Raw genomic sequence first — 56,087 nt, forward strand, 5'->3', positions numbered from 1 at the left:
GCGTTATCACGCCGGACAGTACCTGATGATCGAGCGGGAGAATGGCGAGAAGTCGGCATTCTCCATCGCATCGGCACCGCACAGTGGCCGTGATCTGGAGCTGCATGTACTGGCTCGTGAAGACAGTGCGCGCAGTCTGATCGAGCAACTGCAACGCAACAAAATGGCGCGGGTCGAGCTGCCGTTTGGCGATACCCACCTTGCCGAGCTGCCGGACGGGCCGTTGGTACTGATCGCTGCCGGTACAGGTATGGCGCAAATGAACAGTTTGCTTGAGCACTGTCGCTCAGCAGGCTTCAGTCATCCGGTGCATTTGTACTGGGGCGTGCGTCGGCCCGAGGATTTTTACCAGGTCAGCCACTGGGATGAGTGGACGGCACTGCCGAACCTGTTCCTGCACAAGGTCGTCAGTGACCTGTGTGGCTGGGAAGGGCGCTGTGGTCTGCTGCACGAGGCAGTTTGCGAAGACATCAAGGACCTGTCGGCGGTTTACGTCTACGCCAGCGGCTCGCCTGCCATGGTTTACGGAACGCTGGACGCTCTTGTCAGTGCCGGAATGGACGCTCACCAGATGCGCGCAGACGTATTCGCCTACGCACCGCGTCCGTAACGCCGGACTGACGGCTGTATAACTGGAGTGTAAATTGCTTCAGCTGCTTATAGCTTACGGCGATGTCAATTCGCCGCCAGACAACTTTTTGTAGAGGCAGGCCTTTGGTCTGTGGCAACAACCGAACCACGACACCCTGATGCCGCTCACCCACGAGCGAGTCAGCGGGGCTCGGTAAAAACTGACAGCCAGACTGTCAGGGGGGCAAATGGAGAATCCAATCAACGAGTTGGCCGCTGCAGTGCATGACGGCCTTGGGCTGACGTACCCGCCCGTTATCGATCTGGGTCCGCAGCTTACCCGCGAGCAACTGCTCGCATCCATGGACGCCACCATGCGTCTTCATAAGGGCGGCCCGGTCTGGCTGTTCGCCTACGGCTCGCTAATCTGGCGTCCCGAGTGCACTGCGGTAGAGAGCCAGCGCGGTCGAGTGCACGGTTATCACCGTGGGCTTTACCTGTGGTCGCACGAACATCGCGGTACGCCTGAGGTGCCAGGCCTGGTATTCGGGCTGGATCGCGGTGGTTCATGCACCGGCTTTGCCTATCGCCTGCCGGATGAATGCCTGGAGAAATCGCTGCTGGCCTTGTGGGAGCGTGAGATGCCGTATCCGTCGTATCGCCCGCACTGGCTCAATTGCCGCCTTGAAGACGGCAGGAAAGTACAGGCGCTGGGCTTCGTGCTGGAACGGCATTTGCCCAGCTACGCTGGCAACCTGCCCGACAGCGTGCTGAGCCAGGTGCTGGCCAGCGCCAGCGGGCGCTATGGAACCACTCGCGAGTACGTGGAACAGACGGCCAAGGCCCTGCGTAGCCACGCCATGCCAGACCTGAATCTGGAGGCGCGGCTCAAGCGCTGCAAGTCAGAGACCGCCTGACCGGCCTTTGGGTCAGTCCTTGGTATCGCGCGAGGTGCTGGCGACCTGTTTGTGCCGCAGCGTCGGCGCAAGGAATGCCATCGCCAGAATGCACGCGCCGATCAGCAGCACAAAGCCGCCGTCCCAGCCGAAGTGGTCGACCGTGTAGCCCATCGCAGCACTAGCCGCGACCGACCCGCCCAGGTAGCCGAACAGCCCGGTAAAGCCGGCTGCCGTACCCGCTGCCTTCTTCGGTGCCAGTTCCAGCGCCTGCAGGCCGATCAGCATGACCGGGCCGTAGATCAGGAAACCGATAGACACCAGCGCGATCATGTCGACGGTCGGGTTGCCTTCAGGGTTCAGCCAATACACCAGCGTGGCAATGGTCACCAGGAACATGAACACCATGCCGGTCAGGCCGCGATTACCCTTGAAAATCTTGTCCGACATCCAGCCGCACAGCAGCGTGCCCGGAATACCTGCCCACTCGTAAAGAAAATAGGCCCATGAGGTCTTGTCGACCGTGAAGTGCTTGGCTTCTTTCAGGTAGGTCGGGGCCCAGTCCAGCACGCCGTAGCGCAGCAGATAAACGAACACGTTGGCCATCGCGATGTACCACAGGAACTTGTTGCGCAGCACGTATTTGACGAAGATTTCCCGGGCGCTGAATTCCTCTTCGTGGCTGGCATCGTAGCCTTCCGGGTAATCGTTCTTGTAGTGCTCGATAGGCGGCAGGCCCACCGATTGCGGGGTGTCGCGCATGGTGGCGAAAGCAAAGACCGCCACCAGCAGCGCAACGGCCGCCGGCACATAGAATGCTGCGTGCCAGTCGTTGGTCCAGCCCATGCCAAGCAGGAACAGCGGGCCAATCAGGCCGCCGCCAACGTTGTGCGCCACGTTCCACACCGACACCACGCCGCCGCGCTCTTTCTGCGACCACCAGTGGACCATCGTCCGCCCGCTTGGCGGCCAGCCCATGCCCTGTGCCCAGCCATTGATGAACAGCAGCACGAACATGATCGTGACACTGGACGTCGCCCACGGCGCGAAGCCGAAGATGAACATGATCCCGGCAGATACCAGCAGGCCGAAGGGCAGGAAGTACCGCGGGTTGGAGCGGTCCGAAACGATCCCCATGAGGAATTTCGACAAGCCGTAGGCAATCGCGATGGCCGACATCGCCACGCCCAGCTGGCCACGCGTATAGCCTTCGTCGATCAGATACGGCATCGCCAGCGAGAAATTCTTGCGCAGCAGGTAGTAACCGGCATAACCGATAAAGATGCCTGCGAAGATCTGCCAGCGCAGACGCCGATAAGTGCTATCGACCTTTTCTTCGGGAAGGGGTGCCTGATGCCTGGCGGGGCGGAAAAACCCAAACATGGAGAAGCTCCTGATTATTGTTTTTTTGCGAATGCGAATATTACATTTTCATTACAGAAAAAAGCAGTGCCTTCGGACTGATTTTTGTAGGAGATACAGACGTTTTTCTGTTCTTTTATGAACATTTGGCGAGCGTTTGTATGTGTTTCAAAAGTTTGGGATGGGTCCTACAGGCGTATCGGAAGACGCGTGCTTACTGGCCTTTCGGCAGGCTTTTACCATCGTCGTCATTGCGCCGCAGCGGCGCACCACGACGATGAGCCCTTACAACAATGAGAATTTCCGCCTTCATGATTGCCGTCGCACTGGCCCCGCACGTTGGCGCGACGGAGTCATTTCTGGTGCCGGTGTACACGCCAGCACCGGTGTTTCCTCCTGAACTGGTCAAGACCCGCTACGCAGGCAAGGTCCGGGCACAGCTGTGGATAAAGTCCGACGGTCAGGTCCGCGAAGTCAGGGCCGTAGAGAGCGGCCACCCGCAACTCGCCGAAGCGATGGAGCAGGCGCTACGTCAATGGCGCTACAAGCCTTGGGTGGGAACAGTCGGCGCGCCGCCCATGACCACGATCACCGTGCCGGTGATTTTCGGCTCCCATGGCTATAGGCGTTTCAATACCGAAGTCACCGTCGGCTTGGGCAATATCCGTTGCGGTTACCTCAACCACGAAGTGAAATCCGCCCGCCAGGACTATCCCAAAGAGCCGCTGAGTAAAGTCGACGTGTTCTGGTACACCGGGCAGGCGCTGTTCGGCAGTCATGTTGCCCACCAGCGCAGCGAGCCCCAGCGCAAGGCGTTGCTTGAATTGCTCGGAGCGTCGATACCTGCGGTAGTGAGCAACTGCAGAAGCAATCCGGATCATCTATATGGGGATTACCTGCCTGGGCCGGTCAAGGTATTGATGGTCGGGTTGGCCGAGCAAGCGGAGGGCAGCGAATGAGCCGCGTGCTGAGTGTGATCGTGTTGGCGGGGTTACTCTCGGCGGGGACAGCACAGGCGTTGCCGTCGTATCCGGTACCGTTGTATATGCCGGAGCCGGACTATCCGGCGTCGATGCGTTATGCCTTGGTAAAAAACAGTGTCACCGTCAGGATTTTCATTCAGGCCGATGGCGGCGTGCGCTTTCTTGAAGTGCGGGGGGCAACTGATCCGAGGTTCATCAGCCTGACCCGAAGTGCTGTTGAACTATGGACCTTTGAACCCTGGGACCCACCGGCCTCTCATCCCGAGGGCGAAGCAGTCACAGTCACGTTTACCTTCACAGGGCGACCACACAGCAACCCGCCGCTGACAGCCAATGCCGAGCTGAAGCAGGAGTTGTGCTGGCAGTTGAACAGGGAAATGTTCGAGGGTCGCAAATGGCGCAAGGACGTCAAGCCGGATGCGCTAATGCGGACAGAGCTGTACCTGTCGAGCGGTCCGGTCATAGAGCAATTTCTCACCCTGGACGAGCGTCAGGCATTGGTTGTTGAGCTGCTGGAGGCGGCGCCGGGCATTATCGCCCAATGTCAAAAGAATCCGATGCGTAAGTATGTGGATTATTTGCCGGAGAATGTGAGGAAGGTGTTGTAGGAAGGGCGGGGCATCAGCGAAGTGCCAGTATCAAAGCAGTTTCAGAATGCAGCCCTGTGGTTGACGACGACCCTGTGTTTCATCAGAATGCTCGCGAGGGCTCAATAAGAGCAGGGCCTGCTCGATTCAATGACGATACCGGCGAGCAGGTGTGGATTGTGCGAGGCGTCACTCGTGCGGTAGCGGCAACTGGCGACAACGGTTGGCTTTCGACCCCTTTCAGGCCTCGTGTCTGGACGTGCTAAGCAAGCGCTGCGACTACCAGCCCTCTCGTACTCTGAAAAAGGCGCCTATGGCGCTTTTTTTGGTTTCAGAGTCCCTACTTTGATCGCCGGTCGCCTCCTAAGTATTTTGTAGGCGGTGACCACCGAGTAGAAAAATCCTCGTTCAGCTTCTTCTTGTGGCGACAAAATTGCGCACCCTCTGGCATTGCGTATGACCGTAAGTCGATGCCCATCACGCGTCTGATAACCCTCGCAATAAATCTGTGCACCTGCACTTAAAATTCCGGCAACAAATGCAGATACATCCTGAATGGTTTTGCAGCCAGACTTGGCCAGTTCATGACCGTGCCCCTGCCAAATGTGGTTGACTCCAAAACCGCTACTGAAGCCGAAATGCTTACCTACACGCAAATAAATTTCTCCGCCTGGCAAGGTCAGGTTGCGGCTTTCGTACATAGAAATGTAACCGAAGCTCAACTCTCCTGAGGTCGGGTGAGGGATGCAATAATCTTTGTCTAGAGTGGAAAAGTCATAAGCTGTCGGCATATCCGCCGTGGCCAAAACAGTCTGCGTTACCTGGTAAGCCAAGTCAGGCTCGGTCGGCGGCGTTAATGCTGACAAAATCAAGTCGTCCGTAACAAGCAAGGCCCGAGTCGGGAAAGCGGCTATTTTCTCACAGCTTTAATCGTGTTAACGGCGAAGTTGCTATCAGTTATTTCAAGGAGGCGGAGGTCAGGGTCGAGCATGATTTGAGTAGCGATCAGGTCTGTTTTGATGCCTTGTGTCAGTTCCACTTGATGCACAGTGCCGGGACCAAAGCGTCATCGCCTTGGTCCCGGCCTTGTCGCGAAAGATTAGTGAGTGGCGTTCATATGTTGAATTGTTTCAAGCTGGCTCAGTCCGAGCGCGCCGTGAGCGTTGATCGCGTTCGAGAAGTCTGTGATCGCGATTTCGATAGTGCCTCTCAGTACCTTGATTGCATTATCGATTTCTCGCGACGCTTCAGGTCCAAATGTCACCTCGACCGCATGGCGGGATTCGGCCTCTTTAGCGCGAGCTTCCTCGGCGTTGCGCAAGGCCAAAGCGTGCTTGGCTTCTTCGACCTGACGCTGTGCAAGTTGTAACGCGGCCTCTATGGCCCGCTGCTGCGCTGCTTGTTCCTCCGCGAGTCGTCGAGCTGCCGCTTCAGCCTCGGCTCTTGCGCGCGCTGCTTCTTCGGCTTGGCGGTGTGCGGCTTCTTGGGCCATGCGCTCGTTATACTCGCGTTCCTGTTCTATTAGCCGAGCATGCAGCGATTCGAGATTGCCTTTGAGTTCGTTTAGAAAGCGGATGCTCTCCATATGAAAACGGGCGTCTCCCGTCATATAGTAATAATCAGTGGGCACCCCGCCTGGCATACCCCGCATCTGTGCGTTTGACTCAAGAGACGATTTATCCCAGGGATCAGTGCCCCACAAAAAATACGAATTGTCGATGTGGTCCTGTTGCAAGGGCGCGCGTTTGCTGGCAACCAGATGATTGATAGCGTGTATGTGTTTATCGGTTATATCGATGTAACGTGTTCCGTTCCAGTCGCCGACGTGAGCCGCAAGCTCGGCTTGCAGAAAGCCAGGTAATTGCTGGAGGTGATGATGTAATTCTTCCATGGATGATTTCCTTTTTTATAGTGTTAGAGCTGTTTGTGTATGGGGTTCTTACTCTTTGAAGCCCGGCTTGCCATTTTTTGCTCGCCACTCTTTTATTTCTTTCATAACCCCTGCAGCGCTATCCTCCCGGCCTTCGGGTGGATAGCACAATAAATCTGATTTTTCTGGATGTTCAGTCACTTCTGTAATGTGGTCGATAAGGCTAATAACGTATTCTTCGGCATTTTCTTTGGTAGCGCTTACGCCGTTAAAAAGCTCGTTCAGGACTTCCATGAACTCAGCTTCGGTATAGTCACTCAATTGGGATTTGAGATTCATTGGTTTTTCCTGTGAGCTTGAATGTGATCTTTGGATACTTCTAGCCAGATCGCTTCCCTCAACTTGTCAAAGCTTGTAAATGGCCGTCCTCTCAGCTTTTCCGCAATACTGGAAGGAATCGGTGCTGGTTGGCTTGCCGCTGGTCCTCCCATAGTGCGTAGCCAATATCGTGTGGGATATTTAGCTTTTGAATCCAGATTTTCCAGTTTTTGCTCGCCATTCTTTGATTACTTTCAGAACTCCTTCGGGGCTGTCCTCTTGGCCTTCCTCAGGATAAAATATTACGTCCGACTGTGCGGGGTGTTCGGTCACTTTAATGAAATGCTGCAACAATACGTCGACATATGCCCCATATTCTTTCCCTTCAAGCTTGTTGCGCTCGGGAGAGAACTCCCTCAAAAAATCAAGAAACTCTTCTTCAGTGTAATCTTCAAATTTTTCTTTCATAATCATTGTGAACGGTTCCTATGATGCTCTATATGTTGTTTTGGTGTTTTGAATCCCGGCTTGCCATTTTTAGCTCGCCATTCTTTGATTGTTTTTAAAATACCCTCCGGGGTGTCCTCCTGACCTTCCTCGGGATAAAAGATTACGTCTGTTTGCGCTGGATGCTCTGTCACCTTTACAAAGTGCTTAACTAAACGATCCATGTGCTTAACAAACTCATCACCATGAAGTTGAATGTGTTGAGAAGAGAGTCCCCTCAAAAATTCCAGGAATTCTTCTTCGGTATAATCTTCTAGCTTTTCTTTAAAGATCATTTTTTTGGCTCCTGTGATGATCAATATGTTGCCTTGGTGTCATAATAACTAAGTTGTCGATGTCATAAACCGCGCCGCCTTTTGAAATATAATTTTTATGATGGATTTCAAATCTCGTACGGCCTCCGGCTTGGTCGCTGAGTCTAGGGTGGGGCGCACCACCACCTCGCATTATTTCAAGGTTATTCTGAGTAAACTGGTTCCCTAGCTCGGGATCATCGGCTACGGCTATCCAGGTTGCTTTCCTCAGTGAAGCAAAATCACCAAATCGTCGTCCGCGCAGTTGATCTGCAATATGCGTCGGAATCGATGCGCCTTCTGCACGCGTTCTGTCTCCTAGCCAAACTCCAGTCACCGCTTCACCATACCCACTCGCAACCCCCGGAATCGACCTCGGGTCCTTGAACAGCAGGTAGCTATTCGGCAGCCCTGAATCAATCGGCGATATGAGAATGTAATCATCAGGATCATCTCGATCAATCGCCGGGTAAGCTTCAAGCTCGGGTACAAAAGGTGTCACCACGTTGCCTGTATCTTTCGGCAACGCGGGTGGCCCTGCGGGTGAGCTTGTCGAACTGTCCGCCGGTTGTGCTATTGGCGTCCATATAAGGGCCGGTGTCGATTCCCCGTCTCGGATAAACTCGTAGGAATTGTTCAGTGCGTTATAGGTGAAAGTTCTTACGCGAACCTTGGTACCAACTTTCACACCATCCGCAGCTACCCAACGTGCAGCGCCGCTTGCGTCAGCTCCATCGGACGTCAGTCGATGAGGCACATCCAGCGTGCCTTTGACGCTGGCAAGGTACTGCAGATCGATATGCGGTGGCAGGTTGAGCTGCGACAGAGGGGTGGCGATCACAGCAGGCGGCAGTTCTGCGTCGCCCAACGGTTGTGGATACATCGCCAGCAAGGTAACCAGATTGCTGCCAAGCGTTCTGGTCGCGATCCTGATGAGCTGGTCTTTCGCGATGTTGGTCGCAACGGTCCTGATGCCCGGTGCTGCGGTGGTGGTTGACGCGGGGGCAATAACTGACCACAGCTTGTCGATGCCAGCGGCCTGTCGGGATGATGTCCGATCTGCATCCTGACTCGCCGTTTTATTGGCTAGCGACAATTCAGCATGACGCATGGACAGCGCTGCCGATTGTTCATTGAGTAGCGTGACCGAATCGGCAAGAAGCTTTGCTTGGTAGGTTTGAGATAAAGCGTTTACCCACGCTTCATGGGCCTGCTGCACACGTTGAGGATCGCCCTGGCTGTAGTGCACCAGATAGTTCAGGTGATCTTTTTGTGTGGCATGGTCAAGTTCTTGACCGGTCAGACTCAGAGCCTGAGTGCGACGCTCTTCCAGTAAAGGCTGTTTGGTTGCGAGTAAGTAGTTAACGCTGGTTTTTTTCTGAAGTATCAGCTCAAGAGCCTGCTTGTCGCCTGGGTAATCAACATTCAGGTCATGACCCGGCGCTATTTCTTTTTGAAGAGTATTCGGCAGCGATGCAGAAGCCAGTAAATAGTTTTGTGCAAATCCAGATTGTAACGACGGGTAGGCATTCGTCAGCGCTTCAAGAGCCAGTCGATGAGCCTGATCCTTTTCGGCCTGTGCACGTACTTGCGCTTCAATACGTTCTCGCTCGGCGGCTTCTGCCATTGCCTGTGCATTTGCCTCAGCGTCTACTCTTGCGAGGTGAGCCGCGTGTTCTGCCGCTTGCCGCTGGGCTAACGCATGCGCATCTGTTTCTTGTTGTATAGACGTCTCAGCTGTTTATTAGTGATACCTCTTCGACGGCCGCGCCCAAGGCCTAGGCCGGTATTGCTGGGTCCGCCGCCATCGCCACCGATTCCAATGCTCCAGCCTGAGTTACCTCCGCCACTCGCTTTATTAGCAGATGCCTCAGCGGCTGCCCGGTCTGCGGACCCCAAGTCTGGAGTGGGCCAGTATTTTACATATATATGTTTTTCTTGATCGTCTGCCATACAGTTCTCCTTATTAGCTGTATGGCGACTAATTAATCTGCTTTTTCTCCGTCATTGTGATATATAAATATTTTTTGACTAATACTGTATTAAGCGTGTTAATTCACCAAAACCACCACCTTCCCCACAGCCCTGCGCTCACCCAACAAATCAATCGCCTCCCCAGCCTTTTCCAGCGGATAAACCGTCGACACCAGCGGCTTCAATTTCCCTTCTTCAAACCACGCAAACAGCTGCTTGAAGTTCGCCGCATTGTCCTGCGGTTGCCGCTGCGCAAACGAACCCCAGAACACGCCAACCACCGATGCGCCTTTGAGCAGGGTCAGGTTGACGGGCAGGTCCGGGATGCGGCCGCTGGCGAAACCGACGACCAGCAGGCGGCCGTTCCAGGCGATGGCGCGGATGGCCTGGTCGAAGAGGTCGCCGCCGACCGGGTCGTAGATGACGTCGGCACCGTTGCCGTTGGTGAGGCGTTTTACTTCGTCCTTGAGGCTGGCTTCGCTGTAGTTGATCAGTTCGTCTGCGCCTGCGTTTTTGGCGACTTCAAGTTTTTCCGCGCTGCTGGCGGCGGCGATGACGCGTGCGCCGAGAGCTTTACCAATTTCCACGGCGGCCAGGCCCACGCCGCCGGATGCGCCGAGCACCAGCAGGGTTTCGCCGGCTCGCAGGTTGGCGCGTTGTTTGAGCGCGTGCATGGAGGTGCCGTAGGTCATGCTGAACGCCGCAGCGGTGGTGAAGTCCATGCTCGTCGGTATCGGCAGTACGTTGTAACCGGGTACAGCGACCTGCTCGGCAAAACTGCCCCAGCCGGTGAGGGCCATCACGCGGTCGCCGGGTTTGAGATGGGACACCTTTTCACCGACGGCCGCTATCACGCCGGCGGCCTCGCCACCCGGCGAGAAAGGGAAGGGTGGCTTGAACTGGTATTTGCCCTCAATGATCAACGTGTCGGGAAAGTTGACCCCGGCGGCGTGTACGTCGAGGAGGATTTCGTTCTTTTTGATCTCGGGGCCTGGCACGTCTTCAAGCACCAGCGTACTGGCCGAACCGAAGGCTTTGCATAACAGGGCTTTCATTAGGCTATTCCTTTTTCGGTAATGGCCGATAAAGTGAGTTAAGTGGGTTCTCGGGTCAACAAGCATGGCCCGGCCTGATAAGCACACATAAGCTGTAAGCTACGTGGCAAACCGTATTAAGGAGTGGACTGTGAAAGCGTGGATTCTGGTATTGCTGGCCTTGTCATTGCCTGTCATGGCGCAAGAGGAAGCCAAGGAAGAAGGCGGCCCGCCCAAAGCGGCCTATGTCTCGCTGACGCCACCGTTCGTGGGCAACTACGCGCTGGATGGCGGCCCCAAGCTGCGCGTCTACAAGGCTGACATCGCGTTGCGTGTAACGGGTGCCGATGCCGAGGCGGCGGTGAAGCGCAATGACGCCTTGATCCGTAATCAACTGGTGTCGCTGTTCACTCAGCAGACGGTTGATTCCATGAGCAGTGCTGAAGCGAAGGAAAACATTCGTCAGGAAGCGCTCAAGCAGGTGCAACGCGTCATGAACGATGAAGAAGGCAAGCCGATTGTCGAAGACTTGCTGTTCAATAACTTCATCGTTCAATAACGCTTGTCAGCGCAGTGCCAGGATCGCCGCCCACTGTTCGGCGGTGACGGGCATCACTGAAAGCCGACTGCCTTTTTGCACCAGAGGCAGTTGCTCCAGCTGGCTTTGTTGCTTCAGATAACCGAGCCCCAGCACGCTCTTGAAGATATCCACAAACTCGACGTCTATGGCACTCCACGGGTTTTTATCCGCGCTGGCCTTGGCGTCGTGATAGTGGCTGTCGGGGTCCAGCGCAGTGGGGTCCGGATAAGCGGCTTTGGCGATTTTGCCGATGCCGGCGATCCCCGGCTCCGGGCAACTGGAGTGGTAGAAAAAGAATTCGTCACCCTCTGCCATGGTTCTCAAGAAATTACGTGCCTGATAGTTGCGCACCCCGTCCCAGCGAGCGTTACCCCGTTTTTGCAGGTCGCTGATCGAGAATTCGTCAGGCTCGGACTTCATCAGCCAATAGGCCATTGCTCTCTCTCCAGAGACAAAAGTTCACGGTATTACCGGCAGTTTGATCACAAACCGACAGTCGGCTTGCGCCACTATTTGCGTACTGGTTCACGTTACCGCAAAATGCCGCCCTTTAAAGCTCCACGCTGTTGCACGGCCTATACAAAAACCGATGCTGACATCGTATTGATTTGCCTAAGGAGGGCAGTCAATGAAACGCAAGCCTGATTTACTCTGGATTCTGGTTATTCTGTTTGGCTTGGGTGTCGTGACAACCGGTTATGCGCAAAGCTTGTGGACCAGCAAGGATGACGCTCCAGTCGAGATCACTCAACAACAGCAAAAAGTCCCCGGCAGGCATTAAGCCCTGCTTCTGCTCTGATCGTTGATTGCCCTGTTGGCTGAACGATCAGAGTATCTGTGTCAGATACCAGCCTTTATCAGATACCGTGCCTTGTAGCGGTACATCCCAACTGGCCTGCGCCAGTCGATCCACTTTCTGACATTCGTGAGCCAGCCCGAGCAGAACCGGTTTGCGCCAGGCCTTCCTGCGCGCCAGATACGCCAGGCTTCGGTCATAAAACCCTCCGCCCATGCCCAGGCGACCGCCTTCGTTATCGAACCCTACCAATGGCATAAGCACCAGATCGAGTGCCCACACATGGCGTTGTTTCGCACGGTTGATGAGAGGCTCGGGAATGCGGAAGCGATTGGGGATGAATTTCTCGCCTGGACGCACGCGCTGAAAAACCATGCGCGTGCGCGGCCATGCATTGAGCACTGGCAGGTAAGTGGCCTTGCCGCGTCGTTGTGCTTCACGCAGCAGCAGCCGCGGGTCGATCTCGCCATCCATCGGCAGGTACAGCGAAACATGCCGGGCACGTCGAAACAGAGGGTGCTGCGCCAATTGTCGGTAAACATCGCGGGCGGCTTCGCGTTGCTGGCTGCGAGTCAGCGCCCTGCGTGCCTTGCGTAGCTGGCGGCGCAGTTGCGGACGGGTGAGCGATTGGGCGCTGATCATGAGCAGAAGGTCATGCAGGCTGATCCGGGAAGGGAGTTGAAACCAGAGCAGGATCGTCGTTGCCAGACAGCAGGGCTGGCAACGAACTGAATGTGGACTCCCCGACGAACCGCTGTCGGTTTAGCCCTTGAACCCGAAAGTTCAAGGTGGAGATTGCAGGAGGTTTTAAGGCTTTCCGTCGAGCGGACATGCACACCAACCCCAACGTGCAACCCCCGTGGTTGTGCGTATCGGCTCAGGGACATGACCGACTGGCAAGCACTCCAGGGAGCAGCGCGAGTATACAGAAATGCCTCGCAATAATCAGCCCCGAGTTGAATCCGGTGTGCCGGGCGTGTCTGTGGCCAGCACCAGATCGACCTTGTCGAGCAGATCGCGGACCTGTTCGCGAGTCGAACCGCTGGTCTGTACGTCAGGCAAATGTTCTTTATGCAGCAGGTCGTGAGTAATGTTGAGCGCAGCCATGACGGCGATGCGATCGGCGCCGATGACTTTGCCGCTGCTGCGGATTTCACGCATCTTGCCGTCCAGATAACGGGCGGCACTGACCAGGTTGGTTCGCTCTTCCTGAGGGCAGATGATCGAGTATTCCTTGTCGAGGATCTGAACGGTAACGCTGTTGCCATTGCTCATGAGTCTTGCTCCAGGGCTTTGAGGCGCGAAATCATTGACTCGACCTTCTGCCGGGCGATTTCGTTTTTTTCAATGAGTTGGGCGCGTTCCTCGCGCCAGGTCTTTTCCTGAGCTAATAGGATTGCATTTTGGCCTTTAAGTTGCTCGGCATACTTCAGGAGCAGCTCCACACGTTTCATCAGCGCTTGCAGGTCGGTGTCTTCCATTGTTTTCCACTGAATACTTTCTGATGAATGGCAGGGGAGGCGATGCTTGTGCTCAAGCTCGAACCGCCGTCCGGGTGATCTTGTCGCGCGGATAGTCTAGGATACAAGGCCTTCATTCTAGACATTGCGCCGTTTGGCGACTAGCTACCCATGCCCATTCAGAATTCTCCGTACAAAGCGTTCGCCACTCTGCTTAACAGTGGCGGTCACCAGGTATCCCCTGCCGAGCTGCATGGCCTGCTGCTGGGGCGCAGTTGCGCAGGTGCCGGTTTCGATAACGAAGGCTGGTTTGCCGATGCTTCGGTGCTGCTGGAAACCGAGCCGCAAGACAATATCCGCCAGGCGCTTATCGGCTTGCAAGAGATGGTCAAGGGCGAACTCACCGGTGACGACATGACCGTCGTGCTGTTGCTGCCGGGCGACGATGAGCCGCTGACCGAGCGTGCTGCCGCGCTGGGCCAATGGTGTCAGGGGTTTCTGGCAGGCTTCGGTCTGGCCATTGGCGACAAGACGCTCGGCACTGAAGCCAAGGATGTTCTTGAGGATCTGGCGGCCATTGCCCAGGTTCAGGACGCACTGGACGAGTCCGAAGACGGCGAGACCGACTATATGGAAGTCATGGAATACATGCGCGTAGCGCCATTGTTGCTGTTCACCGAATTCAATGAGCCTGCTGCGCCGCAACCCAAGCCTTCTCTGCACTGATTGCCCATCACTGCGACACCGGCCCGCGCTGACGACAGTGCGGCCCGGTAGACTCCATCAGGACTCCTGCTGCCCATGATTCAGATCCCGAAGTCCGAATACGCCCGCCGCCGCAAGGCTCTGATGGCTCAGATGGAGCCTGACAGCATTGCCATCCTGCCTGCTGCGGCGGTTGCCATTCGCAATCGTGATGTCGAGCATGTCTACCGGCAGGACAGTGACTTTCAGTACCTGAGCGGCTTTCCCGAGCCGGAAGCGGTGGTGGTGCTGATTCCCGGACGCGAATATGGCGAGTACGTTTTGTTCTGCCGTGAACGCAACCCCGAGCGCGAATTGTGGGAAGGTCTGCGCGCCGGACAGGAAGGCGCGATCCGCGATTTCGGTGCGGACGATGCATTCCCGATCAACGACATCGACGAAATTCTGCCGGGCCTCATCGAGGGCCGTGACCGGGTCTATTCGGCGATGGGCAGCAACCCTGAATTCGACCGGCATCTGATGGACTGGATCAACGTGATCCGCTCCAAGGCGCACCTTGGTGCTCAGCCGCCCAAGGAATTTGTCGCGCTGGATCATCTGTTGCACGACATGCGCCTGTACAAATCGGCGGCGGAAATCAAAGTCATGCGCAGCGCGGCGGACATCTCTGCGCGTGCCCATGTGCGAGCAATGCAGGCCTGTCGCGCAGGACTGCACGAGTTCAGCCTGGAAGCCGAGCTGGATTACGAATTTCGCAAGGGCGGTTCGAAGATGCCGGCCTACGGCTCAATCGTCGCCTCGGGGCGCAACGGTTGCATCCTGCATTACCAGCAGAACGATGCGGTTCTCAAGGATGGCGATCTGGTGCTGATCGATGCGGGCTGCGAAATCGACTGCTATGCCAGTGACATCACCCGGACGTTTCCGGTGAGCGGCAAGTTTTCTCCCGAGCAAAAAGCGATCTACGAGCTGGTGCTCAAGTCTCAGTATGCGGCTTTCGAGGCCATCGGCCCCGACAAGCACTGGAACCAGGCGCACGAAGCGACGGTCCAGGTGATTACCGCAGGTCTGGTCGAGCTGGGTTTGCTGCGAGGCGACGTCGATCAGTTGATCGAGAGCGAGGCCTACAAGATGTTTTACATGCACCGTGCCGGGCATTGGCTGGGCATGGATGTGCACGACGTCGGCGAATACAAGGTCGGCGGCGAGTGGCGTGTACTGGAGGTCGGCATGACGCTGACTGTTGAACCCGGGATCTACATATCCCCCGACAATCTGGACGTCGCGAAGAAATGGCGAGGTATTGGTGTGCGAATCGAAGACGACGTGGTTGTAACCAGGCAGGGCTGTGAAATTCTGTCCGGTGGCGTGCCCAAGACCGTCGCCGAGATCGAGGCGCTGATGGCGGCTGCAAAGGCACAGGTCGCATGAGCCGCTTTAATATCGCCATCGTCGGCGGCGGATTGGTGGGTGCAAGTCTCGCGCTTTCACTGCAGGCCGGTGCCAGGGCGCGCGGCTGGAAGATCGTGCTCATCGAACCCTTTGCGCCGGGTGAGGCCTGGCAGCCCAGCTACGATGCGCGCTCTTCGGCGCTGTCGTTCGGCTCGCGACGCATCTATGAGCGGCTTGGCCTCTGGCAGCAGATATCCCGCCGCGCCGAGCCGATTCTGCAAATTCAGGTCTCGGACCGTGGCCGCTTCGGCGCGACCCGTTTGTCTGCGATCGAAGAGGGTGTTCCGGCGCTCGGCTACGTGGTCGAGAACGCCTGGCTCGGTCAGGCACTGTGGGCGGCGCTGGATCGTGATGTCGTCAGTTGGCGTGTGCCGGCCGAGGTCAGGCACATGCAGCCGCTGGCCGATGGTTATCGCCTGAGCCTGAGTGACGAAACCGAGCTGGATTGTGATCTGGCCGTGCTGGCCGATGGCGGTCGCTCCAGCCTGCGCGAGCAGCTGGGTATTGGAGTGCGGCAACGGCCCTACGACCAGCATGCGCTGATTGCCAATATCACGCCGAGCGAAGCTCACTGCGGGCAGGCGTTCGAGCGTTTTACCGAGGACGGGCCGATGGCGCTGCTGCCATTGCCGGAAAACCGCTGTGCGCTGGTCTGGACGCGTCCGGGCAACGATACCCAGCGCCTGGCCGAGCTGGACGACCGCAGTTTTCTGGAAGAGCTGCAGGGCGTGTTTGGCTATCGTCTGGGCACGCTGCGTCAGGTCGGTGCACGGCATGTCTACCCCCTGGCGCTGATCGAGGCCGAAGAGCAGGTGCGTTCGCATCTGGTGATTCTGGGTAATGCGGCGCACAGCCTGCATCCGGTTGCCGGGCAGGGGTTCAATCTGTCCTTGCGTGACGCCGATGCACTGGCCGAGACGCTGCTGGACAGCGCCGCGCCGCCCGGTGAGTTGTCTACTCTGCAGCTCTACCGTGAGCGTCAGCGTCATGATCAGCAATTGACCGTGGGTTTCTCCGACAAGGTGACACGCCTGTTCGGCAGCTCCCGGTCGGCGGTTGCCACCGGGCGTAACGTCGGGTTGCTGGGCCTGGACCTGTTGCCAGCCGCCAAGCGCTGGTTTGCCCGCCAGGCCATGGGCCTGGGGACTCGATCCGATGTGTGAATCACACACTTTAAACACACGGCTGCGGCCGCAAGCGAGAACGGTTTGACCATGGAAACGCGCGCAGATGTGCTGATTGTCGGAGCCGGAATGGTCGGCAGCGCCCTTGCTCTTGCATTGGAGGGCAGCGGTCTTGATGTTCTGGTGGTCGACGGTGGGCCGCTGAGCGTCAAACCCTTTGACCAACAGTCGGCTTTCGAGCCACGGGTCAGTGCCTTGTCGACAGCCAGTCAGCGAATTCTTCAGCGGCTGGGCGTATGGGAAGGCATCGCGGCCCGTCGCATCAGCCCGTACGCGCACATGCAGGTCTGGGATGGCAGCGGCACCGGGCAGATTCACTTCTCTGCCTCCAGCGTGCATGCTGATGTGCTGGGCCATATCGTCGAGAACCGCGTGGTGCAGGATGCGTTGCTCGACCGTCTGCATGAAAGCGACATCGGCTTGCTGGCCAATGCGCGGCTGGAGCAGATGCGCCACTCCGGAGATGACTGGCTGCTGACCCTGGCCGACGGTCGCCAGTTGCGCGCACCGCTGGTGGTTGCCGCCGATGGTGCCAATTCTGCGGTGCGCCGCCTGACCGAAACGCCGACCCGTGAGTGGGATTACCTGCATCACGCTATCGTCACCAGTGTGCGCACCGCTGATTCCCACAGGAAAACTGCCTGGCAGCGTTTTACCGACGACGGCCCCTTGGCTTTTCTGCCACTGGAGCGCGAGTGCGAGCACTGGTGCTCTATTGTCTGGTCAGTCACACCGGCTGAAGCCGAGCGCCTGATGGTGCTGGAAGATGACCTGTTCTGTCGTGAACTGGAGCAGGCATTCGAGGGGCGTCTGGGTCAGGTAGTGTCTGCCGATGAGCGCGTTTGTGTGCCACTGCGTCAGCGTCACGCCAAGCGTTACGTTGCCAGGGGGTTGGCGTTGATTGGCGATGCGGCACATACCATTCACCCGCTGGCCGGGCAGGGCGTGAACCTGGGCTTTCTCGACGCAGCCGTGCTGGCGCAAGTCCTGACCCACGCTGCCGGGCGTGGTGAACGCTGGTCTGACCTGCGCGTGCTGGGCCGCTACGAGCGTCGTCGCATGCCGCACAACCTGGCATTGATGGCCGCAATGGAAGGCTTCGAACGGCTGTTTCAGGCCAACCAATTGCCACTGCGCTGGTTGCGTAATACCGGTTTGAAAATGGTCAACCGGATGCCCGAAGCCAAGGCACTGTTCGTGCGCGAAGCGTTGGGGTTGTCGGGAGATTTGCCTGAGCTGGCGCGGCTTGAGCCCGCCACTACTCTATAAGGTCGGACGCGGAGCGTCGCACGATAGTTGAAGATCGTTCCTCATGCTCCAGCGTAGGAATGCTTTGCGTGTGCGCCGCGCCGCTTAATCAAGAGAGGACGCAGAGCGTCCAGAACGGCATGCGACGCGGAGCGTCGCACGATAGTTGATGATCGTTCCTCATACTCAGCGCACCAATCCGTTGCGATACTGCCCTGGTGTCAGTCCGGTCCAGCGTTTAAAGGCGCGGCTCAGGCTGGTGGTGTCGGTAAAGCCCAGCAGGTAGGCGATTTCGCTCAGCGAGCTTTGCGGATCGTTCATGTGCAGCAATGCCAGGTTCTGGCGGCATTGATTGAGCAGCAGGTCGTAACAGCAGCCCTCGTCGGCCAGATGACGTTGCAAACTGCGCGTGCTTAGGTGCAGGGCTTCGGCGATGGTTCTGACGGTGGGTTCGCCATCCGGCAGAAGGGTTTCGATGGCCGAGCGAACGCGCTGCTCCCAGATCAGCGAAGGTAACGGATCGCCCTTGGATTCCTGCCTGTTTACCTGTACCGGGCCGTCATCCAGATGGCTGTCGAACTGATCACCGCCAAATTCCAGCAAGTTCTCTTGCGCCGCGAACATCACCGGCGAGCGGAACAGATCCTGCCAGGGCTGCGGATTATCAGGTGCGGGACGTTGCAGATGCACCGCCAGCGGCGCGTAGCCCCTGCCTAACCGGTTGCGGCAGGTGCGCACATAAATGGCGGCGAATGCATCCAGCAACTCATGAGCGGGTAGCTGACACGATTTCGGCGTGCCGAAGCGGAATTCATAGCGCTCGCCCACCGTTCTGAAGTCCAGCTCCAGAGAGTCCTCAGCCATTGAGCGGTAACGTACGATACGTTCGAAAACCTCACGCAGTGAACCGCTGGCCACCAGCGTATAGCCCAGCGCGTGGAACGACGTGGGGCTGACAAAGCGCGAGACACGCAAACCCAGGGTTGGATCGAGGCAGGCCTGTACCGCTCGCTGCCAGAGGTCGGCGGTGATGTCTGAGGGAAACTGTGCGCCGGGATCACCCAGCATACTCGGGTCTATGCCAGCGCTCTGGCACAACGCGTTGCTATCCACGCCCAATGCATCGAGCTGCTTGCGCAATGCAGGGGTCCAGCTGGCGAGACTGCTTGGCTCAGGCATGTGGACGCCTCTCCCTGACATGAGGTGATTCAGCGTCGGGCTGTGCCGACATGGTTTCGCGGGGCATTTCCGTTGCCTGACGCCGTGACCAAGAATGAAAGCTTTTGTGACAGTTGTACAAGTCTTTAGACACGTTTCTTGCCATCGGCCGGCAATCGTCACGTGTCAGGGGCGTCGGGCAGCGCTGAATAGGTCAAAGCGGCCTATGAATACGCTTCGACCAAGCAGTTGTCGTATAACAAAAAAACCGAGCCTTTTCAGTAAACCTCCGCGGGCCCTTTTCTTGAGGAAGCCGAGCGATGATGTCATTTGACACTGGCACGGCAAATGACTATAAATGCGCCATGTTGTACGACAACCTAAGACTTGCAGAAAATTACAACCACAAAAATAATTCAAAGAGTAACAAGTCCATGACCAGTCTGATTTCTCAGGCAATAAAAAGTTTATATCCCCCGTTTTTTCGACTTTTTCGCACGATTGTCGGCGAATTACCTCGATAGCCCTGCCTGGAACGCCCGTAACCTGAAGTTACATAAAACCAGCCGCCTCACGGTCATGGCCGCGGGACGCTCATCGCCAATCTAAAAATAAACAGGGTGAAGAGATGAAAATAAAAGGCATTCGGTGGTGGATGGTGGGGCTGGTAACAGCTGGCCTGGTCGTCAACTACCTTGCACGCAACACGCTGTCCGTCGCAGCGCCGACGCTCATGAGCGAACTGAGCATTTCCACCGAGCAGTACGCGCACATCGTCGTCGCCTGGCAGCTGTGCTACGCCATCATGCAGCCGGTGGCGGGCTACATTATCGACGCCATCGGCACCAAAATGGGTTTTGCGATTTTTGCCATTGCTTGGTCGGCTGCCTGCGCTGCCGCAGCGTTCGCAACCGGCTGGCAGAGCCTGGCCATCTTCCGTGGCATGCTCGGGCTGACCGAAGCAGCGGGCCTGCCGGCAGGCGTCAAGGCCACGACCGAATGGTTTCCGGCCAAGGAGCGTTCGGTTGCCATCGGCTGGTTCAACATTGGCTCGTCGTTCGGCGCATTGCTTGCGCCCCCGCTGGTGGTCTGGGCCATCCTGCAAAGTGGCTGGGAGCTGGCGTTTCTGATTGTCGGTGGTCTGGGTATCGTGTGGAGCGGGCTATGGCTGCTGTTGTACAAGCACCCGCGTGACCAGAAGCGTCTGGGCGATGCCGAGCGTGACTATATTCTCAACGGCCAGGAATCGCGTCTCAAGGATGCACCTGCCCAGAAAGGCAGTTGGAAACGCCTGTTCAAGAACCGCAATTTCTACGCTATCGCTTCGGCGCGCATCCTGTCCGAGCCGGCCTGGCAAACCTTCAACGCATGGATCCCACTGTACCTGATGACCGAGCGGCACATGAACATCAAGGAAGTCGCGATGTTCGCCTGGCTGCCGTTTCTGGCGGCTGACATCGGCTGTGTACTGGGTGGCTATCTGAGCCCGCTGTTTCACAAATACTGCAAGGTTTCGCTGTTCACATCCCGCAAGATGGTCATGCTGTTCGGCTGCTCATGCATGATCGGCCCGGCCTGTATCGGGCTGGTCGAAAGCCCTTACACCGCTATCGCATTGCTGTGCATCGGTGGTTTCGCGCACCAGACACTGTCGGGCGCACTGTACTCGATCACCTCGGATTCGTTCGGCAAAAACGAGGTGGCCACGGCGACTGGCATGGGCGGGATGTTCGGTTTTCTGGGCGCTGCAGCGTTCACCATGGTGTTCGGTGTGCTGGTCACCAAAATCGGCTACAGCCCACTGTTTGTGGTACTGGCGATTTTCGATATCGTCGCCGCCATTGTGGTGTGGACCGTCGCCCGCGAAGTGCCGCAGAACGACGAGGCCGTGGCGCTGAGCGTTGATGAATCGGGTTCTCGAACTGTTCCCGCAACGTGAGGCCGTCGTAATCCTGTAACGAACTGCGGATATTCTCTGCTCTGAAAGTGATTTTTTATTAGAGGCCGTTCCTCGAAGGCAGGGGACGGCTTCTTTTTTTGCCTGATAGCTGATATTCGTTTTAGGAATTAATAAATAGCTTCTTATTCCTTAGCGAATATAACTTCCATCCCTATACTCGTCTCATGAACGCATACATGCAGGAGGCGAATCCATGCATAACGAGTCGATCCGGTATCTGATCGTGCCAGGCTGGCAAGGGTCTCCTGATGATCATTGGCAGACCCACTGGCAAAACAGCCTGCCCAACAGTACGCGCGTGGAACAGGCCGACTGGCTCAAACCACGCCGTGAGGATTGGGTGGGCGAGTTGCAACGCACGATTGCAGCGCACAGCACGCCGGTGATCCTGATCGCTCACAGCCTGGGTTGCGTGACAGTCGCGCATTGGGCACAACTCGCACCGCTGGAGACCCTGCGTCAGGTGCAAGGTGCGTTGCTGGTAGCACCTGCCGACGTCGAGCGTCCGAATTGCCCGCCTGCATTGCGTAATTTTGCGCCGATCCCTAATGATCTACTGCCGTTTCCGACACAGATTGTCAGTTCTGACAACGACCCTGCGGTCAGCTCTCAGCGCGCTATGGAAATGGCCCGTCACTGGGGGGCGGAAGTCGGATTTCTGAGTCAGGCCGGGCATATCAACGTCAAGTCCGGTCATCAGCGCTGGGAGCAGGGGTTTGCCTACCTGTACCGGCTGCAAAACCGTCTGGAGCAGCATGCGCGTCGTCGCGCATGAGCGGCAGCTTGTTTATCGACCCAACGGGTCCTGTCTTTTAAACGCTTGAGCCGTCGCAAGGGCTCAGGCGGGAGTGTGTCATGAGCCTTCACGAAAATTTCGGTCAGCCGCTGCTGACTTTCCCCGATGCAGAAAAAAGCCCGCTGAGCATTCGCGCCAAGGCGCTGGTATTCATCGACCCGCGCTCGCGCCGTTTACGCGAAGAAATGGAACAGCTGGCGCCTCGTTCGCTGCCGGTCTTGATCCGTGGCGAGTCCGGGACCGGCAAGGAATTACTGGCGCGGCATATTCATCGCGGCAGTGATCGCTCGGGCTTGTTCGTTTCAGTCAACTGCGGTGCCATCAGCCCGACTTACGCCGATGCGGAGTTGTTCGGTTATGCCGCCGGAGCGCACAGCGGTTCGGTCAGCAGTCGGGCCGGCTGGTTTGGCTCGGCCAACGGCGGCACTTTGTATCTGGATGAGATCGGCGACTTGCCGCTGCCCATTCAGGTCAAGCTGCTCGCCGCTCTGGAAAACCACGAAGTCACACGAGTGGGCGCGCACCAGCCGAGCCCGGTCGATGTGCGTCTGGTAGCCGCCACCAGTATCGATCTGGCACAGGCGGTGGCTGCAGGAAAATTTCACGAGCGGCTTTATCACTACCTGAGCGAGGGCCGTCTTGACCTGCCGGCGTTGCGCGAGCAACCGGGCAATATCCTGCCGCTGGCCGAATATTTTGTCGGTATCTACAGCCAGCGCCTCAGCCTGCCTGTGCAACTGATCAGCGAAGACGCGCAGCGCACGCTTGAAGCCCACAGCTGGCCCGGCAACACCCGTGAGCTGGAGAACGTCATTCACTTTGCCTTGCTGGTCAGCAGTGGCGACGAAATTCGGGCTGAAGATATCAATCTGCCGGATATTGCCGCGCCGCTGACGCTGATCGAGCGTCAGGCCAGGTTGTTGGTCAGCAGCGGGGATCGCGAGCAGCTTTGCGCGCTGCGGCGATTGCTCGAAACGGTGACATCGCAGCTTGAGCAGAACCCTGCGTGAAGGCTTGAGACAAAAAGATATAAGTACTCGATTAAAAAGTCTTTTATCGGAATATAAAATCTCGGTAATGTCAGCATGATGTCGCAGGGTTTGGATCGCGCGACGGCAAACCATTGAGTAATAAAGCGTCATTTTCTGATGACGCTCCCGGATTTCGCTAAGGACATTGCATGAAAAAGACGTTTCTGATGACCGCTCTGGCGGCTGCGTTCTCGATTGGCCTGGCTCACGCAGGCGAAAAACTGGTGGTCGGTGCAACGCCCGTGCCGCATGCGGAAATCCTGAAGCTGATCCAGCCGACCCTGGCCAAAGAAGGCGTGGACCTGGAAATCAAGGTCTTCACTGACTACGTGCAGCCAAACGTTCAATTGAGCGAAAAGCGTCTGGATGCCAACTATTTTCAAACCAAGCCTTATCTGGATGGCTTCAACAAGGGCAAAGGCACCAATCTGGTGACTGGCGTGGGCGTACACGTTGAACCGTTCGGCGGCTACTCCAGCAAGTACAAGAAACTGGCTGATCTGCCTGAAGGTGCAACCATCGCCATTCCAAACGAAGGCAGCAACGCAGGCCGCGCACTGCTGCTGTTGCAAAAAGGTGGCCTGATCACCCTGAAGGATCCGACCAACGCCCTGTCCACGCCGAAAGACATCGCGAGCAACCCGAAGAAATTCAAATTCCGCGAACTCGAATCGGCTGTACTGCCACGTGCGTTGAGCCAGGTTGACCTTGCCCTGATCAACACCAACTACGCGCTGGAAGCCAAGCTCAATCCGAAGAAAGACGCGCTGATCATCGAAGGTGCCGATTCGCCGTACGTGAACTTCCTCGTCACCCGCGAAGACAACGCTCACACCGACGCCATCGAAAAGCTGTCGAAAGCGTTGACCAGCCAGGAAGTCAAAGACTTCATCAACAAGAAGTACGACGGCGCGGTACTGCCTGCGTTCTGACCCACTGAGTGTCGTGCGTAATCCAACTATCGTGCGACGCTCCGCGTCGCATGCCGTTCTGGAAGCTCCGCGTCCGGTCTTGAACAGGCGGCGCGGCGCAGACCTGTGACGCAGAGCGTCACGCAAGGCATTCCTGCGCTGGAGCGTGAGGAACGATAACATCACTATCGTGCGACGCTCCGCGTCGCATGCCGTTCTGGACGCTTTGCGTCCTCTTTTGAGCATATGGCGCGGCGCAGACCTGTGACGCGGAGCGTCACGCAAGGCATTCCTGCGCTGGAGCGTGAGGAACGATCATCTCACTGTCGTGCGACGCTCCGCGTCGCCCCACAATTCCCCGCCATAAACTCCCCCGAAAACGCTTTCTCGACAAAACGTGTCGAGTCCGGCAGCGAGCCATTCACCGCTCCCGAGTGATCCAGCTGCGGGTAGTAATGCCACTCGATGCGGTCGCCGGCCTTACACGCGTCTTTCACCAGCGCGATCTGGCTGCGAACAGGTGAAATGACATCCTTGCCTCCCGTACCGATAAAAACCGGAATGTCCGACTTTAGCGTCGGGTAGTCCGATTGGCGATTGACCTGATCAAGCGCCTTATCGGGTGAGCGTTTGAAACTGTTGTTGAATGTCAGTCCATCCGCGACCACCTTGCGCTCGATGGCTTGCAGGCATTCACGCTGACTGGTTTCGAACGCGGGCTTCGCGCGGTCGCTCAGGTAGTCGGCAGGATGCAGCGACGGGTCGATCAGTGCGGCAGTGCTCAGTCGCAACAGGTTATAGGCCAGCGACGGCGTGACCTGATCGCGGAAGGTGTCCGGTCCGGCATGTTTCTCACGCGATTGAGCCATCGGATACGGCGTCCCGGTCGCGACTACACCGACAATGTTCAATTCGGGCGCATAAGTCTTCTGGTAGACGGCCGTTGCGAAAGCGGCACGGCCACCTTGCGACTGGCCAAACACAACGACCCGCGAAGACAGATTGAAGTCCGCTTTCTGAACCGCCCGAATGCTGTCGAGAACGCCATACGCCAGCGGACTGCTCAGCCCGAACGGGTGCAGCCCCGGCGTGCCCAAACCCTGGTAATCAGTAGCCACAATCGCATAGCCACGCCCGAGCCATTCATTCAGATAGCGCGTGTCGCGATCACTGCGCCCGGCAAAGGAAGGCGCACAGATGTCCGCGCTACCAACCGTGCCATGTGCCCACGCCATCAGCGGCCATCCGCCCTTTGGCGGCGTGCCCTTGGGCATGAACAAGGCTCCTGACACTGCGACTGGCTGGTTGTTGAGCCCGTCTGTTGAGGTGTACAGGATGCGAACATTCTGTCCGGCATTCTCAAGGCTTTGCGTAGCCGTCAGCGGTTCCGAGCGCAGCAGTTGGCCCGGTGTCGACGGCACTTTATCCGGCCATATGTAAAATGCGGGAACACCGCCTTCGCCCGGGTCTGACTGGGCAGCGGCGACAGTTTTCATGGAAGTGCCTGGCACTGCGCTGCAAGCTGCGAGCAGGACCATCAACAGGGTGGCCAGAACGGCCGAATACCTTGGCGATGAGTTCATCGGTATTTCTCCACAAGCTGACAGGAGAGCGCGCATCAGCATCGATGTATCAAGCCGATTATGACCTGAGCGATGATAACTGACGCACGCGCTGCCAGTGCTGAACGGAGTTCTTCATGCGCAAGGATTACCTCGCTTTCTTCATCTCGCTTTTCCTGTCCAGGCTGGCGGATCAGATCCTGTTGTTCATAGTGCCGCTGGTGGTGTTCCAGACCACTAACAGCGCTTCATGGGCCGGGCTGGCGTTTTTCGTCGAATCGTTACCGAGGTTTCTCGCGTTTCCGTTATGCGGCGCGCTGTGCGACAAGTATTCGCCTATCAGAATTCTGCATATCAGCCAGGTGTACCGGGCATTGCTCTGCGGGCTGGCGATGGTGCTCTACGCTATCTTTGGTGGCATTGGATGGCTCGTGGTGCTCTCGGCATTATGCGGGGTGCTGACCACGCAAGGCATCATGGCGCGCGAAGTGCTCATGCCGCGTATCTTTCAGCACTACAGCTACACCAAAACGTTGTCCTATTCCCAGATCGCCGACCAGTCAGGGCTGGTCCTCGGGCCGCTGGTGGCGGCACTGATGCTTGAAGTGTGGGCCTGGCACTGGGTAGTGCTCTGGATCGCCGGACTATTCCTCCTGGCAGACCTCTGCATGTTGGCGTGGCAACGTTTTGGCCGTTTTAAGCTGGAAGTGTTCGAGCAGCATCAAGACATCTGGCTGCAGCCCTTGCGGATTGCGTTCGGGCATATCCGTGGCCTCACCGAATTGAAAAAGATCATCACGCTGGCAGTAGGGGTCAACCTGATCGTCGGCGTCACGCTGGCGACCTCGGCAGCCATGGTCATCGGCGAGTACAGCGCAGGCAAGGATAACTACGCAGGGCTGCAGGCGGCGGGGGCAGTGACCACTATCGTGATCCTGTTCTTCCTGGCCCGTGTGGTGCTGCCTTTGCGGGTGCTGGGCGGTGTCGGGTATTCAATGATCGCGATCGGGGCATTTATCAGCGCCCTGAGCCCGAACCTGATGGGCTATGTATTGGGTTTTTTGTTGATCGTCGGCTTCGACAAGATGTTCAACGTCTACATGCGCACCCTCCGGCAGCGTGTGATACCGCCCCAGGACTTCGGCAAGACGGTGGGCGTGATCACGTTGCTCAACAACCTGTCGCAGCCTCTGGCAGGTTTGCTGGTGGCCCTGCTCGCAGCGCCTTTGGGCATTCGCCAGGTCATCCTGAGTTTGGCCGTGCTGACGAGCGTTATCGGAGCGGGTGCCCTGTGGTGGTTTGCAAAGGCACGCAGCCCATTCCCGACCTCGATTGTTGAGGCTGATCGAGAGGCCGGGAAATGAAAACGAGAGGGTTGGAGCTGGATGGAATTGAAGGTCAACGCAAGAGCGCTCAGACCCCCTGATAACTTTGGCAGGCTGCTCTCCGTCCCTACAGAGAGCAGCCGCCACTTCAGCCTTAAAACGCCAATGTCACCCGGGCATTCAGTGACTGATCCGAAGCATCGTTACTCACCTGACCGTCGTAACTCAGGCCCACGCTCAGCGTATCGCTCAACCCCAGGTCGACACCTGCGCCGAGCACTGCGGCGCTGCGGGCAATCGGTGCGCCGGAGAGTTCGAAGGTGCTGCCGCCGCTGAAGGCTGAGCGGCTTTCCGGGGTGACGTCGCCGTAGGCGCGACGCCAGCCCAGTGTGGCGTTGGGCTTGATCACGACGCTGCCAGCGCTCAGGCGGGTCGCTGCACGCAGGCCCAGGGTGCTGAAGGTGATGTGGTTGTCCTGGGATTTGTTCTGCAGGCTGATGGCGTTGCTGTTCTCGTCGAAGGCGTCGGTGTCCAGCCGCACGTGGGCGAGGTTGGCGAAGGGTTCGAGCAGCGCATTGCCCATTTCGATGGAGTAGCCCAGTTCGCCGAAGACCTGATTGGTCGCTGCTTTGTAGTCTTCCTTGAAGTGTTCGGACGAGCCCGGCAGGTCCAGCGTGCGCTTGGCGGTCAGTTCATGCCAGGTGCGTACCGCGCCGAGGCGCAGGCCCAGTTGGCCCCATTTCGCGCCGCCATAAACGCCCAGGTGGTAGTTGTCGCTGTCGGTGGAACCGGACGCATGGCGCAGGTCGAAGCTGCTGTTGCTGAAGCCTGCCAGCGCGCCTATGCGCCAAGTGTCGTCGAGCGGTACGTCGGCGCCGAACAACAGGCCGCTGGTGCGGGTTTCCAGGCCCGAGGCGTCGCGGCTGCTGTCGGTCTGGCCGGTCGCGCCGATGGCTTGTGTCCACACCACGCCACGCGAGGCATCACCGGCCAGGGTTTGTGTTGTGCTGCCGAATGACTGTGCGGATTGCGCTTGTTGCATGCGATCGTTCATGGCATTGCGCACCAGCCGGCTGTCTTCGATCAGCGCAGATTGAGTCGATGCGTGCAGCTCGTTGGACAGCGCCTTGAAGGTCGCCTGTGCGGTTGCTGCGTCGTCCTGCACCACCTGACGCCATAGCGCATTGCCTGCGCCCGCGCTGTCGAGCCCCTGAGCGACGGCGCTGGCATTGCGCGTGGTCGCCAGGCTGGCGAAGGTTTGTGCGTTGCGATCCAGCGTCAGCCCTACGTCGGTCGCGGTGTAGTTCAGCGTCGGGGTAAGGAACGCGAAGTTGGTTTGCACGGCGGCAAATGCACCGCTCACGCCACCGGCTGCGGAAATGATCGAGTAACGGCTGGCGGCCAGCCAGTTACCGCCTTCGACCAGCGACAGCGTGCTGTTATTGATCGTCGCGCGGCCGCTGGCGACGATGCGGTCGGCATTGCCATTGGCGTCCGATTCCACTTGATAAACCGAACCCTGAGCCAGGTTGACGTCACCATTGACGTTCAGCTGCCCGACTGAATTACCCGGTGCGACCACGCCGCCCTGAGCGACGTTGATGCCGCCAACGGTGCCGTTGCCACCCAGCGTCGCGCCTTGCTGCACGCTGACGATGGAGTTGCCGAGGTTGCCATTCACTGCGAGGCGACCGGCCTGCACGGTGGTCGCGCCGGACAGGCTGCTGTTGCCGGTCAGGTTCAGTGAACCGCCGCCGCGTTTGATCAACGCGCCGTTGCCGGTCAGGGTGTTGGCGAGGGTGTCGTTGGTGGACTGATCGACCACCAGCGTTGCGTTGTCGGTGATCGTGCCGCTGCCGAAGGCCTGGGCATGACCGGTCAAGGTGCCGCCGTTGATCACGGTGCCGCCCGAGTAGGTGTTGTTGCCTGTCAGTATCAGGTTGCCGGTGCCGTTTTTGATCAGTGCGCCACTGCCGCTGATGTCGTTGCGCCAGGCGTCGATGGCGTTATAGCCGCCGAGGCTGGCGTTCATGTTGACGGTGACGTTGGAATTGAACGCGCCGTAGCCATCTCCTGCGGCATACAGGTTCAAGCGACCGTAGCCACCTGACTGGTCGATTACCGCGTAGCCCGAAGATATTTCAGTGGTCCCCAGAACCTCGCGGCGTTGGCTGGCGTCGAGGTATGGAAAGCGGGTTTCCAGCAGCACTTCTGCGTTGGTCGGCACCACCGGAGCCAGGTTGGTGGGGCCGACCGGATCGAAACCGTAGGTCATGCGTGAGGTATACAGCGCTTTGTCCTGGGCATGCTGGGAAGTGCGGTCAGTGGCCGGGTCAATGCTCGCTATGCAGTTGTTGATGTTGCCACCGCATTGCGCCGTGAAGTAAGTCAGTGCCTGGGCGCGGGCGTCGGCGCGCAACTGTGCGTTGGCTGAATTGGACAGGTTGTCGATGGCGAAATAGGTCGCCGTGATACGCCCGCCGATCACGTCGAGGGGCGAGTGCATGCCTGCTTCGATGCGGTTGTCGCCAATCTCCGAAGCACGCAGCATCAACTCGCTGAACCGCTCTGGGATTGCATAGGCCAAGGCGTAGGCAGACAGGTAGGCAGCATTGGTATGGCCGCTGGGGAACCCCGAGTCACTGGCCGGCGTGGTGCTTTCGGCCGGGCGCAAAGACGGCGCGACGACGAATGCCAGGTTTTGTCCGTCGAGGCTCTGCCGCCATGGCCGTGGATACAGATAGTGGGACTTGGCCGGGGTCGTGGAGGCGTCATTGCGCACGGCGCCGACCAGATCGACCACTTTGCCCAGCGCTGAAGACGAACTGCCTGCGCCATTGCCCTTGTCGTCGTACTTGACGGTTTTGTTGCTGTCGTCAAATTGCGTGATGGTAGTGAAGGCCCCCGCGCCTGCTTTATAGGCATCACTCAATGAGCCCAGACCGCTGATGGCGCTGTAGCTCTGATCGCGACGGTCATCGAAGTAAGCGGCGGTTTCCTGGGCAAGCGTGCGCGAGTTGGCACGGTCAACGACAATTTGCAGGTTGCGTCGGAGCAGGCTCTGCCCCAGCGCAGTCGGTGTGCCAGTATCCCAGGTCGCGCCGGTCGTCCACAGCGTGTTGAACCCGGAAAGCAGATCGACCCCGTTGATCCGGTTGTCATTTGCACGGCTCGCTGCCTGTACCGATACCGCAAGCAGTGAAAGTATCAACGACGACATCATTACGTGGGCAACCGGTTTATTACATCGCATGGCGAGCGCCTGTACTCAATCTGGATAAGGCGCCGACCCTAGCAAGGCGTTCTTACACTTGGATGTATCTGCCGTGACACATTTATGTGGGCGAGTGCGCTCAAAAAATCCTCAGGAAGCATTCAGAACTATCGATATTCCTCAACGGTATTTAAATTCTCTTTCTTATATCTATACAGTTCCGCCTTTCAGTCACACTGTTCTGGAGTCGGAGTTCTCATGCCAGCAGCCTCCCTCGCTTCATCGTCCGCTCAATCTGCTTCGCAATCGTTCGACGTGCGTCCATTCACCGGAAAGGTGGGCGCGGAAATCGTCGGGCTGGATCTGTCCAGGCCGTTGAATGACGCGGATTTCACGCGAGTGCATCAGGCGCATCTGGATCACCACGTCGTGGTGTTCCGCGATCAGCAGATCACGCCACAGCAGCAAGTCGATTTCAGCCGTCGTTTTGGTGTGTTGCAGATCCATGTGCTCAAGCAGTTTCTGCTGGCCAACCATCCGGAAATCCTGATCGTCTCCAACATTGTCGAGAACGAGAAGCCTGTGGGGCTGGGCGATGCCGGTAAATACTGGCATTCGGACCTGTCTTACAAAGAGCTGCCAAGCCTGGGTTCGATGCTTTACGCACAAGAGTTGCCGAGCGAAGGTGGCGACACGCTGTTCGCCGACATGCATCAGGCGTGGGACACCTTGCCGCAACACCTGCGTGATGCCGTCGAAGGGCGCTCGGCGGTTCACAGCTACACTGCGCGCTACGCCGAGGGCCATAACGCCGCCAACTGGCGTCCGACCCTGACCGCCGAGCAACTGGCCCAAGTGGTCGAAGTCAGCCACCCGATTGTTCGCTCGCATCCTGAAACCGGTCGCAAGGCGTTGTTTGTCAGCGAAGGTTTCACCACCCGGATTCTTGACCTGCCGGAAGACGAGAGCCGCCAGATTCTCAACGAGATCTACGCCCACAGCGTGAAGCCCGAGCATATTTACCGGCACCAATGGCAAGCCAACGACATGGTGTTCTGGGACAACCGTTCCCTGATTCACCTGGCTGCCGGCTGCCCGGCCCATCTGCGACGCAAACTGCATCGCACGACCATTCAAGGCACCGCGCCATTTTGATTCAGGAGAGCCGTTCATGAATGCTGTCGCGCAAGGCCACACGGCCAGCACGAGCGCCCAACCGCAACCGACTGTTCAGCACACCACTGAAGCCTTGTTGCAAGTTCGCGGTGTAAGCCTTGAATACCGCACGCCAGAGCGCGTGGTCCGGGCGACGCATCAGGTCAGTTTCGAGGTCGACCCGGCCGATCGTTTTGTGCTGCTCGGCCCATCCGGTTGCGGCAAGTCCACATTGCTCAAAGCCGTAGCCGGGTTCATCCGGCCCAGCGAGGGCGAGATTCGTCTGGCAGGTCATCAGGTCACCGAACCTGGCCCGGACCGCATCGTGGTGTTTCAGGAATTCGACCAGTTACCGCCGTGGAAAACCGTGATCGAGAACGTCATGTTTCCGCTGCTGGCGTCACGCACCCTGAAGCGTCCCGAGGCGCTGGAGCGCGCTCGTTATTACCTGGAAAAAGTCGGCCTCAGCGCGTTTGCCGAAGCCTATCCGCATACCTTGTCCGGAGGCATGAAAGCCCGCGTGGCGATTGCCCGCGCCCTGGCCATGCAGCCGAAAATTCTCCTGATGGACGAGCCGTTCGCCGCGCTCGATGCACTGACCCGGCGCAAGATGCAGGAAGAACTGCTGGAGCTGTGGGACGAGGTGCGTTTCACGCTGCTGTTCGTTACCCATTCCATTGAAGAAGCGCTGGTGGTGGGCAACCGCATCCTGCTGTTGTCACCGCATCCGGGCCGTGTGCGAGCGGAAATCAACAGCCATCAATACGACCTGAAAAGCCTCGGCGGCGTTGGTTTCCAGCAAACCGCGCAGCGTATTCATCGTTTGTTGTTCGATGAGGGCGAGGCCGGGCCAGTGGAGCAGGATCTGAATTTTCAGGACATCCGGATTGCTTACTAGACGACTGCCTTGATCGTTCCCACGCTCCGCGTGGTAATGCCTTTCAGGACGCTCCGCGTCCTATCTACACGATTACCGGGAAACCCGAACCATGAGCCTCGCACCTCCCGCTCGCGAAGAATATGAAATCACGCTGGAGCCTTTCACTCAGGAAGACCTGGCCCGCGATCTGCCTCTGGCACAGCGCATCTGGCAACTGGGCTGGGTGCGCAAATGCGTCATCATGATCGCTCTGGCGGTGATCTGGGAACTGGCTGCACGTCTGCAGAACAACGACCTGCTGTTGCCGAGCTTTCTGCAAACGGCGGCCGCCTTTTATGACGGGCTGATCTCCGGCGAGCTTCCAGGCAAGGTGTGGATTTCCCTGACCGTACTGATTCAGGGCTACCTGATCGGCATCGTGCTGGCGTTCGCCCTGACCACCCTGGCAGTGTCCACCCAACTGGGCCGCGACCTGCTCGGCACGCTGACTGCGATGTTCAATCCGCTGCCGGCCATTGCCCTGTTGCCGCTGGCGCTGCTGTGGTTCGGGCTGGGCCAGAACAGCCTGATCTTCGTGCTGGTGCATTCGGTACTGTGGGCGCTGGCGCTCAATACCTACGCAGGTTTTCTCGGCGTTTCGGAAACCCAGCGTATGGCCGGGCGCAACTATGGCCTTAAGGGCTTGCGCTTTGTCTGGCACATCCTGATTCCCGCTGCGCTGCCGTCGATCCTTGCCGGCTTGAAAATCGGCTGGGCTTTCGCCTGGCGCACGCTGATCGCCGCCGAGCTGGTGTTTGGTGCGTCGTCCGGCAAGGGCGGGTTGGGCTGGTACATCTTCCAGAATCGTAACGAGCTGTATACCGACAAGGTTTTTGCAGGTCTGGCGGCAGTCATTCTCATCGGCCTGCTGGTCGAGAACCTGCTGTTCGCCAATATCGAGCGCCTGACCGTCAAGCGCTGGGGCATGCAGCGTTGAAGTACCGTCTTTTTTTGAATAATCAGGGTGGGAACCACATGACAACAACATTTCATCGTCCGGCGCTGACTGTATTGGCGGCGACACTTGGCCTGTTCGGTGCCCTGCTCAGCAGCGGCGTGCAGGCGGAAGGCAAGATCAGCATTGCTCAGCAATTCGGTATCGGCTACCTGATCCTCGACGTGGTGCGCGATCAGAAACTGATCGAGAAACATGGCAAGGAACAGGGGCTGGACATCAAGGTCGACTGGAACAGCATCTCCGGTGCCACGGCGATGAACGAAGCGCTGCTGGCCGGTGCGCTGGACGTGGTGTCGGCAGGTGTGCCACCGATGCTGACCGTCTGGGATCGCACCAAGGGCAAGCAGAACGTCAAGGCCATTGCTTCGCTGGGTTCCATGCCCAACTACCTGCTGACCAACAATCCCAACGTGAAAACCATCAAGGACTTCACCGACAAGGACCGCATCGCTGTACCGGCTGCCGGTGTGGGCTTTCAGTCGCGTACTTTGCAGATCGAGACCGCCAAGGTATTCGGTAACGACAACTACAAGAAATTCGACAACATCTCGGTGAGCCTGGCGCACCCGGATGCCACCGCAGCGCTGCTGGCGGGCGGTTCGGAAATCAACTCGCACTTCTCCAGCCCGCCGTTCCAGTACCAGGCGCTGGAAAACCCCAACGTCCACAAAGTGCTCAGTTCCTATGACGTGTTGGGCGGTCAGGCGACGTTCAACGTGCTCTACACCACCGAGAAATTCCACGACGAGAACCCCAAGACCTACAAGGCGTTCTACGACGCGCTGGCCGAAGCCGAGAAGATCATCAAGGCCGACAAGCCCGCTGCCGCGCAGACCTACATCCGTGTCGAGCAATCGAAACTGCCGTTGCCGCTGGTAGAGAAAATCGTCGCTGACCCGGAAATCGACTTCACCGTCACCCCGCAGCGCACCTTCATCTACGCCGAAAAACTGCATGAACTGGGCGTACTTAAAAACAAGGCGGCGAGCTGGAAGGACTACTTCTTCGAAGAGGCGCACGGCACCGAGGGCAGTTGATCGACGCGTTTTGAAGATGACGCGGAGCGTCATGAAGGGCATTCCCACGCGGAGCGTGAGGAACGATAGAAGATCTCCCGGGCGCCTATCGTTCCTCACGCTCCAGCGTGGGAATGCCGTTCTGGACGCTCTGCGTCCTCTTCTGAACAAATCAGGTTACTTCCGCTCACGAAAAACCTGTCCTGCGGGACATTTCTTTCAGTCTTTTCTCTTTCCTGCGTATGACCTTTCCTAGAAAATCCCGGGCCCTTGTGCCTGCCAACTCTGCGCACTAGGCTGCGTCGGTCGCTGATTTTTCAGCGATCGGGTTTAGCAGCCTGTCCAGAGACACGCAGCGCAATTACCGTTTTATGGCGGCTTTGCGTGGGGCACTTTCGAGTGCGCCGGGTCTGTGTTCTCTACCGGTCTGCTAACCCGCGTCAAAGTCGCCACCTTGTTTGTTTAGCAGCGAACATCTGATGGCCCTACTTGCAGAGGCACGCATGATGATCAACTCGACCCCGTCTCCACCGCTCCCCAACTCTCTTGAAGATTCCCTGATACAGGTCAGCGAAATACTGCGCTGTGCCTCTGCCACCGCTTCTGAAACCGGTGACAACCTCGAGGGCCTGAAACGTGATCTTGCGTTCTCGGTGGTGCATCTGATCAACATGGCCAAGGCCGAGCTGGAGCGCTCGCTGGAATGTGTTCAGAGCCACTGACAGCCCCTGACGCAACCTAGCAGTTCTACGAGTAGCCGCTGCGGTCCCCGCAATGCATTGTGTGCCTGAAGAGGCCTACCTCGCCGATCAAGACCACTCCGGTTACTCACCATGCGCCAGCAAACTACCCTGTGCCGTTACCGCTACGACGCGCTTGACCGGCTTGCGGCTCGCACGCCTGTGGCAGGGACCATTGCCCGCTCGTTCTATCAGTCCGACACCCTGGTCAGCGAGATTCAGGGGGCAGAACACGTTCGGTTCCTGCATCGCGACCGTCAGTTGCTGGCCACGCAGTCAGCGCTCGCTACGCTGTTGATCGGCTCGGACCAACAGCACAGCGTGCTCCACACCGTATCGGCCGGCTTGTCTGACCCTATCGCCTACACCCCCTACGGGCATCGGCAAGCGTTGAGCCAGCTGCCAGGCTTCAACGATGAGCGACCCGACCCATTGACCGGTCATTATCTGTTGGGCAATGGTTATCGCGCCTACAACCCCGTTCTGATGCGCTTCAACAGCCCGGACAGCCTGAGCCCGTTTGGCAAGGGCGGTATGAATGCCTATGCGTACTGCGCGGGTGATCCGGTTAATCGGTCTGATCCGACCGGGCATAAGATAGATGAGAGTCAGATACTTTCATTTGTGTGGATAGGGCTCGGTTTGTTCGGTGCTTACCTGGGTGTAAAGGCGGCTGTTCCTGCGATAAAGGCTGTCGCCAAGGGCAATGCTCCGCTATCAACGAAACTGACAGCTTCCTCGGCACTCGGCCAGATCGCAGCGAGCACCGTGTTTACCGTAAGCCGTGTAATCAACGCGGTCGACCCTGACGGCCCTGCCAAGGATGTTTTGCTCGCGACTGCAATAGGCATGGTGATTCCAGTGCTGGCCGTTCGGACATTCAACCCGCGCATCAAGCGTTGGGAGGATGCAGGGGCAGATATAAAACTGCTCAATGATAGGCGTTCAAGTTTAAAAAGTGAGTTCGCTGATACCGCTAGCGCCATTCGAGAAACACGCCCTTGGGGTGATCCGGCAGACGAATTGAGTCGCATGATGTACTGATACATTTATCTGTACATGATTTCTCCAGCCTGATTCACCTGAACGCTTACTCCATCATCAAGGATCGATCATGGCTCTCCTCTGCACGTACACCTACGACCCGCTGGACCGTGTCTCCACATTGAACCCGCTGGCTCAGGTCCTCTCCAGTCGGTTCTATAACGGCGAGCAACTGATGACCGAGTTACTGGGCGACAGGCAACGGACCTGTATCCGCGCAGGCGGCCAGTTACTGGCGCAGCAGAGTCGCGAGGGCGAAGAGGTCATGACGACGATGGTCGCCAGTGACCTGCACAACAGCGTTCTGCACGCGAGCGAAGACGGGAGGCAGGTTGATATCGCGTATACGCCGTTCGGGCATCGTCAAGCCGAGCAGACATTCGCAGCACTACCCGGTTTCAACGGCGAGCAGCCTGACCTGGTAACCGGCCATTACCTGCTCGGCAATGGCTATCGCGCCTACAACCCGGTGCTGATGCGCTTTAACAGCCCGGACAGTTTTAGCCCGTTTGGTGACGGTGGGTTGAATGCGTATGCGTATGGGCTAAACAATCCGATCAAATACATAGACCCGACCGGGCATTTTTCGTCTTTCTTAAGTGGGGTTTTGGCGGCTGGGTTATTGCTCACTGGAGGTGGGTCAATTTATGTGTCTACGCACGTAAAAGAATCGAATCCAACGCTCAGTGGGGTGCTTATGGGCGTGGGCAGTGTGTTAGCTGTTGCGGGCGTTGGTTTTGCTCTGAGTTCAATTGTAAAGAAGGCTGCTGGAGTGGGGCGTTCAATCCCTAACCTGGAGAGTATCGAGCTTGCTAGCTGGGCCCATGATTTTCCAATCAGAAACTCGATAACATTGACACCTCAATCACCTTGGCAAACCGCTGCTGGGTTGCAGGCTGCACCCTTTACATTGCCACGAGCACAACTATCATCATCAAACCTTGCACCGGCAAGGTCGTCTGTTCGCAGAAGAGTTGACCCTACATACAAAAATATAAGAGAGCTTAAGTTTAAAAAGGCTTTATCTCGTGTCCACAAGATGCCAACGATTACTGAAGAGTTGCCGACTACCATTCGCCAGGGTACTGAATCGTTGGCTTAATCGATAAGCTACGCTTAATTCCGGCAGTGACGCTCAAGGCAATGTCCCCGCCGAAATTCGAACCGGCAAAACTTAAAAAATGCGCTGAGTTCCTTTAGGCCAATCACTCATTTGAAGGTCTTTCTTGTCTACCCACTTTCTGCCCAGTTAATGAACCCTCCCTCTCGCGCACAGTCGCATAGTCACGCTATTCTCTCGCCCTATCGCGCCCACATCCGGCAGCCGCACAAGGAGTCTGCATGCCCGTTCTTCCTTCTAGACTGGTTACATTCGGTCTCGCTGCTGCCTTGGCGATGTTAACGGGGTGTGGCGAGGAAAAACCGGCGGCGCCCGAACTGCCCAGGGTTTATGTGCAAACGGTAAAAAGTGCCGACTTCGCCGCCAGTGTCGCCCTGACCGGTGATGTTCAGGCGCGGGTGCAGACCCGGCTTTCATTCCGGGTCAATGGCAAGATCATTCAGCGTAATGTCGATGTGGGCGACCGGGTCACTGCCCGGCAGGTGCTGGCCCGGCTTGATCCGAAGGATTTGCAGATCAATGTCGATTCGGCCGCAGCCTCTGTGGCCGCCGAGCAGGCCCGCGTGAATCAGGCCCGCGCCGCTTTTGTCCGGCAACAAAAGCTGTTGCCCAAAGGCTATACCAGCCGTAGTGAATATGACTCGGCCCAGGCCGCCTTGCGCGGCAGCGAAAGCTCGTTGAAGGCTGCGCAAGCGCAACTGGCCAATGCCCGTGAGCAATTGGGGTATACCGCACTGGTCGCGGATGCGCCGGGTGTGATCACCGCGCGTCAGGCTGAAGTCGGGCAGGTGGTGCAGGCCACGATGCCGATTTTCGATCTGGCACGCGACGGTGATCGGGATGCGGTGTTCAATGTCTACGAGTCCCTGTTCGTTCAGCCGCCGACCAATCAGCCTGTGCAGGTCACGCTGCTCGACAACCCGGACATCAAGGTCAGCGGCAAAGTACGCGAAGTGACCCCGGCAGTCTCGGCGCAAACCGGCACTTTACAGGTCAAGATCGCGCTCGATCCGCTGCCTGAAGGCATGGACCTGGGCTCGGTAGTCAGCGTGGCGCTGAGCGCACCGGCCAATGCCAGTGTCGAGCTGCCTTGGGCGGCGCTGACCAAGGACCTTGGCGAGCAGTTGGGCAAGCCTGCCGTGTGGGTGGTGGACGAGCAGGGCAAAGTCAATTTGCGCAGGGTCACCGTTACTCGTTATCTGACTGCCAAAGTCATCATCGGCGACGGGCTTAAAAGTGGAGAGAAAGTCGTGGTGGCAGGCGGACAGTTGTTACACCCGGACATGCAGGTCGAGATTGCCGAACAGCCCAAACAGCAGAACGCGCAGGTGCAGCCATGAAGCGTTTGTCGTCATGCCTGTTGCTGGGTGGCCTTCTGTCCAGTGGCTTTCTGTTGAGTGGCTGCGGCAAGGACGAGGCCCCTCCGGAGCCGGTGCGTCCTGTCGTGTTCGTCGAAGCCAGGCCTGAGTCAAATCAGGATTTCGGGCGTTTTGCCGGCAATATTCAGGCGCGTTATCAGAGCGTGTTGGGTTTTCGTGTGGCGGGACGTATTGCCCGGCGCAACGTCGACGTAGGCGCTGAAGTGAAGAAAGGCGATTTGCTCGCCACCCTTGATCCGACCGATCAGCAGAATACAGTGCGTGCCCGGCAGGGCGACCTGGCCAATGTGCAGGCGCAGTTGATCAACGCTCAGGCCAATGCTCGCCGCCAGCAGGAACTGTTTGATCGCGGTGTGGGTGCCCAGGCGCAACTGGACATCGCCCTGACCGATCTGAAGACCGCCCGCTCGTCGCAGGAACAGGCCAAAGCCGCTGCACAACAGGCCCGCGATCAATTGAGCTACAGCGAGCTGCGCAGTGATCACGATGCTGTGGTCACTGAATGGAAAGTTGAAGCCGGTCAGGTTGTTACGGCCGGGCAGGAAGTCGTGACCCTGGCGCGGCCGGACATCAAGGAAGCGGTGATCGACCTCCCTGACACACTGGCCGACCAGCTGCCGTCCGACGTGGTATTCACCGTCGCCAGTCAGTTGAACCCGGAAGTGAACACCACCGCCACCATTCGTGAAATCGAACCTCAGGCCGACCGTACCACACGTACCCGCCGTGCACGTCTGACGCTGGCGCAAACGCCAGCGGCCTTCCGGCTGGGCACGGCCATCAGCGTGACGCTCAGCTCGACCATCACGCCGCGCATGCGTTTGCCGATCAATGCCTTGCAGCAGGCCGATGGCAAAAGCCAGATATGGATCGTCGACCCGCAAAACCAGACGGTGAACCCGAGGGCTGTGAACATTGTCAGCCGTGACAGCAACAGTTTCGTGCTGGCCGACGGCGTCAAGGCAGGTGAAAAAGTGGTAAGCGCGGGCGTCAACAGCCTCAAGCCGGGCCAGAAAGTCAAAGTCGATGAGGAAAGCCCGCGATGAAAGGGAATTTCAATTTATCCGAGTGGGCCATCAAGCATCAGTCGTTCGTCTGGTACCTGATGTTTGTCGCGCTGCTGATGGGCGTGTTTTCCTACATGAAGCTTGGGCGCGAGGAAGATCCGTCCTTCACCATCAAGACCATGATTATCCAGACCCGCTGGCCGGGCGCGACGGTGGATGAGACTCTCGAGCAAGTCACCGACCGCATCGAGAAGAAGCTCGAAGAGCTGGACTCGCTGGACTACGTGAAGAGCTATACCCGACCGGGCGAGTCCACGGTCTTCGTGTACCTGCGTGACACCACCAGCGCCAAGGCGATACCGGAAATCTGGTATCAGGTGCGCAAGAAAGTCGATGACATCCGTGGCCAGTTCCCGCAGGGGCTGCAAGGCCCGTCGTTCAACGACGAGTTCGGCGATGTGTACGGCTCGATCTATGCGTTTACCGCAGACGGTTTCTCGATGCGTCAGTTGCGTGACTACGTCGAGAAGGTCCGCGCCGACATCCGCGACGTGCCCGGGCTGGGCAAGGTCGAGATGATCGGTCAGCAGGACGAGGTGGTGTACCTGAACTTCTCGACACGCAAGCTCGCAGCATTGGGCATCGACCAGAGCCAGGTGGTGCAAAGCCTGCAATCGCAGAACGCGGTGACGCCTGCCGGGGTGATAGAAGCCGGGCCGGAGCGGATCTCGGTGCGTACCTCCGGCCAGTTCGCGTCCGAGAAGGATCTGGCTGCAGTCAATCTGCGCATCAATGACCGTTTTTATCGTCTGAGCGACATTGCTGACATAACCCGTGGCTACACCGATCCGCCCAAGCCGCTGTTCCGCTTCGACGGCAAACCGGCGATAGGCCTGGCCATCGCGATGCAGAAGGGCGGCAACATCCAGTCCTTCGGCAAGGCGCTGCACGAACGTATGGACGCTACAACAGCGGAGCTGCCAGTCGGCATTGGCGTGCACAAGGTGTCGGATCAGGCCGAGGTGGTGAACAAGGCTGTGGGCGGCTTCACCAGCGCGTTGTTCGAGGCAGTGATTATCGTGCTGTTGGTCAGCTTCGTCAGCCTCGGGTTTCGCGCAGGGTTGGTGGTCGCGTGTTCGATTCCGCTGGTGTTGGCGATGGTGTTCGTGTTCATGGAATACAGCGGCATCACCATGCAACGGATTTCCCTCGGCGCGCTGATCATCGCCCTCGGCCTGCTGGTGGACGACGCCATGATTACCGTGGAAATGATGGTCACACGTTTGGAAATGGGTGAATCCAAGGAGCAGGCCGCGACGTACGCCTATACCTCGACAGCGTTCCCGATGCTCACCGGTACGCTGGTGACCGTGGCCGGCTTTGTGCCGATCGGGCTGAACAACAGCTCTGCGGGGGAATACACATTCACGCTGTTTGCCGTGATTGCCGTGGCGATGCTGGTGTCGTGGCTGGTCGCCGTTCTGTTCGCACCGGTGATCGGCGTGCACATTCTGAGCGCCAACATCAAACCGAAATCCGAAGAGCCGGGCCGCATCGGCCGGGCATTCAACGGCAGCATGCTCTGGGCCATGCGCCATCGCTGGCTGGCGATTGCCATCACGGTAGGGTTGTTCGCCGCGTCGCTGTTCTCCATGCAGTTCGTGCAGAATCAGTTCTTCCCGTCTTCGGACCGCCCGGAAATTCTGGTCGACCTGAACCTGCCGCAGAACGCCTCAATCAACGAAACGCGCAAGGTGGTGGATCGTTTTGAAGCGAGCCTCAAGGACGATCCGGACATCGAGCGCTGGAGCACCTACATCGGCCAGGGCGCGTTGCGTTTCTACCTGCCACTCGATCAGCAGCTGGAAAATCCGTTCTACGCCCAGCTGGTGATTGTCAGCAAAGGCCTGGAGGAGCGGAGCGCGTTGACTGCCCGTCTGCAAAAACGCTTGCGTGATGACTTCGTCGGCATCGGTTCGTATGTGCAGGCGCTGGAGATGGGCCCTCCGGTGGGTCGTCCGTTGCAGTATCGCGTCAGCGGCGAGAACATCGACAAGGTGCGCCAGCACGCCATCGAGCTGGCCAAACTGCTCGATCACAACTCGCATGTGGGCGAAGTGATCTACGACTGGAACGAGCCGGGCAAGGTGCTGCGCATCGATATCAATCAGGACAAGGCCCGGCAGTTGGGCCTGTCGTCGGAAGACGTCGCCAAGCTGATGAACAGCGTGGTCAGCGGTTCAACCGTGACCCAGGTGCGTGATGATATCTATCTGATCAATGTGATCGGACGTGCTGAAGACGCAGAACGCGGCACGCCGGAAACCCTGCAGAACCTGCAAATCGTGACCCAGACTGGAACATCCATTCCGCTGCTGGCGTTCGCCACCGTTGGTTACGAGCTGGAGCAGCCGTTGGTCTGGCGCCGCGATCGCATGCCGACCATCACCGTCAAGGGCGCGGTACGGGACGCGATTCAGCCAACTGATCTGGTCAAACAGCTGCAACCTGAAATCGACAAGTTCGCCGCTGGTCTGCCGGTCGGCTACAAGGTTGCAACGGGCGGCACGGTCGAAGAAAGCAGCAAGGCGCAGGGGCCGATTGCCAGCGTTGCGCCCCTGATGCTGTTCCTCATGGCGACGTTCCTGATGATTCAGTTGCACAGCATTCAGAAGATGTTTCTGGTGGCCAGTGTCGCGCCTCTGGGGCTAATCGGTGTGGTGCTGGCGCTGATCCCGACGGGGACGCCACTGGGGTTCGTGGCGATTCTCGGGGTGCTGGCGCTGATCGGCATCATCATCCGCAACTCGGTGATTCTGGTGACCCAGATCGATGCCTATGAGCGCAGTGGGTATCTGCCTTGGGACGCTGTGGTCGAAGCCACCGAGCATCGCCGTCGTCCGATTTTGCTGACCGCGGCCGCGGCGAGCCTGGGCATGATCCCCATTGCGCGGGAAGTGTTCTGGGGCCCGATGGCCTACGCCATGATCGGTGGCATCATCATCGCCACGTTGCTGACCCTGCTGTTCCTGCCTGCGTTGTACGTGGCCTGGTACCGCATCAAGGAACCAACCGACGAACAGCGTCGCGAAGCGGCTGACAAGGGTGACGGCGAGCACGCACAGCCAGCGCATTGAGGTCGGCGTGCCCTGCCGCCTGTAACGCGGGGCAGGGCTGACGACCCGGCAATCAGTCGGTCTCGCCTGCGTCCTTGACGTCGATCGTGGACAGGCTGAGGTTGGCGAACCGTACCGGGCCGAACGGCGAGGCCTTTGTCAGGCCTGAAGGCGAAAAGCTGGAGGTCTCCGCCGGGGCAGATATATTCAAGAAGCATTTCTTGAGCTGCACCTGGAAATCGAAGTCGCCAGAATAATGCACCCATTCCTGAGTTGCGAAGTTTACGACCTGCGTCAGATTAATCTCATCCTTAATGTTGTAGCCACCCACGACCACGACGAAGAACACGTCGTCTACATCCTCTGCGTTAAGAACGTCGAACTCGAGATGCAGACGCTGGGCGGGCAGTTCAATAATAGACTGGCTTACGGTCACGCCCGTATTCAGCTTGATGCTTTGACCTTCGCCTTCCATGGGCTTGAAGTCTGGCTCAAAGCCCACTGGGGCTGTCCAGTGAGTAAGATTGTCGCTGAAATCGCCATTTTCCAGATATTCGTTCGCCATGATCAGTTCCTTTGATCGATTCGGATGGATGCAAGCCGCCTGTTTAAGTGGCTGAATCTATCCTAAGACGCACAGGTTGCTGAGCGATACTGTCAGAAGTACCAGCACACGAACTGCACAGCGCCGCACATCACTGCCGCCGCCAGACACTCGCCAACCAAGGCTGCTGCTCTCTCGGCAACCCGGCGGGGCGGTAGTAGTGTTCCAGCTCGCTAAACCCGGCTTCGGTCAGCAGTTCGCGCCATGTTTCGAGGTCGTGGTACGCGCCGTAACGCTCGCCGTTCCAGCCTTCCTGATTCTCACCACGCGGGTTGGAGCTGAACAGCACGCCGCCCGGTTTGAGTGTGGCATACAGTTCGCGCAGCACGCGTGGCAGTTCCTGTCTTGGGATGTGGAAAAGCACTGCGTTGGCGAAGAGGCCATCGAAGCGGCCTTGCGGCAGGTCGAGTTCGAGGAAGTTCTGCTGTAGCACTTCGCAACCGGTCTCGGCGCGTGCCATTTCGGCGAAACGTTCTGAGCCGTCTAGCCCGACCGCAACATGGCCCATCGCTGTGAACGTCTTCAAATCACGCCCCGGCCCGCAGCCGAAGTCGAGAATCTGCCACGGTGCCGGGCCTTCGATATGCCGCAACAGGGCATCGATATTCTGGCTGACGTCGTGGTCGCGTGTGCCTTCGCGAAATTCGTCGGCCACGCTGTTGTAATGGCTGACGGTGGTCGAGGTAATCTGCGCAAGCGTCTGAGGGTCGAGTTTCATCAGGGGCGGTCCGGTAAAGGAAGACCGCCAATATACCCTCGCTGCGTTGCGGCTGCTCAGCGCCTGTCGAAGCTGCGCGCCAGCCGGTCACCGCCCAGTTGCACCAGCGCTACGACCGCCACCAGCAAGACGATCACGGTCAGCATCACCTGCGTATCGAAGCGCTGATAGCCGTAGCGATAGGCAATGTCGCCCAGCCCGCCTGCGCCGATGGCACCGGCCATGGCTGATGAGTTGATCATCGTCACCAGCGTGATGGTAAAGCCGCCGACGATGCCGGGGCGCGCTTCTGGCAGCAATACGTGCCAGATGATGTGCCAGCGCCGACAGCCCATCGCTTGCGCCGCTTCGACCAGGCCGTGATCGACCTCGCGCAGGCTCACTTCGGCGATCCGTGCAAAGAACGGCGTGGCAGCAATGGTCAGCGGCACAACGGCTGCCCAGACACCATACGTGGTGCCGACGATCATCCGCGTGAACGGGATCAGCGCGACCATCAGAATCAGGAAGGGAATAGAGCGAAACAGGTTCACGAAGGCACCCAGCACGCGGTTGATCCCCGGTGCCTCATAGATGCCGCCTTTGGAACTGGTGACCAGAATCACCGCCAGCGGGATGCCCAGCAGCAGTGCGATCAATGACGACACACCGACCATCAGAAACGTGTCGAGGGTGCCTTGCAGCAAACGATCAACCCACATAACCCAATACCTCCGCGCGTGGCGCCAGTTGACGGGCGCGTGCCAGCAACTCGTCGCGTGTATGCACTGAGCCGGCGACCGACAGAATCAAGTGGCCGATGGCCCGCTCCTGAATGCGCTCGACCCCGCCCTGCAGCAATTGCACCTTGCCGCCCAGCGCGGCAAACAGCGCGGCCAGATCAGGCCCCTGGTCACTGGCACCGGTAAAATGCACATCCAGTAACAGAGCTGCATCAGGCCGTTGCGGCTGATCGCTCAGACGCTCGGCCCACTCCTTCGGCAGCCCGGTTTGCAGCGGTGCCAGCAGGGTTTTGCTGACGTCGTGCTGTGGGTCGCCAAACACTTGCCAGACCGGCCCTTGCTCGACTATCCGGCCTTGCTCCAGCACCACAACGCGGTGGCAGATATCACGAATAACCGCCATTTCATGGGTGATCAGCACGATGGTCAGGCCCAGGCGCTGATTGATTTCGCGCAACAGGCCCAAGATCGACTGAGTGGTTTCCGGGTCCAGTGCTGAAGTGGCCTCGTCGCACAACAGGATTGCGGGATCATGCACCAGTGCGCGGGCAATGCCGACGCGCTGTTTCTGCCCGCCGGACAGTTGCGCGGGGTATGCGTTGTGCTTGTCCTGCAAACCCACCAGTTCCAGCAACTGCGCGACCTTGCGCGCGCGTTGCTCCCTGGGCACGCCTGCGACCTTGAGCGGCAGCTCGACGTTCTGCCAGACGGTCTTGGCCGACATCAGGTTGAAGTGCTGGAAGATCATGCCGATGCGTCGGCGCAGCTCCACCAGTTTGTCTTCGTCGAACTCGCCGATGTCCACCTGATCGATCAGCACCCGGCCGCTGCTGGGTTGTTCCAGGCGATTGATGGTGCGGATCAGCGAGGACTTGCCTGCGCCGCTGCGGCCGATAATGCCGAAGATCTCGCCGCGCTGGACAGCCAGGTCGATATTGCCCAGCGCTTCAACGGGGCCTTGCTTGCCGTGATAGGTCTTGCCCAGGTTGATGAACCGCACATGGGCGCGATTCAGCTCCGGGTGCAGCTCGGCCTGTTGCGCCAGTGTGCTTGCGATCGGGGTATCGAGTGGCAGTTGGCGTTGCGCGGTTGCGGTCATTCTTTCCATCCCGCCTGGTAAAGCTTGCCGTTGACCTTGTCGAGCGAAGCGCGGACGACGGGCGAGTGCTGGTAGATATCGACGAATTTCGCCAGACGCGGGTCGTCCTTGTGGTCAGGTTTGATCACGAACTGAATGACGTATTCCGGGTGGTCCAGGCCATCGAACAGGATGGCCGAGTCGGCGGGAAAGGTTTTGGCCAGACGGATATAGGCAGGGTAGCCCTGCACCAGATCGGCGTCATCGTAGGCGCGCACCAGCTGCACGGCTTCAACCTGAATGATCTTGAGCTTTTTCGGGTTGGCGGTGATGTCTTCCTCGGTCGCCTTGTAGCCGACGCCTTGCTTGAGCGTGATCAGCCCGGCCTTGGCCAGCAGTTGCAGGCCGCGTCCACTGTTGATCGGGTCATTGGCGATGGCCACGGTTGCACCAGTCGGCAGCTCATCGAAGCTTTTGTACTTTTTCGAGTACAGACCCACGTTGTTGATGATTCCTGGCGCGTAGGGCACCAGGCCGAAACCGGCGGCTTCATTGGCGTTGGTCAGGAAAGGGATGTGCTGGAAGTAGTTCACGTCGATATCGCCTGCGGCGAGGGTGACGTTGGGGGCGATCCAGTCGGTGAATTCGACCAGCTCGACTTTCAGGCCCTGCTTGCCAGCTTCTTCGACAGCGGCTTCAAGCGGTATGGCGAAGGCTGCCGTGGTGCCGACTTTCAAGGGCTTGTCGTCAGCGTAAGCGGTCAGGGTCAACAGCCCGAGGGCCAGTGCAGCGAGGGTTTTGCTCATGGTGCGGTCCTTTAAGAAATTATTGCTCCTGCGTTCTGCACAAAGTCCTGAGATTCCTTGAATATGGAGCTTTGTGGGAGCGGACTTGTCCGCGAAGACGGTATCTCAGTAGATGCATTTTCAGAGAATATACCGGCCCTTTCGCGGACAAGTCCGCTCCCACGGCCTTCGGCCAGAATCAAGAGCAGACTTATGTATAACGCCGAGCATTCTGCGTGGTAATGCCGTTCTGGACGCTCTGCGTCCGTTTGAAAATCAAATACGCCGGTGTGCCGCTCCCGCGTGCCGTTCCGGCAATCGATCCGTACCTTCCGGAAACAGTTTTTTGCGCAGGCTGCCGTCTTCGTAAGCGGTCTTGTAGGACCCGCGGCGTTGCAACTCCGGGATCACCAGATCGATGAAGTCCTCGTAACTCTCTGGCGTGACGATGCGGGTCAGGTTGAAACCGTCCAGGCCGGTTTCTGCAATCCACGATTCCAGCTCATCAGCGACCTGTTCAGGCGAGCCGACCAGGGTGATATAACGGCCGCCCAGCGCGTGCTGATCGAGCAGTTTCTGGCGGGTCCAGTCGTTGTTTTTCAGGTTTCTGGTCGCGGACTGAATGGCGTTGCTCTTCACGTACTGAATGGGTTCGTCCAGTTCGTACTCTGCAAAGTCGATACCGGTCGACGCCGCAAAGTGCGCCACGCCTGCTTCGGCGCTGGCATGGTGGCGGTACTCGGCGTGTTTCTCCCGAGCCAGCGCCTCGGTCGCGGCGACAATGACGTTAAGGCCCATGAACACCTTGATGTCCTCCGGGTTGCGCCCGGTCTTCACTGCGCTGGCGCGCACCTTGTCTACCTGCTCGCGGGTCGCGGTCTTGTTCTGGCCGCTGATGAACACGCATTCTGCGTTTTGCCCGGCAAATTGCAGGCCGCGCTCCGAACTGCCGGCCTGAAACAGCACTGGCGTGCGTTGCGGTGACGGCTCGCACAGGTGGTAGCCCTCGACCTGATAGAACTCGCCCTGGTGCCGTACCTTGTGCACCTTGCCCGGCTGGGCATAGACGCGCTGCTCGCGGTCATTGATGACGGCATCGTCTTCCCAGCTGCCTTCCCAGAGCTTGTAGAGCACCTCCAGGTATTCATCGGCCTGATCGTAACGGCGGTCGTGCTCGTTCTGCTCGGTGAGACCCATCGCCCGCGCCGCGCTGTCGAGGTAGCCGGTCACGATGTTCCAGCCCACCCGGCCACGGCTCAGATGATCGAGTGTCGACATGCGCCTGGCGAACAGATAGGGCGCGTCGTAGGTCAGGTTGGCCGTCAGGCCAAAGCCCAGGTGTCTGGTCACGCCAGCCATTGCCGAAACCAGCAGCAGCGGGTCGTTGACCGGTAACTGGATGGCTTCCTTGAGGGTGACGTCCACCGAGTTTTGATAGACGTCGTACACGCCCACGATGTCGGCGATGAACAAACCGTCAAACAGACCACGTTCCAGCAGTTTCGCCAGCTCGGTCCAGTATTCCAGGCTGTTGAATTGCGTTGAGGTATCACGCGGATGCGTCCACAGACCATGATTGATATGGCCGATGCAGTTCATGTTGAACGCGTTGAGGAGGATCTTTTTACGCGCCATCAGATCGTCCCCCGCAACGGAGGGTTGGTGTCGTTGAGGTAGTAATTGCCGATGGCGTGAAACTTCCAGCGCACCGGATCGTGCAGCGTATGAACGCGCGCATTGCGCCAGTGGCGATCCAGGCCGTGTTCAGCCAGTGTCGATTGACTGCCAGCCAGTTCGAACAACGTGCTGCCGGCCGCCAGGGAAATCTCCGTGCTGATGGCGCGGGCTTCGGCAACGGCTATCGAGGCGGCGGCCACGGTTTCGGCATTGCTGTCTGCCTGGGCAACGTCGAGAAACTCCCCGGCGCGCTCGAGCAGCGCTTCGGCGGCGTGCAGGCGAATACCCAGCTTGCCGAAGCTGTGCAGCGTCAGCGGGTCGTCCACGGCCTTTTCGATACCCGAGTCGATCCACGGCCGGGTGCGCGTCTGCACGAAGGTCAGGGCGTCCTCAAAGGCTGCGCGGGCGATGCCGGTGTCGATCGCGGCATGAAGAATCTGCGCCAGCGGCCCGACCGTAGTGGGGCGCTGGAAAGCGCTCTGGAACGGCACGACGTCGTTGGCGCGGACGTACACGTTGTCGAACAGCACCGAGCCGCTGCCCGTGGTGCGCTGCCCGAAACCGCTCCAGTCGTCGATGACGGTCAGGCCTTCGCTGTCATGCGCTACGAAAACCAGTTGCTGCACACCCTCGTCGTCGATCACCGAGGTGGGAATACGTTGCGCGTACAGCGCGCCGGTCGCGTAGAACTTGCGGCCATTGATGCGATAACCGTCGCCGTCACGGGTCAGGCGAGTGGTGCGGTCATGTGCCGTTTTGGTTCCCAGTTCGGCCAGCGCGTTGCCGAACCGCACGCCAGCCAGCGCCTCGGCATACAGTTGCGCCTGTTGCTGCGGGTTGCCGTTCACGCGCAGCACTTCGAGGGCATAGAAATGGTTTTGCGGAATCTGGCCCAGCGAGCCATCGGCTTCGGAAATCAGCTGGATCACCTTGGCCAGGGTAACGTTTGAAACACCCGCGCCGCCAAAGGCCTTCGGGACACTGATGCCCCACAGACCGGACTGACTGAACAGGTCGAGTTCGGCATGAGGCAAACGACGCTCGCGGTCGCGTTGTGCGCTGTCGGTCTTGAAGTGCAGGGCCAGTTCGCGGGCTGTTTGCAGGGCCTGAGCGTCACTGGTAATCAGCGCTGCGTTGTCGCGCGCCTGAAGGTTGGAACTCATCAAAGGTGTTCTCCAGTGGTCTGGTTCAGATCCAGGAATGGCGAGCAGGCAGGGTGCCGTTCAAATGCCAGGTGCCGACTGCGTGGTATTTCCAGCGCACCGGGTCGTGGAGGGTATGGACGCGTGCGTTACGCCAGTGGCGGTCGAGATTGAACTCGGCCAGGGTCGCGCGGCTGCCCGCCAGTTCGAACAGCTTTTCGCTGGCCAACAAGGAGATTTCGGTGGTCAGCACCTTGGCACGCGCCACGGCAATGGAAGCGCGCGCTGCCGAGTGCTCGTCTATGGGCGCAGCGTTGATTTCGTCGAGTTCCTGACCCGCCTTGCGCAGTAACGCTTCGGCGGCGTGCAGCTCAAGTTTCAGCTTGCCGATGTCGGCGATCACATAGAGATCGTCGCTGGCACGCTCGACATTGGCGTCGATCCACGGACGGGATTTCTCGCGAACGAACGCAATCGCATCATCAATTGCACCGCGAGCAATGCCCGCGTCTATCGCAGCCTGGATCAACTGCGATACCGCACCCTGAATATTGGGCGTCAGGGCCAGACGCCAGTTGTCGACCACCTGCCCGGCGTCGACCGCAACATTGTCGAGCAGCACGGTACCGCTTGCGGTGGTGCGCTGGCCAAAGCCCGACCAATCATCGACGATGCGCAGCCCCGGTGTGCCGCGTTTGACGAAGGCCATGATCTGCCGGCCCTGATCATCCAGCGCCTTGACCGCGACCCAATGCGCAAACAACGCGCCGGTGGAATAGAATTTTTGTCCGGTGATGGTCAGGCGGTCGCCATTGGCGGTGATCCGTGCCTTGAGTTCCAGCGTGTTTTTGGTGCCACGCTCCGGCCCGGCGTTGCCGATGCGCCAGCCGTCCAGCACGCTCTGAAACAGTGTTTTTTTCTGCTGTTCGGTGGCGCTGCCCTGCAGCAGGTGCAGGATGCCAAACTGATTTTGCGGAATTTGTCCCAATGCGGGGTCGGCAGCAGAAATAATCCTGAACACCTCGGCCACCGTGACGAACGATACTTGCGGCCCGCCGTACGCGCGCGGGATGGATATGCTGCCCAGTCCGCTACGGGTGAATTGTTCGATTTCAGCCCACGGCAAAGCGCGTTGCCGGTCGCGGTTTGCAGCGTTGATCCTGGCTGCCGCTGCCAGTTCATGAGCGGCTGCAATGGCCTCGGCGTCGTTTTGCAACACCTTGGCCGCAAGCAGTCGGGGCGCTACGTCAGGCTCTTGTGAAGCCTCGACGTGGTGGGCTGCTACCGCCGTCGGATCAGACTCGCGTCGCTCACCGTCAGTAGGTACAGCCCTGGGTTTATCCACAGGGGTAGTTGTGAAAGGGACCATCGGAACCTCGTAGCAGTAGACCGCATCAAGTGCGGCTGGAAAACATCACGATGTCCGGTGGTCCGGTATATATACCCTAAGCGTGTATAAAATTTTTTAAAACGTGCTTTTTGGAATAAGCATAGACAGTAATTGTCAGTCGTCTGCGTCCGTTCAGCGCCTCAACCGACGTCACCCCACGTGCCAGACCGAGGTGCAGAATCAAATGCGAAATGAACACCGCTGACGCCTGCGCGATTTCGCCGTTTATTGCATGCGCGGCATAGGTTTAAAAAGTAGCGGACATAAGTTACCAATGTTTATTTTATTGATGACTGCTATTACCGCGCCGGCTATTTTGCAGGTGATTTTTTCAGGAGCCTCGATTATTCGATTCGTCGTATTCAATCAGTGTAATGGCCCAGTGGCTGAACCCGTATTACCCGTGGCGGAGCCCAGAGCGAGTTGTTACCCACTCGGTCTATAACACAGTAAGTCACTTCCAGTTGTTGTTCCTCTCCGCCTTCCAGTATCAGCGCGGGCGGCACGACCAGATCGACAGGCTCACCGACGTCTTCGGCAACAAGCGGCGGCAGGTCCATACGCAAATCGCCCCAGCGCACAGTGATCTCGTCGTGGACAGCCATGTTCAGGTACGGCTCGATGGTCATCGGTAAACCGCCTTCCAGGTGCCTGCGCGACAGTCCTCGACGTATTACCGATGGCACAACATACAGGGGTGCCAGCCCCTGGTTTTCTTCCGTGTTGGTGCTGACCAATTGCCCGCCTGGTGCGTTCAGCTTCACCCATAGCTTGCGGCAGGGCGAGGTTATGGGCAAACCGCCTATTTTCATGACCCGGTAGTAAGTTCTTGCTTTGCCGTTCTGTAGAAAGCTTTCCGGCACGCGTAGGACAACGGGTTTGCCGACGTCGGATGCCTTCAATATTTTTGACGCGACGTAACAGCCGTCCCAGAACAGTTCGATCAGGTCTCCCTCGTCCATGCTGTCATAGGGGGCCACATGAACAAGCAGTTGAGAGGCACCTCTCACGCCTATGCCATGTCGGCTGGCCAGCGGTATGGAAGGGGCTGACAGGCCCAGAGGGGTCGGTTTGCAAATGATTTGGCTCATGTACGGGTGCTCCTGATAATCAATAGTTTAAGTAACGATTCGTCATAAATTGTCATGTTGAAGTAATAAGAGGTGCGCTTAAGGCGGTGGGATAAGTACCTTAAATATCCAACTTATGGCAAACATTACAAATGGTATGAAAAGAGGGCTTGAAACTTTAGTGTCTCACTAACTGAGTGATATGTATGAGCTAATGGGCTTTGCAGGCACTTGTCAATATGTGGGTGGCGTTTGCTAGTGTTTTACTTGAAAACCGGAGACTTCCTACACGGTTTATTTGGAACTGTTTACTTCGCGATAAACAACCGTCCTACCACAAAGTACCAATAGCAACAGGCAGTGACCGACGGAGGAGGGCTCAGAAGAGTGTGTTCGGCAAGGGGCGTGTGTCTCAGGCCAGCCGACTACGAATCAGGTATGAGAGCTGACGTAGGCCGATTTTATTATTTCGATGATTTTTCGGAAAATTACGCGGGAATTGAGCAAGGATCTTGAACGATTAACGCCTTCTGAAATGTAAGAAAAAAGCAGCGCCGTTGATGGACGCTGCTTTTTTGGGGACCTACCGGCATGATCAGTGACGAGTGCGCTCAAGAAACTGCCGTGTGCGCTCTTCCTTAGGGTCGGCGAACAGTGCTTTGGCTTCGCCTTGCTCCACGATCACCCCCTTGTCGATGAAGATCACCCGGTTGGCGACCTCCCGTGCAAAGCTCATCTCGTGGGTGACGATCACCATCGTGCGCTTTTCTTCGGCCAGGGCGCGAATAGTGGTCAGCACCTCGCCAACCAGTTCCGGGTCCAGTGCCGAGGTTGGCTCGTCGAACAGAATCACTTGCGGCTCCATCGCCAGCGCCCGTGCAATCGCCACGCGCTGCTGCTGCCCGCCCGAGAGACGACGCGGGTAGGCGTCTTCCTTGCCGGTCAGACCGACCTTGGCGAGCAGTTTCCTGCCCAGCGCCTCGGCGGCTTCCCGCGCGACCTTCTTGACCACTACCGGGCCTTCAATGACGTTTTCCAGCGCTGTGCGATGCGGAAACAGATTGAAGTTCTGAAACACGAACCCTACCTGCTGGCGCAACTGGCGAATCAACCCCTGTTGCTGGTTCATGGAACGTGTGCCATCGATCTCGATGTCGCCCACCTTGATCCTGCCGCTATCCGGTGTCTCCAGCAGGTTCAGGCAGCGCAGCAGGGTGGTCTTGCCCGAGCCACTGGGACCGATGATGGCGACGACTTCCCCGGCTTCGATACGCAGATCGATGCCCTTGAGCACCTGATTGCCCTTGAATTTCTTGGTGAGTTTTTCAACGACTATCATGCGTCAGGTCTCCAGATCATGCCGGTTGACCCTGGCTTCCAGCTTGTTTTGCAGGTGCGAGAGCGCCGTGGCAAGGATCCAGTAGATCAGTGCGGCGGCCAGGTACATGGTGAAAATTTCAAAGGTGCGTGCGGTGATCAACTGCGCCTGGCGGAACAGCTCCGGCACCTGAATGGTGGCGGCCAGCGCGGTGTCCTTGACCAGCGAAATGAAGCTGTTGCCCAGCGGCGGCAAGGCCGTGCGTGCTGCTTGCGGCAGTATGGCCCGGCGCATGGTCTGCCAGCGGGTCATGCCGATGCTTGCGGCAGCCTCCCACTGACCGCGTTCCACAGAGCTGATGGCCGCACGCAGAATTTCACAAGCATAAGCGGCCATGTTCAACGAAAAGCCGATCAGTGCCGCGCTCAGGGGTTCAAGCTGGATACCCAGTTCCGGCAGGCCGTAATAAATCACGAACAGCTGAACCAGCAAGGGCGTACCGCGAAAGAACGACACGTAGATGCGTGCAATCCAGTTCACCAGTTTGAGGCGCGACAGGCGCATCAATGCCAGGCCGAAGCCCAGCAGCAATCCGAAAAACATCCCGCCCAGGCTGAGGAAGACGGTGTAATACGCGCCCTTGAGCAGAAAGGGCGCGGAGTCCAGCGCGAGCTGAAGGCTCTCTTCGATCATTTGGTGACGTCAGCGTTGAAGTATTTCTTCGACAGTTTTTCCAGGGTGCCGTCGGCGCGCAGTTTGTCGATCGCCTTGTCGATAGCTGCCTGCAACTCGGGTTCGCCTTTGCGCAGGGCAATGCCGGACTCCTGACGGGAAAACGCGTCACCTGCGGGCACCAGTTTGTTTTTGGTCTTGGTGGCCATTTCCAGAGCTGCCAGACGGTCAACGAGAATCGCGTCGATACGGCCTACACTCAGGTCCTGAATTTTGCTCGGGTCATCGTCATAGGTTTTGACGATTGCGCCCGGGACGTTTTCCTTCAACCATTGTTCGTAGTTGGTGCCCAGCCCCACGCCAACCTTCTTGCCGGTCAGGTCCTTGGCTGTCTTGATGGTGTCTGCGTTCTTCTTCAGAACCAGCGCCTGAATGCCGGACACGGTGTAGGGCTCGGAGAAGTCGTACTTCTTCTTGCGCTCCTCGGAGATGGTCACCTGATTGATCACCACATCCAGACGCTTGGAATCCAGAGCGGCCAGAATGCCGTCCCATTTCGATGGCTGGATCTTGGCTTTCACACCCAGTTCCTTGGCCAGCGCTTCGGAAAACTCTACTTCGAAGCCGGTGAGCTTGCCGTTTTCATCGACGAAGCTGAACGGCGGGTAAGTGCCTTCAAGGCCCACATTAAGCGTGCCGCTATCCTTGATTTTCTGCAGTTGCTCGCCAGCCATGGCTTGCCCGGCGATACCGGTACCGAGCATCAAGCCCAGTGCCGAGAAAAGAAACGTGCGACGAATAGCGGAAATGTTCATGCGAGCCCCTTGTTGGTATGGAAGTGTCTGGCCATTTTCTGACCCGACTCAAGCAACATCGTGCTGATTATTAAGCTTTTTTTCAGGCAGTTACGTCAGGTGTTGCGTCAGAGTTGTTGCCTGCCGGGCGCGACTATATAGCCATCTGCTTATGAGGAAAAATAACAAAAAAAGTTATTTTTCCTATCAAAAGGCATAAAAGCTGCGCCGGCTGAAAAGTTACTGATCAAACGCATCCGGGTAGGCAAACAGCGCCGGAGCACCGCCAGTGTGTAGAAAGATCAGCGGGCCGTCGTTGAAGCGTTGACGGCCAATGCCATCCAGCAAGCCGGACATGGCCTTGCCGGTATAAACCGGGTCCAGCAACAGCCCTTCATGGCTGGCCACCAGCTTGATCGCTGCCAGCGTACCGGCGTTCGGCTCTCCATAACGCGGAGCGAAATATTCGTCCCACAGTTCAACCTTGAAGTGCTCTGGCAGGGCGATATCCAGTAATTCTGCCGTACGCTCGGCCAAGCCCTGCACTTTGGGCAGTTGTGCTTCTTCACTGCGCGAAACAGTCACGCCGATAACCGGCAATTGCGGCAACTCGTGAGCCAGCGCCAACGCCAGGCCGCTGTGGGTGCCCGCGCTGCCGGAGGCCAGAACAACCGCCGCAAAGTCGATGCCGGTCTGCTTGATCTGCTCGGCCAGTTCCAGCCCGGCGCGAACATAACCCAGCGCACCGACCGGGCTTGAGCCACCGATGGGTACCAGATAAGGCTTCTTGCCGCTGGAGCGCAGACGCGCAGCCAGCGCGTGCAGTTGTTCGTCGGCGTTGTCGAGGTTTTCGACCAGCTCGACCTTGGCATCGAACAGCTCCAGCAGCAGGCGATTGCCGTTTTTCAGGTAACTCGGGTCTTCAGTGCCGATGGGGTTTTCCAGCAGCGCCACGCAGCCAAGGCCCAGGCGCGCCGCCAGGGCAGCAGTCTGGCGAACATGGTTGGACTGGATAGCGCCCGCAGTGATCAGCGTGTCGGCACCTTGGGCCAGCGCGTCTGCGGCGAGGTATTCAAGTTTGCGAACCTTGTTGCCGCCCAGCGCCAGGGTGGTGGTGTCATCACGCTTGATGTAGATATCGCGATCTGCCCAGATCGACAGGCGCTCAAGCTTTTCCAGAGCCGTCGGCGCGCTGATCAAGTCCAGGCGATTGAAACGGGCAAGCTGATTTTTGATCATGGTGGTCGGTAAGCCGTGTAGAGAGTCACCGGACTATAGGCAGACGTTTCCCGCACGGCAACTTATCTGTGCTCACTGCTCTGTTGGCGTATTCCTACAGAAATTGTTGTTTTTTTCGTCTGAATGTTTGCCGTAGAGTGGCAACAGCAGCGGCCAGCACTGTCGGTCGCCACCCTTCACATCAAGGAGAGTCAAGCGTGAGCGATATTCCAGAAGCATCCGCCGACGGCAGTTCCAGCCACTGGCAGTTGCAGCGGATCGTCAGCCAGTTGCGCGGCGCGCGTGAAGACTGGCGGGCGCGCAACCGTCGGGTAAGCGGCGAGCACGGCGGGCGCGAACTGCCTTCGCGTGCAGCCATGGGCGAAATTCTTGAAGCGCTGAGCGGGGCGTTGTTCCCGATGCGGCTTGGCCCGGTGGACCTGCGTGAAGAAAGCGAAGATTTTTACGTGGGGCATACGCTGGATGTGGCACTCAATGCGCTGCTGGCCCAGGCCCGCCTGGAGCTGCGCTACGTCGCCCATCAGCAGGGCGGTGACCTGAAGAGCATCGATGCGCGAGCGCTCGAGCTGATTCAGGGTTTCGCCATGGCCCTGCCGGGTATTCGTCTGTTACTGGACACTGACGTGCTGGCCGCCTACCACGGCGACC

Annotated in this window: 54 protein-coding genes, 1 other RNA gene and 1 pseudogene (2 of these 56 running past the window's edge); 26 read left to right on the forward strand and 30 right to left on the reverse strand. The window is 58.3% G+C overall.

All coding sequences use genetic code 11. The features are described from left to right. Both RYC18_RS24405 and RYC18_RS24410 read left to right on the forward strand, forming a co-directional pair. Positions 1–610, forward strand: the 3' portion of a protein-coding gene (locus RYC18_RS24405; RefSeq protein ID WP_004655176.1) for a CDP-6-deoxy-delta-3,4-glucoseen reductase. The gene continues 359 nt to the left of window position 1, outside the view; 610 of the gene's 969 nt are visible here — the last part of the coding sequence; its start codon lies beyond the left edge, outside the window; its stop codon occupies positions 608–610. Between the two features lie 208 nt (positions 611–818). Then, positions 819–1,487 (forward strand): gamma-glutamylcyclotransferase, encoded by a 669-nt coding sequence (locus RYC18_RS24410; protein WP_002551563.1) that lies wholly within the window; start codon positions 819–821, stop codon positions 1,485–1,487. A gap of 12 nt (positions 1,488–1,499) precedes the next feature. On the opposite strand, the gene glpT is transcribed toward RYC18_RS24410, so the two are convergent. Further along, positions 1,500–2,849, reverse strand: a complete 1,350-nt coding sequence (gene glpT / locus RYC18_RS24415; RefSeq protein WP_005744792.1) for a glycerol-3-phosphate transporter — start codon at positions 2,847–2,849, stop codon at positions 1,500–1,502. Between the two features lie 272 nt (positions 2,850–3,121). On the opposite strand from glpT, the gene RYC18_RS24420 reads away from it, so the two are divergent. Both RYC18_RS24420 and RYC18_RS24425 read left to right on the forward strand, forming a co-directional pair. Continuing rightward, the gene (locus RYC18_RS24420; RefSeq protein WP_086003987.1) at positions 3,122–3,787 is read left to right on the forward strand and encodes an energy transducer TonB; all 666 of its coding nucleotides are present in this window, start codon (positions 3,122–3,124) and stop codon (positions 3,785–3,787) included. Continuing rightward, positions 3,784–4,419 (forward strand): hypothetical protein, encoded by a 636-nt coding sequence (locus RYC18_RS24425; protein WP_005778557.1) that lies wholly within the window; start codon positions 3,784–3,786, stop codon positions 4,417–4,419. Before RYC18_RS24420 ends, RYC18_RS24425 begins: the two co-directional genes overlap by 4 nt. A 290-nt stretch (positions 4,420–4,709) precedes the next feature. Here RYC18_RS24425 and RYC18_RS24430 read toward each other — a convergent pair whose 3' ends face one another. From RYC18_RS24430 to RYC18_RS24460, 8 genes and pseudogenes are all read right to left on the reverse strand, one after another. Then, on the reverse strand, positions 4,710–5,288 hold the full coding sequence (locus RYC18_RS24430; RefSeq protein ID WP_223886826.1) for a hypothetical protein: 579 nt from the start codon (positions 5,286–5,288) through the stop codon (positions 4,710–4,712). Positions 5,289–5,497: 209 nt separating this feature from the next. Then, the gene (locus RYC18_RS24435) at positions 5,498–6,289 is read right to left on the reverse strand and encodes a hypothetical protein (protein WP_005744788.1); all 792 of its coding nucleotides are present in this window, start codon (positions 6,287–6,289) and stop codon (positions 5,498–5,500) included. Between the two features lie 48 nt (positions 6,290–6,337). After that, positions 6,338–6,607 (reverse strand): bacteriocin immunity protein, encoded by a 270-nt coding sequence (locus RYC18_RS24440; protein WP_005744786.1) that lies wholly within the window; start codon positions 6,605–6,607, stop codon positions 6,338–6,340. Between the two features lie 26 nt (positions 6,608–6,633). Continuing rightward, a pseudogene (locus RYC18_RS26600) lies at positions 6,634–6,780 on the reverse strand (hypothetical protein); the annotation flags it as partial. Between the two features lie 7 nt (positions 6,781–6,787). After that, positions 6,788–7,060: a bacteriocin immunity protein gene (locus RYC18_RS24445; protein ID WP_005744785.1), complete on the reverse strand. Its 273-nt coding sequence runs from the start codon at positions 7,058–7,060 to the stop codon at positions 6,788–6,790. Next, entirely contained in the window at positions 7,057–7,368 is a 312-nt protein-coding gene (locus tag RYC18_RS24450; protein ID WP_005744783.1) for a bacteriocin immunity protein, read from the reverse strand. Before RYC18_RS24450 ends, RYC18_RS24445 begins: the two co-directional genes overlap by 4 nt. Next, on the reverse strand, positions 7,358–9,013 hold the full coding sequence (locus RYC18_RS24455; RefSeq protein WP_316886953.1) for an S-type pyocin domain-containing protein: 1,656 nt from the start codon (positions 9,011–9,013) through the stop codon (positions 7,358–7,360). The genes RYC18_RS24450 and RYC18_RS24455 overlap by 11 nt, the downstream gene beginning before the upstream one ends. Positions 9,014–9,437: 424 nt before the next feature. Then, a complete protein-coding gene (locus RYC18_RS24460) occupies positions 9,438–10,415 on the reverse strand; it encodes an NADPH:quinone oxidoreductase family protein (RefSeq protein ID WP_016982319.1) in 978 nt (325 codons plus the stop codon). 130 nt (positions 10,416–10,545) lie between these two features. On the opposite strand from RYC18_RS24460, the gene RYC18_RS24465 reads away from it, so the two are divergent. After that, a complete protein-coding gene (locus RYC18_RS24465) occupies positions 10,546–10,953 on the forward strand; it encodes a flagellar basal body-associated protein FliL (RefSeq protein WP_002551568.1) in 408 nt (135 codons plus the stop codon). A 6-nt stretch (positions 10,954–10,959) separates the two neighbouring features. Here the strand turns inward: RYC18_RS24465 and RYC18_RS24470 are convergent, their stop codons facing one another. After that, positions 10,960–11,409, reverse strand: coding sequence for an EVE domain-containing protein (locus tag RYC18_RS24470; protein WP_005745719.1), 450 nt, complete (start codon positions 11,407–11,409; stop codon positions 10,960–10,962). 193 nt (positions 11,410–11,602) lie between these two features. Between RYC18_RS24470 and RYC18_RS24475 the strand changes: the two genes are divergently transcribed. After that, positions 11,603–11,755: a hypothetical protein gene (locus RYC18_RS24475; protein WP_004655149.1), complete on the forward strand. Its 153-nt coding sequence runs from the start codon at positions 11,603–11,605 to the stop codon at positions 11,753–11,755. Positions 11,756–11,800: 45 nt separating this feature from the next. Here the strand turns inward: RYC18_RS24475 and RYC18_RS24480 are convergent, their stop codons facing one another. From RYC18_RS24480 to RYC18_RS24495, 4 genes are all read right to left on the reverse strand, one after another. Next, positions 11,801–12,412 (reverse strand): 5-formyltetrahydrofolate cyclo-ligase, encoded by a 612-nt coding sequence (locus RYC18_RS24480; RefSeq protein ID WP_004666527.1) that lies wholly within the window; start codon positions 12,410–12,412, stop codon positions 11,801–11,803. A gap of 94 nt (positions 12,413–12,506) precedes the next feature. Next, positions 12,507–12,685: non-coding RNA, 6S RNA (gene ssrS, locus RYC18_RS24485), on the reverse strand. A gap of 30 nt (positions 12,686–12,715) precedes the next feature. Next, positions 12,716–13,045, reverse strand: a complete 330-nt coding sequence (locus tag RYC18_RS24490) for a cell division protein ZapA (protein WP_003317331.1) — start codon at positions 13,043–13,045, stop codon at positions 12,716–12,718. Continuing rightward, positions 13,042–13,251 (reverse strand): TIGR02449 family protein, encoded by a 210-nt coding sequence (locus tag RYC18_RS24495; protein ID WP_004655143.1) that lies wholly within the window; start codon positions 13,249–13,251, stop codon positions 13,042–13,044. Before RYC18_RS24495 ends, RYC18_RS24490 begins: the two co-directional genes overlap by 4 nt. A 150-nt stretch (positions 13,252–13,401) precedes the next feature. Between RYC18_RS24495 and RYC18_RS24500 the strand changes: the two genes are divergently transcribed. From RYC18_RS24500 to RYC18_RS24515, 4 genes are all read left to right on the forward strand, one after another. After that, positions 13,402–13,956 carry a YecA family protein gene (locus tag RYC18_RS24500; RefSeq protein ID WP_004655142.1) on the forward strand — a complete coding sequence of 185 codons (555 nt, stop codon included), beginning with the start codon at positions 13,402–13,404 and terminating at the stop codon, positions 13,954–13,956. A gap of 75 nt (positions 13,957–14,031) precedes the next feature. Continuing rightward, entirely contained in the window at positions 14,032–15,366 is a 1,335-nt protein-coding gene (gene pepP, locus RYC18_RS24505; protein ID WP_005734811.1) for a Xaa-Pro aminopeptidase, read from the forward strand. Next, entirely contained in the window at positions 15,363–16,550 is a 1,188-nt protein-coding gene (ubiH, locus tag RYC18_RS24510; protein WP_005744763.1) for a 2-octaprenyl-6-methoxyphenyl hydroxylase, read from the forward strand. The genes pepP and ubiH overlap by 4 nt, the downstream gene beginning before the upstream one ends. A gap of 51 nt (positions 16,551–16,601) precedes the next feature. Continuing rightward, positions 16,602–17,840 carry a 2-octaprenyl-3-methyl-6-methoxy-1,4-benzoquinol hydroxylase gene (locus tag RYC18_RS24515; RefSeq protein ID WP_005744764.1) on the forward strand — a complete coding sequence of 413 codons (1,239 nt, stop codon included), beginning with the start codon at positions 16,602–16,604 and terminating at the stop codon, positions 17,838–17,840. A 165-nt stretch (positions 17,841–18,005) separates the two neighbouring features. Here RYC18_RS24515 and RYC18_RS24520 read toward each other — a convergent pair whose 3' ends face one another. Continuing rightward, entirely contained in the window at positions 18,006–18,998 is a 993-nt protein-coding gene (locus tag RYC18_RS24520; RefSeq protein WP_005744766.1) for an AraC family transcriptional regulator, read from the reverse strand. Between the two features lie 634 nt (positions 18,999–19,632). Between RYC18_RS24520 and RYC18_RS24525 the strand changes: the two genes are divergently transcribed. The 4 genes from RYC18_RS24525 (at position 19,633) to RYC18_RS24540 (ending at position 23,696) form a co-directional block, all read left to right on the forward strand. Next, positions 19,633–20,916, forward strand: a complete 1,284-nt coding sequence (locus RYC18_RS24525; protein WP_005744768.1) for an MFS transporter — start codon at positions 19,633–19,635, stop codon at positions 20,914–20,916. Positions 20,917–21,130: 214 nt separating this feature from the next. Next, positions 21,131–21,712 carry an alpha/beta hydrolase gene (locus tag RYC18_RS24530; protein WP_005734806.1) on the forward strand — a complete coding sequence of 194 codons (582 nt, stop codon included), beginning with the start codon at positions 21,131–21,133 and terminating at the stop codon, positions 21,710–21,712. Between the two features lie 80 nt (positions 21,713–21,792). Next, positions 21,793–22,743 (forward strand): sigma 54-interacting transcriptional regulator, encoded by a 951-nt coding sequence (locus tag RYC18_RS24535; RefSeq protein WP_005744770.1) that lies wholly within the window; start codon positions 21,793–21,795, stop codon positions 22,741–22,743. Positions 22,744–22,913: 170 nt separating this feature from the next. Continuing rightward, positions 22,914–23,696, forward strand: coding sequence for a MetQ/NlpA family ABC transporter substrate-binding protein (locus tag RYC18_RS24540; RefSeq protein ID WP_005744771.1), 783 nt, complete (start codon positions 22,914–22,916; stop codon positions 23,694–23,696). Positions 23,697–23,995: 299 nt separating this feature from the next. Here RYC18_RS24540 and RYC18_RS24545 read toward each other — a convergent pair whose 3' ends face one another. Next, positions 23,996–25,258: a lipase family protein gene (locus RYC18_RS24545; protein ID WP_316886954.1), complete on the reverse strand. Its 1,263-nt coding sequence runs from the start codon at positions 25,256–25,258 to the stop codon at positions 23,996–23,998. 116 nt (positions 25,259–25,374) lie between these two features. On the opposite strand from RYC18_RS24545, the gene RYC18_RS24550 reads away from it, so the two are divergent. Next, complete coding sequence (locus tag RYC18_RS24550) at positions 25,375–26,601, forward strand: MFS transporter (RefSeq protein WP_005778583.1); 1,227 nt, start codon at positions 25,375–25,377, stop codon at positions 26,599–26,601. Positions 26,602–26,716: 115 nt separating this feature from the next. Here the strand turns inward: RYC18_RS24550 and RYC18_RS24555 are convergent, their stop codons facing one another. Further along, the gene (locus RYC18_RS24555; RefSeq protein ID WP_316886955.1) at positions 26,717–29,815 is read right to left on the reverse strand and encodes an autotransporter domain-containing protein; all 3,099 of its coding nucleotides are present in this window, start codon (positions 29,813–29,815) and stop codon (positions 26,717–26,719) included. A 219-nt stretch (positions 29,816–30,034) separates the two neighbouring features. On the opposite strand from RYC18_RS24555, the gene RYC18_RS24560 reads away from it, so the two are divergent. From RYC18_RS24560 to RYC18_RS24605, 10 genes are all read left to right on the forward strand, one after another. After that, positions 30,035–30,931, forward strand: a complete 897-nt coding sequence (locus RYC18_RS24560; protein WP_316886956.1) for a TauD/TfdA family dioxygenase — start codon at positions 30,035–30,037, stop codon at positions 30,929–30,931. Positions 30,932–30,947: 16 nt separating this feature from the next. Further along, the gene (locus RYC18_RS24565; RefSeq protein ID WP_016982744.1) at positions 30,948–31,829 is read left to right on the forward strand and encodes an ABC transporter ATP-binding protein; all 882 of its coding nucleotides are present in this window, start codon (positions 30,948–30,950) and stop codon (positions 31,827–31,829) included. Positions 31,830–31,920: 91 nt separating this feature from the next. Further along, positions 31,921–32,787 (forward strand): ABC transporter permease, encoded by an 867-nt coding sequence (locus RYC18_RS24570; protein ID WP_005744777.1) that lies wholly within the window; start codon positions 31,921–31,923, stop codon positions 32,785–32,787. A gap of 38 nt (positions 32,788–32,825) precedes the next feature. Next, positions 32,826–33,845, forward strand: a complete 1,020-nt coding sequence (locus RYC18_RS24575; RefSeq protein ID WP_005730944.1) for an ABC transporter substrate-binding protein — start codon at positions 32,826–32,828, stop codon at positions 33,843–33,845. A gap of 485 nt (positions 33,846–34,330) precedes the next feature. Next, positions 34,331–34,546 carry a DUF6124 family protein gene (locus RYC18_RS24580; RefSeq protein WP_005747748.1) on the forward strand — a complete coding sequence of 72 codons (216 nt, stop codon included), beginning with the start codon at positions 34,331–34,333 and terminating at the stop codon, positions 34,544–34,546. Positions 34,547–34,657: 111 nt separating this feature from the next. Then, on the forward strand, positions 34,658–35,608 hold the full coding sequence (locus RYC18_RS24585) for an RHS repeat-associated core domain-containing protein (RefSeq protein WP_005744781.1): 951 nt from the start codon (positions 34,658–34,660) through the stop codon (positions 35,606–35,608). Between the two features lie 70 nt (positions 35,609–35,678). Next, positions 35,679–36,710 carry an RHS repeat-associated core domain-containing protein gene (locus RYC18_RS24590; protein ID WP_316886957.1) on the forward strand — a complete coding sequence of 344 codons (1,032 nt, stop codon included), beginning with the start codon at positions 35,679–35,681 and terminating at the stop codon, positions 36,708–36,710. Between the two features lie 239 nt (positions 36,711–36,949). After that, positions 36,950–38,068: an efflux RND transporter periplasmic adaptor subunit gene (locus tag RYC18_RS24595; RefSeq protein WP_005743159.1), complete on the forward strand. Its 1,119-nt coding sequence runs from the start codon at positions 36,950–36,952 to the stop codon at positions 38,066–38,068. Beyond that, a complete protein-coding gene (locus RYC18_RS24600) occupies positions 38,065–39,153 on the forward strand; it encodes an efflux RND transporter periplasmic adaptor subunit (protein WP_005743158.1) in 1,089 nt (362 codons plus the stop codon). The genes RYC18_RS24595 and RYC18_RS24600 overlap by 4 nt, the downstream gene beginning before the upstream one ends. Beyond that, entirely contained in the window at positions 39,150–42,251 is a 3,102-nt protein-coding gene (locus RYC18_RS24605; protein WP_005743157.1) for an efflux RND transporter permease subunit, read from the forward strand. Before RYC18_RS24600 ends, RYC18_RS24605 begins: the two co-directional genes overlap by 4 nt. Before the next feature lie 52 nt (positions 42,252–42,303). Here RYC18_RS24605 and RYC18_RS24610 read toward each other — a convergent pair whose 3' ends face one another. From RYC18_RS24610 to RYC18_RS24670, 13 genes are all read right to left on the reverse strand, one after another. Continuing rightward, positions 42,304–42,795, reverse strand: a complete 492-nt coding sequence (locus RYC18_RS24610) for a hypothetical protein (protein ID WP_005743156.1) — start codon at positions 42,793–42,795, stop codon at positions 42,304–42,306. Between the two features lie 130 nt (positions 42,796–42,925). Then, positions 42,926–43,552 (reverse strand): class I SAM-dependent methyltransferase, encoded by a 627-nt coding sequence (locus tag RYC18_RS24615; protein WP_005743155.1) that lies wholly within the window; start codon positions 43,550–43,552, stop codon positions 42,926–42,928. Positions 43,553–43,608: 56 nt separating this feature from the next. Continuing rightward, a complete protein-coding gene (locus RYC18_RS24620) occupies positions 43,609–44,253 on the reverse strand; it encodes a methionine ABC transporter permease (RefSeq protein ID WP_002551596.1) in 645 nt (214 codons plus the stop codon). After that, complete coding sequence (locus RYC18_RS24625) at positions 44,243–45,373, reverse strand: methionine ABC transporter ATP-binding protein (RefSeq protein ID WP_005743154.1); 1,131 nt, start codon at positions 45,371–45,373, stop codon at positions 44,243–44,245. Before RYC18_RS24625 ends, RYC18_RS24620 begins: the two co-directional genes overlap by 11 nt. Then, positions 45,370–46,158: a MetQ/NlpA family ABC transporter substrate-binding protein gene (locus tag RYC18_RS24630; protein WP_004654148.1), complete on the reverse strand. Its 789-nt coding sequence runs from the start codon at positions 46,156–46,158 to the stop codon at positions 45,370–45,372. Before RYC18_RS24630 ends, RYC18_RS24625 begins: the two co-directional genes overlap by 4 nt. 255 nt (positions 46,159–46,413) lie before the next feature. Further along, positions 46,414–47,772, reverse strand: a complete 1,359-nt coding sequence (locus tag RYC18_RS24635) for an LLM class flavin-dependent oxidoreductase (RefSeq protein ID WP_005743152.1) — start codon at positions 47,770–47,772, stop codon at positions 46,414–46,416. Continuing rightward, positions 47,772–48,977 (reverse strand): SfnB family sulfur acquisition oxidoreductase, encoded by a 1,206-nt coding sequence (locus tag RYC18_RS24640; RefSeq protein WP_005743150.1) that lies wholly within the window; start codon positions 48,975–48,977, stop codon positions 47,772–47,774. The genes RYC18_RS24635 and RYC18_RS24640 overlap by 1 nt, the downstream gene beginning before the upstream one ends. A gap of 25 nt (positions 48,978–49,002) precedes the next feature. After that, complete coding sequence (locus RYC18_RS24645; protein WP_004654156.1) at positions 49,003–50,175, reverse strand: SfnB family sulfur acquisition oxidoreductase; 1,173 nt, start codon at positions 50,173–50,175, stop codon at positions 49,003–49,005. Positions 50,176–50,708: 533 nt separating this feature from the next. Next, positions 50,709–51,437 carry a hypothetical protein gene (locus RYC18_RS24650; protein ID WP_016982752.1) on the reverse strand — a complete coding sequence of 243 codons (729 nt, stop codon included), beginning with the start codon at positions 51,435–51,437 and terminating at the stop codon, positions 50,709–50,711. Between the two features lie 574 nt (positions 51,438–52,011). Continuing rightward, the gene (tcyN, locus tag RYC18_RS24655; protein ID WP_005743147.1) at positions 52,012–52,755 is read right to left on the reverse strand and encodes an L-cystine ABC transporter ATP-binding protein TcyN; all 744 of its coding nucleotides are present in this window, start codon (positions 52,753–52,755) and stop codon (positions 52,012–52,014) included. A gap of 3 nt (positions 52,756–52,758) precedes the next feature. Next, the gene (gene tcyL, locus RYC18_RS24660) at positions 52,759–53,427 is read right to left on the reverse strand and encodes a cystine ABC transporter permease (RefSeq protein ID WP_002551604.1); all 669 of its coding nucleotides are present in this window, start codon (positions 53,425–53,427) and stop codon (positions 52,759–52,761) included. Then, positions 53,424–54,221: a cystine ABC transporter substrate-binding protein gene (gene tcyJ, locus RYC18_RS24665; RefSeq protein WP_005778615.1), complete on the reverse strand. Its 798-nt coding sequence runs from the start codon at positions 54,219–54,221 to the stop codon at positions 53,424–53,426. The genes tcyL and tcyJ overlap by 4 nt, the downstream gene beginning before the upstream one ends. 219 nt (positions 54,222–54,440) lie before the next feature. After that, positions 54,441–55,439 carry a D-cysteine desulfhydrase gene (locus RYC18_RS24670; RefSeq protein ID WP_002551606.1) on the reverse strand — a complete coding sequence of 333 codons (999 nt, stop codon included), beginning with the start codon at positions 55,437–55,439 and terminating at the stop codon, positions 54,441–54,443. Between the two features lie 197 nt (positions 55,440–55,636). On the opposite strand from RYC18_RS24670, the gene epsC reads away from it, so the two are divergent. Next, positions 55,637–56,087, forward strand: the beginning of a protein-coding gene (epsC, locus tag RYC18_RS24675; RefSeq protein ID WP_002551607.1) for a serine O-acetyltransferase EpsC. Its footprint extends 503 nt past the window's final position; 451 of the gene's 954 nt are visible here — the first part of the coding sequence; its start codon is at positions 55,637–55,639; its stop codon lies beyond the right edge, outside the window.

It is taken from the genome of Pseudomonas syringae group sp. 247E2, assembly GCF_032587795.1.
Classification (GTDB): domain Bacteria; phylum Pseudomonadota; class Gammaproteobacteria; order Pseudomonadales; family Pseudomonadaceae; genus Aquipseudomonas; species Aquipseudomonas amygdali.

Excerpts from the sequence above, each read along its gene's own strand:
- tcyN (WP_005743147.1), bottom strand. The coding sequence starts at position 52,755 with ATGATAGTCGTTGAAAAACTCACCAAGAAATTCAAGGGCAATCAGGTG.
- RYC18_RS24570 (WP_005744777.1), top strand. The coding sequence starts at position 31,921 with ATGAGCCTCGCACCTCCCGCTCGCGAAGAATATGAAATCACGCTGGAG.
- RYC18_RS24555 (WP_316886955.1), bottom strand. The coding sequence starts at position 29,815 with ATGCGATGTAATAAACCGGTTGCCCACGTAATGATGTCGTCGTTGATA.
- RYC18_RS24615 (WP_005743155.1), bottom strand. The coding sequence starts at position 43,552 with ATGAAACTCGACCCTCAGACGCTTGCGCAGATTACCTCGACCACCGTC.
- RYC18_RS24420 (WP_086003987.1), top strand. The coding sequence starts at position 3,122 with ATGAGAATTTCCGCCTTCATGATTGCCGTCGCACTGGCCCCGCACGTT.
- RYC18_RS24495 (WP_004655143.1), bottom strand. The coding sequence starts at position 13,251 with ATGGAAGACACCGACCTGCAAGCGCTGATGAAACGTGTGGAGCTGCTC.
- RYC18_RS24440 (WP_005744786.1), bottom strand. The coding sequence starts at position 6,607 with ATGAATCTCAAATCCCAATTGAGTGACTATACCGAAGCTGAGTTCATG.
- tcyL (WP_002551604.1), bottom strand. The coding sequence starts at position 53,427 with ATGATCGAAGAGAGCCTTCAGCTCGCGCTGGACTCCGCGCCCTTTCTG.
- RYC18_RS24530 (WP_005734806.1), top strand. The coding sequence starts at position 21,131 with ATGCATAACGAGTCGATCCGGTATCTGATCGTGCCAGGCTGGCAAGGG.
- RYC18_RS24500 (WP_004655142.1), top strand. The coding sequence starts at position 13,402 with ATGCCCATTCAGAATTCTCCGTACAAAGCGTTCGCCACTCTGCTTAAC.
- RYC18_RS24470 (WP_005745719.1), bottom strand. The coding sequence starts at position 11,409 with ATGGCCTATTGGCTGATGAAGTCCGAGCCTGACGAATTCTCGATCAGC.
- RYC18_RS24545 (WP_316886954.1), bottom strand. The coding sequence starts at position 25,258 with ATGAACTCATCGCCAAGGTATTCGGCCGTTCTGGCCACCCTGTTGATG.
- RYC18_RS24535 (WP_005744770.1), top strand. The coding sequence starts at position 21,793 with ATGAGCCTTCACGAAAATTTCGGTCAGCCGCTGCTGACTTTCCCCGAT.
- RYC18_RS24560 (WP_316886956.1), top strand. The coding sequence starts at position 30,035 with ATGCCAGCAGCCTCCCTCGCTTCATCGTCCGCTCAATCTGCTTCGCAA.
- RYC18_RS24450 (WP_005744783.1), bottom strand. The coding sequence starts at position 7,368 with ATGATCTTTAAAGAAAAGCTAGAAGATTATACCGAAGAAGAATTCCTG.
- RYC18_RS24540 (WP_005744771.1), top strand. The coding sequence starts at position 22,914 with ATGAAAAAGACGTTTCTGATGACCGCTCTGGCGGCTGCGTTCTCGATT.
- RYC18_RS24445 (WP_005744785.1), bottom strand. The coding sequence starts at position 7,060 with ATGATTATGAAAGAAAAATTTGAAGATTACACTGAAGAAGAGTTTCTT.
- RYC18_RS24565 (WP_016982744.1), top strand. The coding sequence starts at position 30,948 with ATGAATGCTGTCGCGCAAGGCCACACGGCCAGCACGAGCGCCCAACCG.
- RYC18_RS24620 (WP_002551596.1), bottom strand. The coding sequence starts at position 44,253 with ATGTGGGTTGATCGTTTGCTGCAAGGCACCCTCGACACGTTTCTGATG.
- RYC18_RS24595 (WP_005743159.1), top strand. The coding sequence starts at position 36,950 with ATGCCCGTTCTTCCTTCTAGACTGGTTACATTCGGTCTCGCTGCTGCC.
- RYC18_RS24585 (WP_005744781.1), top strand. The coding sequence starts at position 34,658 with ATGCGCCAGCAAACTACCCTGTGCCGTTACCGCTACGACGCGCTTGAC.
- RYC18_RS24600 (WP_005743158.1), top strand. The coding sequence starts at position 38,065 with ATGAAGCGTTTGTCGTCATGCCTGTTGCTGGGTGGCCTTCTGTCCAGT.
- RYC18_RS24480 (WP_004666527.1), bottom strand. The coding sequence starts at position 12,412 with ATGATCAGCGCCCAATCGCTCACCCGTCCGCAACTGCGCCGCCAGCTA.
- RYC18_RS24475 (WP_004655149.1), top strand. The coding sequence starts at position 11,603 with ATGAAACGCAAGCCTGATTTACTCTGGATTCTGGTTATTCTGTTTGGC.
- RYC18_RS24590 (WP_316886957.1), top strand. The coding sequence starts at position 35,679 with ATGGCTCTCCTCTGCACGTACACCTACGACCCGCTGGACCGTGTCTCC.
- RYC18_RS24455 (WP_316886953.1), bottom strand. The coding sequence starts at position 9,013 with ATGGCAGAAGCCGCCGAGCGAGAACGTATTGAAGCGCAAGTACGTGCA.
- RYC18_RS24640 (WP_005743150.1), bottom strand. The coding sequence starts at position 48,977 with ATGAGTTCCAACCTTCAGGCGCGCGACAACGCAGCGCTGATTACCAGT.
- tcyJ (WP_005778615.1), bottom strand. The coding sequence starts at position 54,221 with ATGAACATTTCCGCTATTCGTCGCACGTTTCTTTTCTCGGCACTGGGC.
- RYC18_RS24650 (WP_016982752.1), bottom strand. The coding sequence starts at position 51,437 with ATGAGCCAAATCATTTGCAAACCGACCCCTCTGGGCCTGTCAGCCCCT.
- RYC18_RS24410 (WP_002551563.1), top strand. The coding sequence starts at position 819 with ATGGAGAATCCAATCAACGAGTTGGCCGCTGCAGTGCATGACGGCCTT.
- RYC18_RS24550 (WP_005778583.1), top strand. The coding sequence starts at position 25,375 with ATGCGCAAGGATTACCTCGCTTTCTTCATCTCGCTTTTCCTGTCCAGG.
- RYC18_RS24605 (WP_005743157.1), top strand. The coding sequence starts at position 39,150 with ATGAAAGGGAATTTCAATTTATCCGAGTGGGCCATCAAGCATCAGTCG.
- RYC18_RS24460 (WP_016982319.1), bottom strand. The coding sequence starts at position 10,415 with ATGAAAGCCCTGTTATGCAAAGCCTTCGGTTCGGCCAGTACGCTGGTG.
- RYC18_RS24575 (WP_005730944.1), top strand. The coding sequence starts at position 32,826 with ATGACAACAACATTTCATCGTCCGGCGCTGACTGTATTGGCGGCGACA.
- RYC18_RS24670 (WP_002551606.1), bottom strand. The coding sequence starts at position 55,439 with ATGATCAAAAATCAGCTTGCCCGTTTCAATCGCCTGGACTTGATCAGC.
- RYC18_RS24435 (WP_005744788.1), bottom strand. The coding sequence starts at position 6,289 with ATGGAAGAATTACATCATCACCTCCAGCAATTACCTGGCTTTCTGCAA.
- ubiH (WP_005744763.1), top strand. The coding sequence starts at position 15,363 with ATGAGCCGCTTTAATATCGCCATCGTCGGCGGCGGATTGGTGGGTGCA.
- RYC18_RS24630 (WP_004654148.1), bottom strand. The coding sequence starts at position 46,158 with ATGAGCAAAACCCTCGCTGCACTGGCCCTCGGGCTGTTGACCCTGACC.
- RYC18_RS24515 (WP_005744764.1), top strand. The coding sequence starts at position 16,602 with ATGGAAACGCGCGCAGATGTGCTGATTGTCGGAGCCGGAATGGTCGGC.
- RYC18_RS24625 (WP_005743154.1), bottom strand. The coding sequence starts at position 45,373 with ATGACCGCAACCGCGCAACGCCAACTGCCACTCGATACCCCGATCGCA.
- RYC18_RS24635 (WP_005743152.1), bottom strand. The coding sequence starts at position 47,772 with ATGGCGCGTAAAAAGATCCTCCTCAACGCGTTCAACATGAACTGCATC.
- RYC18_RS24610 (WP_005743156.1), bottom strand. The coding sequence starts at position 42,795 with ATGGCGAACGAATATCTGGAAAATGGCGATTTCAGCGACAATCTTACT.
- RYC18_RS24520 (WP_005744766.1), bottom strand. The coding sequence starts at position 18,998 with ATGCCTGAGCCAAGCAGTCTCGCCAGCTGGACCCCTGCATTGCGCAAG.
- glpT (WP_005744792.1), bottom strand. The coding sequence starts at position 2,849 with ATGTTTGGGTTTTTCCGCCCCGCCAGGCATCAGGCACCCCTTCCCGAA.
- pepP (WP_005734811.1), top strand. The coding sequence starts at position 14,032 with ATGATTCAGATCCCGAAGTCCGAATACGCCCGCCGCCGCAAGGCTCTG.
- RYC18_RS24525 (WP_005744768.1), top strand. The coding sequence starts at position 19,633 with ATGGTGGGGCTGGTAACAGCTGGCCTGGTCGTCAACTACCTTGCACGC.
- RYC18_RS24490 (WP_003317331.1), bottom strand. The coding sequence starts at position 13,045 with ATGAGCAATGGCAACAGCGTTACCGTTCAGATCCTCGACAAGGAATAC.
- RYC18_RS24580 (WP_005747748.1), top strand. The coding sequence starts at position 34,331 with ATGATCAACTCGACCCCGTCTCCACCGCTCCCCAACTCTCTTGAAGAT.
- RYC18_RS24425 (WP_005778557.1), top strand. The coding sequence starts at position 3,784 with ATGAGCCGCGTGCTGAGTGTGATCGTGTTGGCGGGGTTACTCTCGGCG.